The 56862-nt window shown below is 72.7% G+C and carries 51 protein-coding genes and 3 riboswitches (1 of these 54 only partly in view); of the genes, 29 read left to right on the top strand and 22 right to left on the bottom strand.

The genetic code is table 11. From position 1 onward, the window contains the following. From ACIA8F_RS24935 to ACIA8F_RS24900, 8 genes are all read right to left on the bottom strand, one after another. Positions 1-946: the 5' portion of an NtaA/DmoA family FMN-dependent monooxygenase gene (locus ACIA8F_RS24935; protein ID WP_399381945.1), read on the bottom strand. It extends 395 nt beyond the left edge of the window; 946 of the gene's 1341 nt are visible here — the first part of the coding sequence; its start codon is at positions 944-946; its stop codon lies beyond the left edge, outside the window. 46 nt (positions 947-992) lie between these two features. Beyond that, complete coding sequence (locus ACIA8F_RS24930; protein ID WP_399382052.1) at positions 993-1871, bottom strand: ABC transporter ATP-binding protein; 879 nt, start codon at positions 1869-1871, stop codon at positions 993-995. Beyond that, positions 1865-2767 carry an ABC transporter ATP-binding protein gene (locus ACIA8F_RS24925; RefSeq protein ID WP_399381943.1) on the bottom strand — a complete coding sequence of 301 codons (903 nt, stop codon included), beginning with the start codon at positions 2765-2767 and terminating at the stop codon, positions 1865-1867. The genes ACIA8F_RS24930 and ACIA8F_RS24925 overlap by 7 nt, the downstream gene beginning before the upstream one ends. Next, the gene (locus ACIA8F_RS24920) at positions 2764-3654 is read right to left on the bottom strand and encodes an ABC transporter permease (protein WP_399381941.1); all 891 of its coding nucleotides are present in this window, start codon (positions 3652-3654) and stop codon (positions 2764-2766) included. Before ACIA8F_RS24920 ends, ACIA8F_RS24925 begins: the two co-directional genes overlap by 4 nt. Before the next feature lie 2 nt (positions 3655-3656). After that, positions 3657-4685, bottom strand: coding sequence for an ABC transporter permease (locus ACIA8F_RS24915; protein WP_399381939.1), 1029 nt, complete (start codon positions 4683-4685; stop codon positions 3657-3659). Between the two features lie 31 nt (positions 4686-4716). Further along, a complete protein-coding gene (locus tag ACIA8F_RS24910) occupies positions 4717-6300 on the bottom strand; it encodes an ABC transporter substrate-binding protein (protein WP_399381937.1) in 1584 nt (527 codons plus the stop codon). Positions 6301-6895: 595 nt separating this feature from the next. Continuing rightward, the gene (locus ACIA8F_RS24905; protein ID WP_399382051.1) at positions 6896-7786 is read right to left on the bottom strand and encodes a DsbA family protein; all 891 of its coding nucleotides are present in this window, start codon (positions 7784-7786) and stop codon (positions 6896-6898) included. 209 nt (positions 7787-7995) lie between these two features. Continuing rightward, entirely contained in the window at positions 7996-8442 is a 447-nt protein-coding gene (locus ACIA8F_RS24900; RefSeq protein ID WP_399381935.1) for an RrF2 family transcriptional regulator, read from the bottom strand. Between the two features lie 138 nt (positions 8443-8580). Here ACIA8F_RS24900 and ACIA8F_RS24895 point away from each other — a divergent pair, with 138 nt between their 5' ends. Next, the gene (locus ACIA8F_RS24895; RefSeq protein WP_399381934.1) at positions 8581-9087 is read left to right on the top strand and encodes a cupin domain-containing protein; all 507 of its coding nucleotides are present in this window, start codon (positions 8581-8583) and stop codon (positions 9085-9087) included. Between the two features lie 72 nt (positions 9088-9159). Here the strand turns inward: ACIA8F_RS24895 and ACIA8F_RS24890 are convergent, their stop codons facing one another. Both ACIA8F_RS24890 and ACIA8F_RS24885 read right to left on the bottom strand, forming a co-directional pair. Next, the gene (locus ACIA8F_RS24890; protein WP_399381932.1) at positions 9160-10395 is read right to left on the bottom strand and encodes an MFS transporter; all 1236 of its coding nucleotides are present in this window, start codon (positions 10393-10395) and stop codon (positions 9160-9162) included. 99 nt (positions 10396-10494) lie between these two features. Then, complete coding sequence (locus ACIA8F_RS24885; protein WP_399381930.1) at positions 10495-11511, bottom strand: response regulator transcription factor; 1017 nt, start codon at positions 11509-11511, stop codon at positions 10495-10497. Between the two features lie 218 nt (positions 11512-11729). Here ACIA8F_RS24885 and ACIA8F_RS24880 point away from each other — a divergent pair, with 218 nt between their 5' ends. From ACIA8F_RS24880 to ACIA8F_RS24800, 17 genes are all read left to right on the top strand, one after another. Then, positions 11730-13040: a condensation domain-containing protein gene (locus ACIA8F_RS24880; protein WP_399382049.1), complete on the top strand. Its 1311-nt coding sequence runs from the start codon at positions 11730-11732 to the stop codon at positions 13038-13040. Positions 13041-13078: 38 nt separating this feature from the next. Beyond that, entirely contained in the window at positions 13079-13321 is a 243-nt protein-coding gene (locus tag ACIA8F_RS24875) for a phosphopantetheine-binding protein (RefSeq protein WP_399381929.1), read from the top strand. Next, positions 13318-15165: an AMP-binding protein gene (locus ACIA8F_RS24870; RefSeq protein WP_399381927.1), complete on the top strand. Its 1848-nt coding sequence runs from the start codon at positions 13318-13320 to the stop codon at positions 15163-15165. The genes ACIA8F_RS24875 and ACIA8F_RS24870 overlap by 4 nt, the downstream gene beginning before the upstream one ends. A 199-nt stretch (positions 15166-15364) precedes the next feature. After that, positions 15365-16225, top strand: coding sequence for an isocitrate lyase/phosphoenolpyruvate mutase family protein (locus tag ACIA8F_RS24865; RefSeq protein ID WP_399381925.1), 861 nt, complete (start codon positions 15365-15367; stop codon positions 16223-16225). Positions 16226-16284: 59 nt separating this feature from the next. Next, complete coding sequence (sbnA, locus tag ACIA8F_RS24860) at positions 16285-17259, top strand: 2,3-diaminopropionate biosynthesis protein SbnA (RefSeq protein ID WP_399381923.1); 975 nt, start codon at positions 16285-16287, stop codon at positions 17257-17259. Beyond that, on the top strand, positions 17256-19010 hold the full coding sequence (locus ACIA8F_RS24855; RefSeq protein ID WP_399381921.1) for an amino acid adenylation domain-containing protein: 1755 nt from the start codon (positions 17256-17258) through the stop codon (positions 19008-19010). The genes sbnA and ACIA8F_RS24855 overlap by 4 nt, the downstream gene beginning before the upstream one ends. Beyond that, positions 19007-20191 (top strand): nucleotidyltransferase family protein, encoded by a 1185-nt coding sequence (locus ACIA8F_RS24850; protein ID WP_399381919.1) that lies wholly within the window; start codon positions 19007-19009, stop codon positions 20189-20191. Before ACIA8F_RS24855 ends, ACIA8F_RS24850 begins: the two co-directional genes overlap by 4 nt. Continuing rightward, positions 20188-22155 (top strand): aminotransferase class V-fold PLP-dependent enzyme, encoded by a 1968-nt coding sequence (locus tag ACIA8F_RS24845; protein WP_399381917.1) that lies wholly within the window; start codon positions 20188-20190, stop codon positions 22153-22155. The genes ACIA8F_RS24850 and ACIA8F_RS24845 overlap by 4 nt, the downstream gene beginning before the upstream one ends. A 95-nt stretch (positions 22156-22250) precedes the next feature. Further along, entirely contained in the window at positions 22251-24659 is a 2409-nt protein-coding gene (locus tag ACIA8F_RS24840) for an FAD/NAD(P)-binding protein (RefSeq protein ID WP_399381915.1), read from the top strand. Then, positions 24656-25444 (top strand): maleylpyruvate isomerase family mycothiol-dependent enzyme, encoded by a 789-nt coding sequence (locus ACIA8F_RS24835; RefSeq protein ID WP_399381914.1) that lies wholly within the window; start codon positions 24656-24658, stop codon positions 25442-25444. The genes ACIA8F_RS24840 and ACIA8F_RS24835 overlap by 4 nt, the downstream gene beginning before the upstream one ends. 23 nt (positions 25445-25467) lie before the next feature. Further along, on the top strand, positions 25468-26457 hold the full coding sequence (locus ACIA8F_RS24830) for a FomB family phosphonate monophosphate kinase (RefSeq protein WP_399382046.1): 990 nt from the start codon (positions 25468-25470) through the stop codon (positions 26455-26457). A 38-nt stretch (positions 26458-26495) separates the two neighbouring features. Beyond that, positions 26496-27470, top strand: a complete 975-nt coding sequence (locus ACIA8F_RS24825) for a TauD/TfdA family dioxygenase (RefSeq protein WP_399381912.1) — start codon at positions 26496-26498, stop codon at positions 27468-27470. Continuing rightward, positions 27455-28126, top strand: a complete 672-nt coding sequence (locus ACIA8F_RS24820; protein ID WP_399381910.1) for an MSMEG_1061 family FMN-dependent PPOX-type flavoprotein — start codon at positions 27455-27457, stop codon at positions 28124-28126. The genes ACIA8F_RS24825 and ACIA8F_RS24820 overlap by 16 nt, the downstream gene beginning before the upstream one ends. Then, positions 28123-28647 (top strand): thiamine pyrophosphate-binding protein, encoded by a 525-nt coding sequence (locus tag ACIA8F_RS24815; protein WP_399381908.1) that lies wholly within the window; start codon positions 28123-28125, stop codon positions 28645-28647. Before ACIA8F_RS24820 ends, ACIA8F_RS24815 begins: the two co-directional genes overlap by 4 nt. Next, a complete protein-coding gene (locus ACIA8F_RS24810; protein WP_399381907.1) occupies positions 28647-29264 on the top strand; it encodes a thiamine pyrophosphate-dependent enzyme in 618 nt (205 codons plus the stop codon). The genes ACIA8F_RS24815 and ACIA8F_RS24810 overlap by 1 nt, the downstream gene beginning before the upstream one ends. Beyond that, on the top strand, positions 29261-30313 hold the full coding sequence (gene sbnB, locus ACIA8F_RS24805) for a 2,3-diaminopropionate biosynthesis protein SbnB (RefSeq protein ID WP_399381906.1): 1053 nt from the start codon (positions 29261-29263) through the stop codon (positions 30311-30313). Before ACIA8F_RS24810 ends, sbnB begins: the two co-directional genes overlap by 4 nt. A 15-nt stretch (positions 30314-30328) precedes the next feature. Next, the gene (locus ACIA8F_RS24800) at positions 30329-31234 is read left to right on the top strand and encodes an EamA family transporter (protein ID WP_399381905.1); all 906 of its coding nucleotides are present in this window, start codon (positions 30329-30331) and stop codon (positions 31232-31234) included. 64 nt (positions 31235-31298) lie between these two features. On the opposite strand, the gene ACIA8F_RS24795 is transcribed toward ACIA8F_RS24800, so the two are convergent. From ACIA8F_RS24795 to ACIA8F_RS24775, 5 genes are read right to left on the bottom strand one after another with little or no spacing between them, the layout of a single operon-like run. Beyond that, positions 31299-32081 carry an ECF transporter S component gene (locus ACIA8F_RS24795; protein ID WP_399382044.1) on the bottom strand — a complete coding sequence of 261 codons (783 nt, stop codon included), beginning with the start codon at positions 32079-32081 and terminating at the stop codon, positions 31299-31301. A gap of 53 nt (positions 32082-32134) precedes the next feature. Then, a complete protein-coding gene (locus ACIA8F_RS24790; RefSeq protein WP_399381903.1) occupies positions 32135-33796 on the bottom strand; it encodes an ABC transporter ATP-binding protein in 1662 nt (553 codons plus the stop codon). Continuing rightward, entirely contained in the window at positions 33793-34977 is a 1185-nt protein-coding gene (locus ACIA8F_RS24785; RefSeq protein WP_399382042.1) for an energy-coupling factor transporter transmembrane component T, read from the bottom strand. The genes ACIA8F_RS24790 and ACIA8F_RS24785 overlap by 4 nt, the downstream gene beginning before the upstream one ends. Before the next feature lie 22 nt (positions 34978-34999). After that, entirely contained in the window at positions 35000-35923 is a 924-nt protein-coding gene (locus ACIA8F_RS24780; protein ID WP_399381901.1) for a hypothetical protein, read from the bottom strand. Beyond that, positions 35920-38703: a prenyltransferase/squalene oxidase repeat-containing protein gene (locus ACIA8F_RS24775; RefSeq protein ID WP_399381899.1), complete on the bottom strand. Its 2784-nt coding sequence runs from the start codon at positions 38701-38703 to the stop codon at positions 35920-35922. The genes ACIA8F_RS24780 and ACIA8F_RS24775 overlap by 4 nt, the downstream gene beginning before the upstream one ends. A gap of 109 nt (positions 38704-38812) precedes the next feature. Then, a riboswitch (cobalamin riboswitch) is annotated at positions 38813-38951 on the bottom strand. A 126-nt stretch (positions 38952-39077) separates the two neighbouring features. Then, positions 39078-39152, top strand: a riboswitch (cobalamin riboswitch). Positions 39153-39291: 139 nt separating this feature from the next. On the opposite strand from ACIA8F_RS24775, the gene ACIA8F_RS24770 reads away from it, so the two are divergent. Beyond that, positions 39292-40704, top strand: coding sequence for a hypothetical protein (locus ACIA8F_RS24770; protein WP_399381897.1), 1413 nt, complete (start codon positions 39292-39294; stop codon positions 40702-40704). 75 nt (positions 40705-40779) lie between these two features. Here ACIA8F_RS24770 and ACIA8F_RS24765 read toward each other — a convergent pair whose 3' ends face one another. Both ACIA8F_RS24765 and ACIA8F_RS24760 read right to left on the bottom strand, forming a co-directional pair. After that, positions 40780-41268: a DUF4430 domain-containing protein gene (locus ACIA8F_RS24765; RefSeq protein ID WP_399381896.1), complete on the bottom strand. Its 489-nt coding sequence runs from the start codon at positions 41266-41268 to the stop codon at positions 40780-40782. Between the two features lie 140 nt (positions 41269-41408). After that, positions 41409-41546: riboswitch (cobalamin riboswitch) on the bottom strand. Between the two features lie 96 nt (positions 41547-41642). Continuing rightward, complete coding sequence (locus tag ACIA8F_RS24760) at positions 41643-42032, bottom strand: alpha/beta fold hydrolase (RefSeq protein WP_399381894.1); 390 nt, start codon at positions 42030-42032, stop codon at positions 41643-41645. A gap of 357 nt (positions 42033-42389) precedes the next feature. Between ACIA8F_RS24760 and ACIA8F_RS24755 the strand changes: the two genes are divergently transcribed. From ACIA8F_RS24755 to ACIA8F_RS24735, 5 genes are all read left to right on the top strand, one after another. Next, positions 42390-43865, top strand: coding sequence for an MFS transporter (locus ACIA8F_RS24755; protein ID WP_399381892.1), 1476 nt, complete (start codon positions 42390-42392; stop codon positions 43863-43865). Continuing rightward, entirely contained in the window at positions 43862-44905 is a 1044-nt protein-coding gene (locus ACIA8F_RS24750) for a cation diffusion facilitator family transporter (protein ID WP_399381890.1), read from the top strand. Before ACIA8F_RS24755 ends, ACIA8F_RS24750 begins: the two co-directional genes overlap by 4 nt. A gap of 90 nt (positions 44906-44995) precedes the next feature. Next, positions 44996-46612: an FMN-binding glutamate synthase family protein gene (locus ACIA8F_RS24745; protein ID WP_399381889.1), complete on the top strand. Its 1617-nt coding sequence runs from the start codon at positions 44996-44998 to the stop codon at positions 46610-46612. Positions 46613-46668: 56 nt separating this feature from the next. Then, positions 46669-48402, top strand: a complete 1734-nt coding sequence (locus tag ACIA8F_RS24740; protein ID WP_399381887.1) for a thiamine pyrophosphate-dependent enzyme — start codon at positions 46669-46671, stop codon at positions 48400-48402. Between the two features lie 98 nt (positions 48403-48500). Then, entirely contained in the window at positions 48501-48887 is a 387-nt protein-coding gene (locus ACIA8F_RS24735) for a hypothetical protein (RefSeq protein ID WP_399381885.1), read from the top strand. A gap of 201 nt (positions 48888-49088) precedes the next feature. Here the strand turns inward: ACIA8F_RS24735 and ACIA8F_RS24730 are convergent, their stop codons facing one another. Next, entirely contained in the window at positions 49089-49679 is a 591-nt protein-coding gene (locus ACIA8F_RS24730; protein ID WP_399381884.1) for a TetR/AcrR family transcriptional regulator, read from the bottom strand. A 184-nt stretch (positions 49680-49863) separates the two neighbouring features. On the opposite strand from ACIA8F_RS24730, the gene ACIA8F_RS24725 reads away from it, so the two are divergent. Beyond that, entirely contained in the window at positions 49864-50832 is a 969-nt protein-coding gene (locus tag ACIA8F_RS24725) for an alpha/beta hydrolase family protein (protein ID WP_399381883.1), read from the top strand. Positions 50833-50869: 37 nt separating this feature from the next. Here ACIA8F_RS24725 and ACIA8F_RS24720 read toward each other — a convergent pair whose 3' ends face one another. From ACIA8F_RS24720 to ACIA8F_RS24710, 3 genes are read right to left on the bottom strand one after another with little or no spacing between them, the layout of a single operon-like run. Further along, positions 50870-51634: a metallophosphoesterase gene (locus ACIA8F_RS24720; RefSeq protein WP_399381882.1), complete on the bottom strand. Its 765-nt coding sequence runs from the start codon at positions 51632-51634 to the stop codon at positions 50870-50872. Continuing rightward, the gene (locus ACIA8F_RS24715) at positions 51631-51885 is read right to left on the bottom strand and encodes a hypothetical protein (RefSeq protein WP_399381880.1); all 255 of its coding nucleotides are present in this window, start codon (positions 51883-51885) and stop codon (positions 51631-51633) included. Before ACIA8F_RS24715 ends, ACIA8F_RS24720 begins: the two co-directional genes overlap by 4 nt. Continuing rightward, the gene (locus tag ACIA8F_RS24710) at positions 51882-52541 is read right to left on the bottom strand and encodes a nucleotidyltransferase family protein (RefSeq protein WP_399381879.1); all 660 of its coding nucleotides are present in this window, start codon (positions 52539-52541) and stop codon (positions 51882-51884) included. Before ACIA8F_RS24710 ends, ACIA8F_RS24715 begins: the two co-directional genes overlap by 4 nt. A gap of 147 nt (positions 52542-52688) precedes the next feature. On the opposite strand from ACIA8F_RS24710, the gene ACIA8F_RS24705 reads away from it, so the two are divergent. After that, on the top strand, positions 52689-53915 hold the full coding sequence (locus ACIA8F_RS24705; protein WP_399381878.1) for a cytochrome P450: 1227 nt from the start codon (positions 52689-52691) through the stop codon (positions 53913-53915). A 90-nt stretch (positions 53916-54005) separates the two neighbouring features. Here ACIA8F_RS24705 and ACIA8F_RS24700 read toward each other — a convergent pair whose 3' ends face one another. Next, on the bottom strand, positions 54006-55283 hold the full coding sequence (locus tag ACIA8F_RS24700) for a cation:proton antiporter (protein ID WP_399382040.1): 1278 nt from the start codon (positions 55281-55283) through the stop codon (positions 54006-54008). A 297-nt stretch (positions 55284-55580) separates the two neighbouring features. On the opposite strand from ACIA8F_RS24700, the gene ACIA8F_RS24695 reads away from it, so the two are divergent. The 3 genes from ACIA8F_RS24695 to ACIA8F_RS24685 all read left to right on the top strand — a co-directional run. Continuing rightward, entirely contained in the window at positions 55581-56036 is a 456-nt protein-coding gene (locus tag ACIA8F_RS24695; protein ID WP_399381876.1) for a hypothetical protein, read from the top strand. A 91-nt stretch (positions 56037-56127) separates the two neighbouring features. Continuing rightward, a complete protein-coding gene (locus tag ACIA8F_RS24690; protein WP_399381875.1) occupies positions 56128-56289 on the top strand; it encodes a hydrophobic protein in 162 nt (53 codons plus the stop codon). Positions 56290-56611: 322 nt separating this feature from the next. Then, positions 56612-56862 (top strand): PRC-barrel domain containing protein (locus tag ACIA8F_RS24685; protein ID WP_399381874.1); only part of this gene is annotated, 251 nt, incomplete at its 3' end.

Raw genomic sequence — 56862 nt, 5'->3', positions numbered from 1 at the left:
CGTGCACGCTGAAGTCGTACGCGCCGAAGGCCCGTCCGAGCAGGGCCAGGTTGCGGTCGAAGTCGTTGTCCTCCTCGAAGATCTCCCGCTCGCGGCGGCGGGCCGCCTCGTCGGTGGCGGCGACGACCGGGCTGCCGTGGATGAAGATCTTGATGTGCTCGGGGTCGCGGCCGTAGGCGGCGGTGCGCGTCTTGATGTCGGCGTAGTAGTCCTGCGCCTGCTGGAGCGAACCGCCCGGCGCGTAGATGCCCTCGGCCACGCGGGCGGCGAGGTCGCGGCCCTCCTCGGAGACCCCGGCCTGGAAGATCACCGGCTGGCCCTGCGGGGAGCGGGAGAGGTTGAGCGGTCCGGCCACCTTGAAGTGCTCGCCCTCGTGGTCCAGCGCGTGCAGCTTCGCCGGGTCGAGGAAGACGCCCCGCTCCAGGTCGGCGGGGAACGCACCGTCCTCGTAGGAGTCCCACAGCCCCCGGGCGACCTGGACGAACTCCAGGGCGCGGCCGTAGCGGGTGGTGTAGTCGAGGTGCTCGTCGAGCCCGAAGTTCTTGGACGTGCCGGTGTCGAAGCTGGTGACGACGTTCCAGCCGGCCCGCCCTGCGCTGATGTGGTCGAGGGAGGCGAAGCGGCGGGCGAGGTTGAACGGCGAGTTGTAGGTGGAGCTCGCCGTGCCGACCAGCCCGATGTGCCGGGTGTGGGTGGCGACCGCCGACAACAGGGTGAGCGGTTCCAGGCGGTTGAGGTAGTGCGCCGGGTAGGTGGCGTTGATGAACTGGCTGTCGACGATGAACAGGGCGTCGAAGAGGGCGTGTTCGGCCGCCTGGGCCTGGGCTATGTAGTAGTTGATGTCGATGCTGGCGTTCTTCGCGACGCGCGGGTCCTTCCACAGGCCGTGCTGGCCGGGACCTCCGACGCCGTACGGGTGCAGTGCGAGGTGGATCGTGCGGGACATCTCTGTTCCTGTCTGTAGCGAGGGGGAGTGGCGAGGGGGCGGGGGCTCAGGCGTGCAGGAGGCCGCGCAGGGCCTCGCGTTCGGCCCGGTCGGCAGGCGCGGAGTGCAAGGTGGGCGCGGAGCCCAGCAGGAGCCGGGTGTAGGGGTGCCGGGGGTGGGCGACGAGGTCGCGGGTGGCGCCGGTTTCGACGAGCTCGCCCCGGTAGAGCACCGCGATGCGGTCGGCGGTCCCGGCGACGGAGCCGAGGTCGTGGGAGATGAGGACGAGCGCGACCCCCGAGGCGCGGAGCTCCTTGAGGATCTCCAGGACCTGGACCCGGTTGGCGGAGTCCAGGGCGCTGACCGGTTCGTCGAGGATGACCAGCTCCGGTTCGGTGACCAGGGCGCGGGCCACCGCGACGCGCTGGCGCTGTCCGCCGGACAGCTCCCCGGGCAGCCGGTCGAGCAGGTCCTCCGCGAGGTGGACGCGGGCGAGGAACGAGCGGACCCGCTCGGCCGCCTCCCCGGCGGCGACGCCCTGGATCAGGAGCGGTTCGGCCAGGGACCGCGCGACGGTGAGGTCGGGGTCGAGACTGCGCAGCGGGTCCTGGAAGACGTACTGGACGGTGCCGCGTCGGCGCAGCGCGCGCCACTGGCGGCGGTTGTACGCGGTCACCTCCTCGCCGCCGACGAGGATCGAGCCCGCCGAGGCGCGGACCAGTCCCAGCACCGCGCGGGCCAGGGTGGACTTGCCCGAGCCCGTCTCGCCGATGATGCCGAGGGTCTCGCCGGGGGCGACGCTCAGCGACACCCCGTGCAGGGCGCTGCGGCGACGGCGGCGCGAGCCGTAGTGCACGTCGAGCCCGGTGACTTCGAGGACGGGCCCGGAGCGCCGCGCGGAGCCGGCCGGGGTGTCCGTGTCCCGTGCGGGCCGGGTGGTCACGATGCCTCCTGGGGTACGAGGAACTTGTCGAGGCCGTACTGCTCGTGCTCGGCGATGAGCAGCCGGGTGTACGCGTGCCGGGGCTGCCGGAGCACCGTGCGCGTCGGCCCCTGCTCGACCACCTCGCCCTGCCGCATGACGAGGACCTCGTCGCACAGCTGGGCGACGACGGCGAGGTCGTGGGAGACGACCAGGAGGGCGAGGCCCGCGCGCACGCGCAGGTCGGCGAGGAGGTCGAGGATCTCGGCCTGGACGGTGACGTCGAGGGCGGTGGTGGCCTCGTCGGCGATCAGTATCCGCGGGTCCGCGCAGATCGCCGCGGCGATCAGGACCCGCTGGAGCATGCCGCCGGAGAGCTCGTGGGTGTACTGGCCGTAGACCAGCTCCGGGTCGCGCAGGTGCACGGCCGCCAGCAGTTCGAGGGCCCGGTGGCGGGCCTCCCGCCGTTTCAGCCCCTTCTTGACCCGCAGGACCTCGGCGATCTGCGGGCCCACCCGGATCGAGGGGTTGAGGTAGGAGGCGGGGTCCTGGAAGACCGCGCTGATGGTGGTGGCGCGCAGGGAGGTCCACTGCCGGGGCGTCAGGCCGGCGATGTCGGTGCCGGCGATCTCGACGGAACCTCCGGTGACCTCGAAGTGCGCGGGCAGGATGCCCAGGGCCGCGCGGCAGGTGAGGGTCATACCGCTGCCGGACTCCCCGACGATGCCGACCGTCCTGCCAGGGGTGAGCTCGAAGCTCACGCCGTGGACGATCTCGCGCCCGGTGACGTGATCGCTGATGCGGACGTCGCGCAGGGAGAGGACCGGTGCGGCCGCCGGGGTGGCCGGGGCGGGCGTTCCACCGTCGCGGCCGGTGCTCCGGAGCTGTCCGGGAGCGGTCTGTGGGGACAGGGTCGTCATCGCGTGCCTCCGACGGACAGGGGGTCGGGCTTCGCGCGCCGGTTGGCGCGGGCCCTGCGGTTGTTGACCAGGGCGCGGCCCGCCTCGCCGGAGACGTCGCGGATCGCGTCGGCGAGCAGATTGCTCGCCCAGACGGTGACCATGACCAGCAGCGCGGGTACGAGGGGGGCCCAGGGGCGTTGGCCGAGGTAGCTCAGGTCCGAGGCGAGCAGGCCGCCCCAGGTGGGCGCGGGCGGCTGGACGCCGATGCCGAGGAAGGTCAGGCTGGAGACGATGATGAAGCCGACGCCGATGGTCTGCGCGAGCGCCACCGCGATCGGCGGGAGCACCTTGCCCCACACGTGGTGGCGTACGACCCAGCCGGTCGAGGCGCCGGAGACGATGGCGGCCTCCACGTACGGGGAGCGGGCCACGGCGAGCGTGGCCGCGCGGGCCACCCGGTAGAAGAGGGGCGAGACCAGCGTGCCGGTGACGAGCATGGCCTGGGTGAGGCCGTTGCCGAGCAGGGCGATCACCGCGACGGCGAAGAGCAGGAACGGCAGCGCCACGAGCGTGTCGGTCAGCTGCAGGGTGATCCACTCGAAGCCCCGGCCGAGGTGGACGGACAGGATCCCCGGGAGCGCGCCGACGGCCAGGGCGGTCAGCGCGACTTCGAGCGAGCCGAGCACGCTGACGCGGGAGCCGTCGAGGAGACGGCTCAGGACGTCCCGGCCGAGGTAGTCCGTGCCCAGCCAGTGGCCGCCCGAGGCGGCCGCGAGCAGCTGGTCGCTGGTGGCCAGCGGATCCTGCGGGGCGATCAGCGGGCCGAGGAGCGCGAGCAGGCCGATCAGGGCGAGTACGGCGACGGAGATCCGTCCGGACGGCAGTGCGAGAACGCGGCGCACCATGGTCACACCCCCCGTTGGGAGGCCGGCGTCACGCGCGCCAGCACCAGGTTGACGATCAGGTTGAAGGTGACGACCAGGGCGATCGACACCACGAGGACCCCCTGGACGGCCGGTACGTCGCCGGCCTGGGCGGCGTCGTTGGCGAACCGGCCGAAGCCCTGCAGGCCGAAGATCCACTCCGTCACCACGGAGGCTCCGACCAGGGCCGGGAACTTCAGGCCCAGGGTGGCGAGGGCCGGTCCGAGGCCGTTGCGGAGCACGTGCCCGAAGAAGATCCGGCGCGGGCTCAGCCCCCGGACCAGCGCGCCCGTCACGTAGTTCTCCCGGTAGGCCGCGACGAGGCTGCCGCGCAGCTGGCGGGCGACGTCGGCGACCACGTCGAAGCTCAGCGCCACCGCCGGGAGGGTGATGTGGGCGAGCCAGGGACCGAACCCCTGGTCCGCGGGCACGTACCCGGCGGAGGGGAACAGGTGCAGTCCCACTGCGAAGACCGCGACCAGCACGATGCCGACGACGAAGGCGGGCATCACCGAGATCAGGGTGACGAAGCCCGTGATCGCGCGGTCGATCCACGTGGTGCGGCGCAGCGCCGCCACGGTGCCGAGGAGGAACCCGGCGGTGACGCCGATCAGCAGCGCGAAGGTCGCGATGGACAGGCTCACGCCCAGGCCCAGGCCGATGAGCGTGGAGATGTCCGCGCCGTTGCTCCAGCTGGTGCCGAGCCGGCCGTGCAGGACCCCGCCGAACCAGTCCCAGTACTGGACCAGGAAGGGCTTGTCGAGGCCCCACTGGGCCTCCAGCCGGTGGATCGCCTCGGGCGTGGCGTCCTCGCCGAGCTGGATCCGGGCCGGGCTGAGCCCGCTCATGGACCGCAGCGAGAACGTCACGAAGGTCGCGACCAGGAAGACGGGCACGAAGATCGCGACCGACCGGGCAAGGGTGGCCAGGACCCGGCCCGCCGTGTGCCGGACCCTGGCCGCGGCGACCCCGGGGCGCCGGGCGGCCGCGGTGCGGAGCGCGGTGGTTGCCATGGGGTTGCCCCCTCTCTGTCGTGGACGGGTGTCAGCTGCCGGAGATGGTGACGCCGGTCCAGTCGATGTGGGCGGGGTTCTTGGGCAGGCCGGAGATGGACTTGCTCTTGGCGATGAGGTTCGGTGAGGAGTACGTGAACACCAGCGCCTTGCTCTCCAGGCCGGCCCGGGTCGCCGCCTGCAGGACCTTGGTGTAGTCGGGCGAATCCAGCGGGGTCTGGCGGACCTTGGCGATCGCCGCCTCGAAGCCGGCGGGCTGGTAGGGGGAGCTGAGGTTGAGCGGGCCGTTGGGGCCGAAGTGGGCGGTGAGGGTCTGCGCCGCGGAGTCCCGGCCGGTGGTCCCGTAGAGCGAGAAGGTCAGGTCCTTGGCGAAGAAGGGGGTGGACCAGTTCTTGTCGATCTTGATGGTGACGGTGATGCCGACCTTCGCCAGCTGGGACTGGACGATCTCCGCCTGCGGGTCCTCGGCGGGGATGACGAGGCTGAGCTTCAGGTCGCCCGCCTTGTAGCCCGCCTCGGCGAGCAGCTGCACCGACTTGGCCGGGTCGTAGGGGTAGGCGTTCTCCGACTCCGGGTCGAAGGCCACGTACCCCTTGGGGAACGGCTGGTTGGTCACCGAGCCGAAGCCGAAGGTGAGCTTGTCGACGAACTCCTGGCGGTTGACCGCGTGGCGGACGGCGTCGACGACCTTGTCGTTGTCGAAGGGCGCCTTGTTGGTGTTGAGGCTGATGTTGGCGGCGTTGAACCCCGGCTGCACGAAGACGTCCAGACCGGCCTTCCTGGCCGCTTCCGCCTGACTGGGCTTGATGTCGGCGAAGTTGTAGACGCCGGTCTGCAGGCCGGAGACCACCGTGGAGGAGTCGGGGGCCGAGGTCAGCTCCACGTTGTCGATGTGGATGTTCTTCGCGTCCCAGTAGGCGGGGTTCTTCTTCAGGACCGCCTTGGTGCCCGGCACCAGCTGGGTGACGGTGAACGGTCCCGCGCCGACCGGGTTCTGGTCCAGCTTCTCCGGGGTGCCGGCCGCCTTGGGGCTGGCGATCTGGAGCACCCGCTGGCCGAGGAGCTGCGGGATCTGGTAGTCGACCTGGGTGAGGTGGACGACGGCGTCCAGACCGTTGGCATCCACCGACGCGATCGAGGTCAGGTCCCCGAAGAGCGCGGAGTTCTTCTGCTTCTTGGCCCGCTCCACGGCCGCCTTGACGGCCGTGGCGTCGAGCGGTTCGCCGTCGCTGAACTTCAGTCCGGAGCGCAGGCGGAAGGTGACCTGGTCGCCCTTGTCGTTGTACTGCCAGCTCTCGGCGAGGTCCGGCACGGCCTTGCCGCTCTCGTCGGTGCGCGTCAAGGAGGCGTAGACCAGGGCGAGTTCGCGGAACTGCGCGCCGCTGCCGGAGACGACCGGGTCCCAGTGGGCCGGGAAGTACGAAGAGGTCCACTTCAGCGTGGAGTTGCCGCCGCCCCCACCGCCGACCGATGCGGCGTCACCGGCGCAGGCGCCGAGGGCGGGGGTCAGTACGGCGACGAGGGCGGCGGCGAGCACGGCGGGGCGCGGCCGTCCGGAGCGGCGTACCTGCGGGAGGTCCGTACCGGGTCTGCGGGTCACGAGGCGTGCGGACATGGCTGTTTTTCCTTGGACTTGGTCCAGGCCCGGTCAGGGCAGGAGGAGCGGGGATGCGGAGTGGTCCGGTGCCGCACACGACCGGAGGCGGGTACGCCGGCGGTCGGGGGCAGCGGACGGGAAGGCGAAGGCTCCGGGGCGCGGCCGGGCCGCCCCGCGCTGCCGGCGCGGTGCGCCGGCAGGGTCACGGAGGGCGGCCGGGACCGGACCCGGGGTACGACGGAGGAAGGGGAGGGAGGGGTACGACGGAGCGCGGGGCGCGGAGCCGGACCGCCCGGTCGGTGCAGGTGGGCGGCGCGGCTCAGTGGGAGCGCGGCCGACCGGAACCACCGGAGGCGGTGCGGCTGTTGGCGGGCGCGGTCCGGCGCCTGTGGGCCGGGGGCGGCTGGTCGGTCAGCGACAGAGAGCGCTGGACGTGCGCCGCAGGTCCACGTAGCGGCACACCACACCGGGGTGCGTCGTAAGCATGTGCCACATCCTGGGGGCAGTCGCCGGGGCTGTCAATGGACACCAATTGGTGTCTCATTCGTCGGGACGGGTACGAGTAGCTGTTCAGGGGCCTGCCGGCGCCTGTCGGAGGCCTTTCGGCGGCCCGTCACGGTGCCGCGGGATTCCCGCGGCCGGCGGCCGGATGCACCACCGCCTCCCCGGGATGCAGCCACAGCGGGCCGTTCCCGGTCTCCACCCGCACCGCGCCCGGCGGCGGCCACGGGCCCCCGGCGAGCATCGGCCGGTCCGGGTCGCTCAGGCTCCGGTAGCGCTCCAGCGCCCGCGCCGGAGACGGCCTGCCGCCGGTCACCGGCAGCTCCGGGGCCAGCTCCCGCACGGCCGCCGCACACTCCTCGAACGTCCGCCAGCCGGGCACCGCACGATGGCCCGCGGAGGTGCGCAGCAGCAGCGTCGGCAGGGCGTACCGGTACCCCCCGTCGGTCTCCTTGGCGGTACCGGGATGCGCCGACCCGCCCCGTACGGACAGCACTTCGGCCACCGGGCGGCGTGCCTCCGCGCGGTCCGCGCGCACCTGCCCGAGCACCTCGGCGCCCCCCGCGTCCACCGCCAGCCGCTCCGGATCCAGGCCGGGCACGCCCCGTACCGCGGCCAGGGCCAGCGCGGCCGTGTCCGCCGGCACGCCGAGCACGAAGACGCTCTCGCGCAGCCGGCGCAGCACCCGGTCGGCCACCTCGGGACCCTGCCGTTCCGCGGCCTTCGCGACGAGCGAGGCGGGCCAGGAACTCGCCGCCACCCGGCTGAGCCGCGCCGCGCGGGGGGCCAGGGTGTGCGCGGTGATCCCCTCGACGTAGCGCGCGTACCAGGCGGTCTCCGCCGCCGGGTCGGGGGCCGGCTCCTCGTCCTCGTCGAAGAGGATGCAGAACACCCGGCGCCAGCGGGCCTGTCCGTCCAGTGCGGCCCGCAATCGGCGGAACACCGGCTCCGATCCCCAGGCCCAGGGGCACAACGGGTCGGTGTACTCGACGACTTCGAGCACCGGCGGCCGCGCCCCGGGCGGCGGAGCGGCCTCGGCCCCTGGTTGCGAGGCGTCCCGGGCATCACCCCGCGGGGCGGCCTCGGCCGCGGACCGCGAGGCGTCCCGGGCATCACCCCGCGGGGCGGCCTCGGCCCCGGGCTGCGAGGCGTCCCGGGCGCCGCCCCGTGAGGCGGCCTCGGCCCCGGCCCCGGCCCCGCCCCGCGAGCCCGTCACGCGGCACCTTCGCGGGGGAGCGGGCCGGCCGCCCCCGCGAGGACGCCGGCGGGCAGCAGCGAGGCCAGCGTCGCCCCGCCCAGGACGGCCGCCGCCTGCGCCTCGACCCGCTGCCACACCCCGGGCAGCCCCACCGCGGCGCCGGGGTAGTCCAGCCCGGCCAGCGGTTCGCCGCGCAGCGAGATCAGCTCGCCGTCCACGGCGCGCGCCACGTCCAGCAGGGTGATCTCCTCGGCGGGCCGGCCGAGCCAGTAACCCCCCTCGCAGCCGCGCTGGCTGCGCACCAGGCCGGCCTTCCGCAATTCGCCCACCACGGACTTCAGGAAGCGGAACGGGATCTGCTGCGAGGAGGCGATGGCCTCGCAGGTCAGCGGACGGGAGGGCTCACAGGCGAGCTCCAGGAGGGCGCGCGTGGCGTAGTCCGCCTTCGCGGAGATATGCATGCGCCCATCATGCCCGACGCCCCGTCCGCGGGAGGGGGTCATCCGGCTCTCCGGCCCGCATTGCGGGAACATTGCCGCAGGTGAACGGCAAAGGACACCTCTTGACATCCTTTCCGGCGCCCCTCTAGCGTCCCCGCCATGAGCGAGCCGCTGACTGCCCCCGGTGAGGGCTTCCACCCGCACCTTCCCGATGCCCCGGACCGTCCCGCGGCCCCGTTGCGCACCCGCCTGCACCACGTCCGTGCCGGTTCCCTGGACGGCGACACGGCCCAGAGCGGCGGCATGCGCAGGTTCGCCGCCGTCAGCGGGAAGACCGTGGGCTCCGAGAAGCTCTGGATGGGCCAGACCCACGTGGCGCCCTCGACGGCCTCCTCCGACCACCACCACGGGGAGTCCGAGACCGCCATCTACGTGGTGAGCGGACACCCCGAGTTCGTCTTCCTCGACGACACGGGCGAACACCCCGAGGAAGTACGGCTGGTCACGTCCCCCGGCGACTACATCTTCGTCCCGCCGTTCGTCCCGCACCGCGAGGAGAACCCGGACCCCGCCGAGGAGGCCGTGGTCGTCATCGCCCGCAGCACCCAGGAGGCGATCGTCGTCAACCTCCCCCGGCTGTACGCCCTCCCCGCGTCCGACGGCTGACTGCCCGGCACGCCGGCTCCGGCGGCTGGTGGCGGTCCCCGCCCGCCCGGGACCGGCACACCGGCTCCCCGGTCACGCGGGCGGTTCCGCCCGCCGCAGGGAGCGGACCGCCGGGACCGAGAGCAGTACCGCGAAAGTCACGACCGCGACCAGGGTGGACACGTAGAGCAGCGTGCGCGCGCCGATGAGGTCGGCGACCGGGCCGGCCAGCGCCTGGCCGACGGGGAAGGCGATGAGCGACCCGGCGACGTCGTAGGCGTAGACCCGGTTCAGCACCGTGGCGGGGACCTGGGACTGGACGCTCGTGGCCCACATGACGCTCCAGAACGCCCAGGCGGCGCCGCCCACGACGAAGCACGCGCACGTCGACCACAGCGGCAGCCCCAGGGCGTTGGACAGGGGGAGGACGACCCAGGCGAACATCGCGACCGCCCCGGCGGCCAGCGGCCGCTTCGGGCGGAAGCGCATGCCGACCAGGCCGCCCAGGACGTTGCCCGCCCCGAACGCCGTCCAGACCAGGCCGAGTCCGGTGGCCCCGTGCTCGTCCGCCACCAGGAGCGTGGTGAGGGGACGCAGCGGGCCGAAGGTCGTGATGCCGTTGACGGCCCAGGCCAGGATGACCACCCACAGCCAGGTCCGGGAGCGGAACTCGTGCCAGCCTTCGAGGAGGTTGCGCCAGGTCGACGTCTTGCGGTCCGGGGCCGGCGCGGGAGCGAGCCGCAGCAGCAGGAGACAGACGCCGCTCACGGCGAAGGTCGCCGCGTCGACGGCGAGCACCAGGGCCACGCCGAACAGCGCGACCAGCACGGCGGCGACGGTCGGCCCGGCCATCGAGGCGATGGCCTCGGCGACGCGGATGGTGGCGTTGGCCCGCTGCAGGTCCTTCGCCACCTGGGGGACCATGCTGGCGACACCCGGCTGGAACGCGGCGGAGGCGGTCCCGCTTCCCGCCGCGAGGAGGAGCAGGAGCCAGAGCGGGGCGTGCCCGGTGCCGAACGCGGTCGCCGCCGCCATCTGGAGGCAGCAGCGCGCGGCGTCGGCGCCGATCATCATGCGGCGGGGGGTGAACCGGTCGGCGAGCACCCCGCCGAACAGGATGAGCACGGCGAACGGCAGCATCTGCGCGGCCAGGACGAAGCCCACGCCGGAGGCCCCGTAGCCGAGTTGGACGACGCCGTACATCAGCGCCACCGGCAGCATGGCGTCACCGAGGAGCGAGACCAGGCGGGCGGTGAAGTACAGCCGGAAGTTCTTGGTCCACAGCGGTGGCGCCGCCGCTTCGTCGACGGCGTCGGTGGTCAGGGTCACGGCTGTTCCCTCTCTCCGGGGCGGGTGCGGGACTGTGCGGGACGGTGCGGTGCGGGCAGGGCAGGGCAGCGCAGGCAGGGCAGAGCGCGGCACGGTGCGTCAGGAGCGGGCGACGAGACCGCGGCGGACCGCCTCGGCGCCGGCCTCGAAGCGCGTGCTGCAGCCGAGTTGGCTCAGCAGGTCGGCCACGTGGCGCCGGCAGGTGCGTACGGAGATGCTCAGCATCCGGGCCACCGCGTCGTCCGAGTGGCCCGCGGTCAGGAGCTCCAGGATCGAGGTCTGGACGTCGCTGGCGTCGAGGCGGGCCGTGCCCGTCCGGCCGGGATGGAACTCCGTGCTGCTCTGCCACACCTTCTCGTGCAGAGCCGAGAGGAAGCCCACGATCCGGGTGTCGGTGACGAGGGTGGCCTGGGTCGCCGACTCGGGGGAGTGGTGCAGAAGGGCGGATTCCCGGTCGAAGACCAGGAGCCGGGCGGGCAGCGTGGCCGCGGTGCGGATCGTCACCCTGCTGCCGTGGAGGGGCTGGAGCAGGGCGCGGGCCGCGGGGCTCGACTTGACGGTGTGCTGGGTGAGCACCCGCACCTCCACGGCCGGGTCGAGTCCTTCGAGGGCCGCCGACTCGACGTCCGGTGCCACGTCACCGGCTTCGGCGGCCGACTGGTCGACCGGGCGCATGATGAGCAGTTCGCTCCGGCACCGCCCGATGGCCTCCTTCAGGCGGGTCGACAGGTCCTCGGCCGTGTCGACGGGGATGCTGGATCCGACGGGCATGTGGCCGTGCAGGTAGTCGGCGTAGGTCGCGGCGAAGTCCCGCAGCCGGTCGCTGACGTCGATCATGCGGCGCCGGCGCTCGTCGATCTCCTGCTGCCAGGGGTCCATGAGGTCGGAGGCCGCGCTCTGCGGAGACGCGGGCAGGAGCAGCCAGCCGTGGTCGCTGTCCGCACGCAGCAGGCGCAGGCGCAGCAGGCTCTGCAGGGCCCGGTCCATCTGGGCGGCCGTCAGTCCCAGGTCGCGTCGTAGCCCCTCCGGATCGTAAAGGCCGCTGACTAGGCAGTGCAGGTAAACGGATCGGGCCAGTTCGTCCGTTTCCTGTTCTTCTGTGTGAGTGGGCTCCATATGAACTCCCCCGTGCATCTGGAACTGTCTCCTTTAGGCCGTTCACTTCCTGACCATGTTTGCATCATTGCATCCACGGGGCGGAGCGGCGAACAATCGTTGTCAAGTGCTCCCGAAGGCTAGAGGACGCCGAACGGGCAGGGCAAGGGCGATACCGACCGGTCCGTCCGGGTGGAGTCACGGGCTCTGACGGAGGAGGTGGGGGAAGGGTGGAGAAAATGTTCCCGTTGGCTGCCGAGCAGTCCAGCATGCTCTTTTTGGAAGGCCTCTTCGGGCCGGGGATATTCCACAATGTGAGCATGGGGACCCCTGTCGCCGCCGGTGTGGGCGCGGCCGAGGTGGCGGCGGCCGTCGATCGGCTGAGCAGCCGTCATGAGCTCCTGCGCAGCACGTCCGTCGGGTCCTGGTCGGGAGTGCAGGCGGTTCGGCAGGCGTCCCCCGGGCTCGTCCGGGTGGCGACGGGGGCGGAGGATCCGCTCGACTCCTTCGTGCGCCGGAGAAATGAACTCCACAATGTCCCGCTGGATCCCGAACGTGCCCGGTTCGAGCTGTTGGAGGCGGACGGTGATACCCCTCGGTACCTGCTGGGAATGTTCGCCCACCTCGTATGCGATGGGCAGTCCGCAGCCATTCTGAAGGATGATTTGAATTCCTTGCTGGCCGGTGGTGAACTGACTCCCCTTGTGCCGCTCGCCGAATTCTGGAAGTCTCGCGAAATAACCGATCAGGCGCGGGCGGCGGAACTGAGGCACTGGCGATCGGCATTGAGCGGATGTCCACCGATCGATTCCTTTATGCCGCGCTCGGCCGACCGTTCGGGATATGTCAGATCGCAGGTCGACCGGGAGACGCCCGGCGGTGGTGCTCATGCCGTGCTGCGCGTCCTGGTGGAGGACCTGCGGGCCACCGCGTTCTCCGTCGTGGCCGCGTTGCTCGCCGTCGCGGTATGGCGGCGATCGGGCAGGACCGCCTTCCTGCTGCACACGCCCGTTTCCACGCGCCGGGGCGACACGGCACGGGCCATGGCGGGCAACTTCGTCCTGGACCGGCCGATCCCCTGCCGCATCGACCCTGACCAGCGCTTCGCCGATCTGGTGCGGCGGGTGCACGCCGATGTCTTCAACGGGCTGCGGCGGGCCGGGCTGAGCGTTCCCGAGCTGGCCTGCGCCGTGCCCGAGTACGGCGGGGCGCTGGCCGGGGAGGGCGCCGACTACCTCCAGCTCCACGTCGACCTGCAGAGCGGGGACGGGGTGGAGGCCGTGAACAGCCCGGGCGGCTCGACCGGGGTGGTGCGACTCGGAAAGTTCGAGCCGGCCGGTGACATCACCGTCTCCACCCTGCGGTTCAGGTTCAGTGAAAGCCGGTTGTTCACCCGGACGTTCTCCGGTGGCCCGCCGGAAGGGATCGAGCGGGTCGAAGAGCTGCGCGCGGACGTGCTGGCGATGTTGCACGCGACGGATCTCCACGAGGGCGCGGTCGGTGCTTTGGCGCAGGCGGCCGACAGGGCAAGGAAAGACGAAATTGTCTAGACCAGCAAGGTGTCGTCTAGACCAATAGGAGGTTGAAAGTGCTGATCGATCCGCAGGACCTGATGGGCTTTCTGCGCCGGTACTGCCGTGACCTGCCGCCCGGCGAGGAACTGACCGACGACGTCGCCCTGGCAGAAGTCGGCGTCGATTCCCTGGCGGTGGTCGAGATGATCACGGCCATCGAGGACCACTACGGCATCGAGTTCCCCGAGGAACTGCTCAGCCCGGAGACCTTCGCCACGCCGGGCTCCCTGCGCAAGGCACTGGAGTCCCTCCGGTGACATCCGCCCAGAGCGCAGCCCCGCCGGCCGCGGGCGGGACGGCCACCGCGCCGGCGGCGGTTCTCGCCGAACTCCGGATCACCGGACCCGACCGCTCGCTCTTACGGAGCCGCGCCCTCGACCTGACCGCCACGGTGGGTTCCCACGTACGCCGCCGGGCCGGCGCCGACCCGGACCGCCCGGCCGTCGTCCAAGGGGACACGACCCTCACCTACGCCGAGTTGGACGCTTGGGCGGACGGCGCGGCGGCGGCCCTGCGGAGCTCGGGCTGCGCGCCCGGCGAACGCGTCCTGGTCGCCGGCGGCCGCGGCCCCGGCACCCTGGTGGCCTTCCTGGCCCTCGAACGCATCGGCGCGCTCTACGTCCCCCTCGACGCCACGTGGAGCCCCGGGCGCATCGCGGAGGTCGCCGCACGGACGGGCGCCACCCGCGTCCTCACGCACGGCACCTGGCCGGACCCCTCGGCCTTCGGCGCCGCCGGACTCACCCACCACGAACTGACCCCGCCGACGGGCCCGTACGGAACGGACGGCGCGGGAGCGGACGGCACCGGGACGGACGGCACCGGAGCGGACGGCGCCGCAACGGACGGCGCCGCAACGGACGGCGCCGCAACGGACGGCGCCGCAACGGACGGCACCGCAACGGACGGCGCCGCAACGGACGGCACCGCAACGGACGGCGCAGCCCCGCGGCGCGCGGAGCCCCGTACCTCCGTGCCCGCCGACGAGCCGCGGTACGCCCTCTACACCGCCGAGTTCGCGGGCGGCACGGAAGGAGCCGTCACCGCCCACGCCGGCATGATGAACCACCTCTGGGCCAAGGCCGCCGACCTGGAACTGCACGAGGACGACCGGGTGGCCTTCAGCGCTCCCGTGGTCTTCGACACCGCCCTGTGGCAGATGCTGGCCCCGCTGCTCGCCGGTGCCACGGTGGTCGTGCTGACCGAGGCCGACACGGGCTTCCCCCGCCGGCTGGCGGGAGCCCTCGATCGCTCCCGGACCACGGTCGTCGAGCTGGTGCCGGAGACCCTGCGCTGGCTGCTGGGCGAACTGGAGCGGCGCGGCGCCGAGCGGCCGTGCGCGGCACTGCGCTGGATCATCGGCACCGGCGGTGAACTGGCGCCGGCGCTCGCCGCGCGCACCCGGTCCGTGCTGCCGCGGGCACGGCTGATCTACGCCAACGGGCCGGTCGAGTGCTCCGACGACGTCCTGCACCACGTGGTGCGGGAAGGGGACATGGCCGGGGCGGACCGGCTGCCGCGCGGGCGCCCCATCGCCAACGCCGTGATCAGCGTCCTGCTCCCCGGTCCGGACGGCACCTGGCGGCACGCCGAGCCCGGAGAGCAGGGCGAGCTCTTCGTCCGCGGCGTACCGGTGGGGCCGGGCTACCTCGACGACCCGGCCGCCACGGCGCGCTGCTTCCTGCGCGACACCTCCGACGGAGCCTCCCCGACCGGGCTGGCCTTCCGTACCGGTGACCTCGCCTCGCTGCGGGAGGGCACGGTGTACCACCACGGCCGAGTGGACCGGCGGATCCTCACCGACGGGCACGAGGTGGCGCCGGAGGACCTGGAACTGGCCATGGAGCGGCTCCCGGGCGTCCGCCGGGCCGCCGTGATCCCGCGGCCGGCCGTGGAGGAGAACGGGAACGCCCCGTCCGCCCCCCGGCTCACGGCCTTCTACACCCCCGACGGGCAGCAGAGCCCGCCGGACGAGAGCACCGCTCTCGCCGGACTGCCCGGCGGCCACCTGGTCGCCCGGCCCTGGGTCCGGCTGACGGCGATGCCGCTGACCCGCAAGGGCGAGATCGACCACCGCGCGCTCGACGCGCACCGCGACTGACCGGCCCGGGTCCGCCCGGCCCGGTCCCACCCCGCGCCACTGCGGGGCACCGCTCCACCGCGTACCGCCCTACCGCGTACCGCCCTTCCACGGGCACCTTTCCGCCCACCGGGCGGCCTTCCGCCCACCGGGCACTTCCCCGCCCACCGGGCGCCCTTCCGGCGCCGGTGTTCCTTCCGCATCCCAGAGGAGTCCGCACGTGTTGCGAGCCACCCCGCAGTCCTTCCGCTCCGTCATGGCCGAATCCAGCGTGGTCCGCGTCGCCGGAGCCCACCACGCCCTGAGCGGAGCCCTCGCCCAGGAGGCGGGCTTCCAGGCCGTGTGGTCCTCCAGCTTCGAGGTGTCGGCCTCCAGGTGCCTGCCCGACGCGAGCATCCTGACCATGACCGAGTACCTCGAAGCCGCCGCCAGCATGCAGAAGGCACTGACCATCCCGGTCGTGGCCGACTGCGACACCGGCTACGGCGACAACCTCAACGTGGCGCACATGGTCCACGAGTTCGAGGGCGCCGGCATCACCGCGGTCTGCATCGAGGACAAGCTCTTCCCCAAGATGAACAGCTTCGTCGGCAACGGCCAGGCCCTGCTCAGCACCGAGGCCTTCGCCTCGAAGATCACCACGGCCAAGGCCGCGCAGCGGACCACCGACTTCTACGTCATCGCCCGCACCGAGGCCCTCATCAGCGGACTCGGCGTGGACCAGGCCCTGGAGCGCTGCCGCGTCTACGCCGACGCCGGTGCCGACGCCGTGCTCGTGCACTCCAAGGAGAAGTCCAGGGACCAGATCCTGGAGTTCCTCGACGGCTGGGACGCCCGCGTCCCGGTGGTGATCGTGCCGACCACCTACCCCGACTGGCACATCGAGGACGTCCGCGCGGCCGGCGTCTCCGTGGTCATCTACGCCAACCAGGGCCTGCGCGCGTCCGTCTCCTCCCTGCGCGAGGCCTACCGGGCGATCTACCGGGACGGGGACACGACCGGCATCGAGGAGTCCATCGCCTCGGTCGGGGACCTCTTCGAACTGCAGCGCCTCGCGGAATGGCGCAAGCTCAGTGCCTGAGTCGAGGCCCGGCTCGGGCGCACGGTCCCGGCACCCGCGTACCGAGAGGGGCAGCTGCCGTGCCAGTCGTCACCGGCGCCCATGAACTGCTCGACACGGACGTCTACGTCGATCTGACGGAGCTGCTCGGCGCCAACCTCCGCATCAAGTGCGAGGGTTTCAACTTCGGCGGCTCCGTCAAGATCCGGGTCGCGGCCCGGATGGTGGACGAGGCCGAGCGGGCGGGACTGATCCGCCCCGACACCGTGCTCGTCGAGTCCTCCTCCGGCAACCTCGGCGTCTCCCTGGCGATCGTCGCCGCGGCCCGCGGCGTGCGCTTCCACTGCGTGACCGACGCGAAGTGCAATCCGGCCGCGGTACGGCTGATGCGGGCGCTCGGCGCGGGCGTGGAGGTCGTCGAGGAGGGATCGGCGGGCCGGCTCGCCATGAGGAAGGCCAGAGTCCGTGGGCTCTGCGCCGCCGACCCGCGCTACCTATGGCTCAACCAGTACGAGAACAGCGCCAGTTGGCTCGCCCACTACGACCTCACCGGGCCGGCCATCGCCAAGGAGTTCGCCGACATCGACGTCCTCTTCGTCGGGGTGGGCACCGGTGGCACCCTCACCGGCTGCGCCCGGTACTTCCGGGACCACCTGCCCGCCGTGCGGATCATCGCGGTGGACGCGTACGGATCGGTCAACTTCGGCGGATCGCCCGCCCCGCGCCACATTCCGGGGCTCGGGGCCGGCGAGCCCATGCCGCTGGTCGACGCCGCCCTGGTGGACCAGGTCGTCCGCGTCACCGAGTCCGACACGGTCCGCATGTGCCGCCGCCTGGCGGCGCACGGGCTGCTGCTCGGAGGCTCCTCCGGGACGGTGATCAGCGCGGCCGTGGAGTGGCTCGAGAAGGAGGACCCGGACGGGGGGCTGACCGCCGTGGCGATCGCCCCCGATCTGGGGGAGCGCTACCTCGACACGATCTACGACGACGCCTGGGTGGCGCGTCACTTCACAGGGCTGGCCGACGGCCCCCGGACCAAGGAGCTCCTCGTATGACCGCAGAAGCCGCAGCCCTTCCCGGCGCTCCGGCCTTCGCCGGTCCCGTCCTCGGCACGCTCCGCCTGCCGGCCGCCGAGGCCGAGCGCGCCGCCGTGCTGGCGCTGCGCAATCCGCGGCCCGTGCCCGGGGGACGGACCGTGTACGCGGCCGTGACCCGGTTCGCCCGCGAGGAGCCCGGCCGTACGGCGGTCCTCGACGGTGAGCGGGCCGTCGGGTACGCCGGGCTCCTGGAGCGCGCGACCACCCTGGCCGCGCTGCTCGACGGCCGGGGAATCCGGCGCGGGGACGTGGTCGGGGTCGTCGGCGCCCGGGGCGCCGACGTCCTGGCGGCCTTCCTCGCGACCGAGTCCATCGGCGCGGTGTACCTGCCCGTCGAGCCGGGCTGGCCGGCCCGGCGCGTCGCCGACGTCCTGCGCCGCGGGGACGCCGCCTGCCTGCTGCGCTGCCCCGGCGCGGACGTCTCCGCCGCCTCGGCGGGAGCCGAGGAGGCGGGCGTCCCGGCCCTGAGCAGCGGCCCGGCCGCCTCCGGCCGTACGGATCCCGGCACGGACACACGTACGGACGCTCGTACGGACGCTCGTACGGAAACGGCCACGGACACGCCTACGGACCCGAGCAGGGCCGCGGCGGCCGTCGCGCCCGACGACCCGGCGTACGTCATCTTCACCTCCGGCACCACGGGAGCCCCCAAGGGCGCCGTCGTCGAGCGCCGCGGCATGCTCAACCACCTCTGGGCGAAGATCGACGGCCTCGGCCTCGGCCCGGACGACGTCCTCGCCTTCACCGCGCCGCTCGCCTTCGACATCTCCCTCTGGCAGATGCTCGCCCCGCTCCTGGTGGGGGCCGCGGTCGCCGTGGTCGCGGACCCGGACCTGGCGTACCCGCGCCGGCTCTCCGGAGCCCTGGGGCGGAGCGGCGCCACCGTGGTCGAGCTGGTCCCGACCATGGCCGGCTGGCTCGCCGCGCAGGCCGAACGCGAGGGCGCGGGCACCCTGCCCCGGCTCCGCGCGCTGGTCTCCACGGGCGAGGAGCTGAAGCCCACCGTGGCCGCGCGGATCATGTCCGCCCTGCCGGGCGTCGGGCTGTTCAACGCGTACGGGCCCACCGAGTGCTCGGACGACGTCACCCACCACACGGTCACCGAGGCCGACCTCACCCGGCCGCGGCTGCCCGTCGGGGTCCCCGTCGCCAACGCGGTCCTGTACGTCCTGGTCGCGGACGCCGTCGACGGATCCTGGAGGGCGGCCGGGCCCGGTGAGGCCGGCGACCTGTTCGTCGGCGGTCTCCCGGTCGGCCGGGGCTACGTCAACGACGCCGTCACGACGGCATCGGCGTTCTTCACCGACTGCCTGGACCCGCACTCGCCGACGGGACGCCTCTACCGCACGGGCGACCTGGCCCGCGTCGAGGACGGCGCCGTCCACTACCTCGGGCGCGGGGACCGGCAGGTGAAGGTGGCCGGCGTCCGGATGGAGCTCGACGAGATCGAGATCGCGCTGGGCCGCCACCCGGGCCTGGACCAGTGTGCCGTCACCGTGACCGACGGCGAGCTGGCCGCCCACTACGTGCCCTCGCCGGGCACCGACGAGCCCTCCCGGGCCGAACTCAAGTGCTTCCTGAGCGCCACCCTGCCGCCCGCGCTCGTGCCCGGCCGCTGGTCACGGCTGGACCGGCTGCCGCTCACCGCCAACGGCAAGGTCGACCACAGCTCCCTGCAGGACACCTCCCACCGGAAGGGCCAACGATGAGCACCGCCGATCCCGACGTCACCCCCGACCTCACCCCCGCCACGGAGGCGGCCACGCTGCCGGGCCACGCACAGCTCCTGCTCGCGCTGGCCCGCCCGGAGCTGACCGCCGAACGCCTCGCGGAGGTCCGGGACCTCGCCGCCCGGCCCGACCTGGACTGGGGCGCCTTCGTCGACGCCGCGGCCCGGCACAAACTCCTGCCGCTCGTCGGCCGGCACGTGCAGCGGCACCGGCTCGACCGGAAGACCCCCGGATCGTTCCCGTACGCCTGGGTCTTCACCAGCGCCTACCTCGGCAACCGCCAGCGCAACCACGCCCTCGCCGACGAATTCGCCCAGATATTCCGCGCGTTCGGAGACCGGGGCATCCCGTACGCCGTGCGCAAGGGCTTCCCGCTGGCCGAGGGGGAGTACGGCGACCCGGCGCTGCGCCGCATGACCGACCTGGACCTGCTCCTGGACCGGGCCGACGCGGCGCGGGCGCGCGAGGCGCTGGAGCACCTCGGCTACCTCCAGGGCACCCTTGCCGCCGACGGGGACCGGATCGAACCGTACAGCCGTGAGACGCAGATGTTCTGGCGGATCAACCTCAGCCAGCAGCTGCCCTACCGCAAGCCCGGCGGCCGCCTGGAGGTCCACGAGTTCGACGTCGATCTGACCCACGACATCTTCCAGAAGAAGTCCGGCCGTTCGGCTCCCGCGGCCGAACTGCTGGCGCGCGCCGTCCCGCGGGTGGTGTGCGGCGTCGACAGCTGGGTGCAGGAACCGCAGGACCGGCTCCTGGACCTCTGCGTCCACCTGCACAAGGAGGCCACCAGCCTCTTCTTCATCGAGGAGAGCATCGACCTCCAGCTCAGCAAGTTCCTCGACGTCGCCCTGGTCGTCACCCCCATGACGCAGGACGACTGGATCCTGTTCCTCGCCCGCGTCGCCCAGTACGACGCCGGGGAGATCGTCTACTACACCCTCCACTTCGTGGACCTCCTGCACCCGGACGCGGTGCCCGCCGCCGTGCTCGACCGGCTGCGGCCCGAAAACCTCGACTACCTCGACGAGTTCGGCACGCTCGACGGCCAGCGCGCCCGCTGGTCCCTCGGCTTCCTGGCGCGGCTCTTCCACACGGGCCGCCGTGAGGAGAGCGGCCACTCCACCATCATGCTGGGCACCGGGACGGCGTCATGAGCGCCCCCGGACTGCTCGTGCTGAAGATCGGCGGCAGCCTGATCTCCGACAAGCGGGGCCCGGGCGGTACGGACCTGTCCGCCATCGCCGACTACGCCGCGCAGGTGCGGGACCTGGCCGCCGGACACCCCGGCCGGGTCGTCCTGATCACCGGCGGCGGGGCGCTGTGCCACGCCGTCGGAGTGACGGTCGACCCGGCGCGCGACCCCTGGTCCGCGCTCGCGCTGACCGAACCGGCCTTCACCATGCGCTGGGCCTGGACGAGCGCCCTGCGCGAACTGGGCGTACGAGCCGTCCCGTTGCAGGTCACCGCGATGCTCTCGGAGCGCCCCGACGGCTCCCTCGCCGCCACCGCCGACACCGTCCGCAAGCTCCTTGCCGAAGGCGCGCTCCCGGTCCTGTCCAGCGACTGCGTCCTCACCGCCGACGGTTCGCTGCGCATCGTCAGCAGCGACGAGGTTCCGGCCCTGCTGCTCGACGGACCCGAGGGGCAGGGCGACCACGCCGGGCAGGGCGGTCCCGACGGGCAGGGCGCGTACGACGGCCCCGTCCGGATCGTCGCCCTGACCGACGTGCCCGGCATCCTCACCGGCCCCGGGCCCGACAGCCCCGTCCTGCCGCGCCTCGACGCCGACGACCTGGAGGCCGTGGCGCCCCTGCTGTGGCCGGCCGGCGCGAAGGACGCCACCGGGGCGATGGGCGGCAAGGTCGGCGCACTGGCCGCGCACGCCCGGCGCGGCGCCCAGTGCCTCATCACCCGGGGCGACCGCACCGCGCCCGGCCTCGGACACCTCTTCGCCCCCCTGGAGGACTGGCCGAAGGAGCTGCCGTACACGCTGATCCAGGCCTCCCGGCCCCGGCCCGGCCGGACCGTGCTGCTCAACCCCGGCCCCGTGAACGTCCATCCCGCCGTGCGCGCCGCGCTCGGCTCGCCCGACGAATGCCACCGAGAGCCGGAGACCCGGGCGCTGTTCGCCTCGGTCGCAGCGAAGGTCAACCGGCTCAGCCGCGGCGACGACACCCAGGCCACCGTCCTGCTGACGGGTTCCGGCACGGCCGCACTGGAAGCGGCCGTCTCCTCGGTCGTCCCGCCGTCCGGCCGGCTGCTGGTCCTCGACAACGGGCACTACGGCGAACGGCTCCACAAGATCGCCGAGGCGCACGGCATCCCCGCCACCCGGCTGGAGTTCGGCTGGGCCGAGCCCGTCGACCTCCCCGAGGTCGAGCGGCTGCTCCGCGCGGATCCCGGCATCACCCACGTCGGCGTCGTCCACCACGAGACCAGCACCGGCATGCTCAACCCGCTGCGCGCGATCGGCCGGCTGGTCCACGCCCACGGCCGCCAGCTGCTGGTCGACGCCATCAGCAGCCTCGGGGCGGAGGAACTCGACGTGGTCCGCGATCACATCGACTGGTGCGTCGGCACCGCGAACAAATGCCTCGAAGGGCTGCCGGGAATCAGCTTCGTCACGGCGCCCGCCGGCCGCTTCGAAGCCCTGGACCCGCGGGACGCCCGTACCTTCTCGCTCAGCCTCCGGGCCCACTACGACGCCCAAGTCATCGCAGGTGCACCACAGTTCACGCCCGCCATCCAGGTACTCCGGGCGTTCGACACCGCCCTGGACCTGGCGGTCGAGGAGACGACCGAGGCCCGCGCCGCCCGGTACGCGGCACGGTCCGGGACCCTGCGCCGGGGCCTCGCCGAGCGGGGCATCGAGCTGCTCCTCGCCCCCGAGCACCGCGCGAACTCCCTCACCAACGCCTTCCTCCCCGAAGGCATGACCTACGACCGGCTGCACGACGGCCTCAAGGAGAGGGGATACGTCATCTACGCCACCCAGGCCGCCGACGCGGGCGGCTTCCGGCTGGCCGCCATGGGCAGGCTGACCGACCGGGACATGCGCGGTCTGCTGGCCGCCCTGGACGAGGTCGTCAAGGAAGGCACGGAGGCGACGGCCCGATGACCTCCGCCACCCGGCCGCCCATGCCCGCCCCCGCGACCCCCGGCACGCCGTCCACACCATCCGCGCCACCACCCACCCGAGGGAGACGAGAGCCGGTGCACACCGAAGACGCCGCCGCGGCGGGCCCCACCCGGCTGGCCCTCGTGGGCGGCGGCCCGACCTGCACCTACGTCCTCGAACGACTGGCCGCCCTGGTGGCGGCGGGGACGCGGGGCGAGGCGGGGCGCTCCCGCGGCGCGGACCTGGAGATCGTGGTCTACGACCTGTCCGGCGAGTTCGGCTCCGGCGAGGTGCACAGCCCCCGCCAGACCCGCACCAGCTACCTCAACCGCATCGTGGGCCAGGTGGCCTTCGGCGCCGACGAGAGCGTCGTGGACGCCGGTCCGCTGCTCGCCCGGCCCGACCGGCCGACGTTCCTCGACTGGTGCCGCGACCGGTTCGCGACCACCGCGGACCCGGTCTACGACCTCATCGCCGAGGACTGGCCCAAGCGCTACCTGCACGGCGAGGCCCTCCAGGACCGCTTCCGGCGCTATCTGGAGATCCTGCGCTCGGTACCCGGCGTCACCGTCGAGCTGCGCCACGACGAGGTCGTCGACCTGGAGGAGCGCGGCGAGCGGCTGGCCCTGCTCACCCGCGCCGCCGGCCCCGGGGCCGCCCGGCCCGACGGGGCACCGTCGGGAGGGGCAGCGACCGTCGGGGCAGCGACAGGAGCGACGCCGTCCGGAGAGCCGCCGTACGAGGCCGACTTCGTCCTGCTGCTCACCGGCCACTCCACCAACGACCCCGCCCGCAACCCGCGGCAGGCCGACTGGGCCCGCTTCACCGAGCAGCACCCCGCCACCCTCGTCCCGTCCGCCTACCCCCTCGAAAGGTCGCTGGACCCGGCCGTGGTCCCGCCGGGATCCACCGTCGGCTGCATGGGGATGGGGCTCACCGGGATCGACGTGATCCTCTACCTCACCGAGGGGCGCGGCGGAACCTTCCGGCGCGCGGACGACGGCCGGCTGCGCTACCGGCGCTGCGGGGCCGAACCGGCATCCGTCGTCGCCTTCAGCCGGTCCGGCCTCTTCACCTTCTCCCGGCCCTACAACCAGAAGGAACGCGATATCGCGGCCCTGGAGTACCGCGGGGCGTTCCTGACCGTCCAGGCCGTCACCGACCTGCGGGCGAGCGTCGGCCGGCCGGTGCGGATCAACGGCCGCGAGCAGCGCCAGCTCGACTTCGAGGCGCACCTCTTCCCGCTCGTGGTGCTGGAGATGCAGCTGATCCACCAGGGCACCCTCTACGGGCCGGAGTTCCGCGAGCGGGCCGTGGCCGCCGCCCAGCCCGCGTACACCAAGTTCCTCGCGGACGCCGACGCCTTCACCAGCCACCGGGAGGCCGTCGACCTGCTGACCGGGCCGATCGGGGAGCTGGCCGGCCGGCTCGCCGCCACCCTGGACCGGATCCTGGCCGGCGAGCTGTCCCTGGCCGAAGCCCGCACGGCCGCCGGACCCGACGCACCGCCCGTGGACACCGCGCTGCGCCGGTTCCTCACCACCGTCCACGGTGCCGGGCCGGCGGAGCACCTCCTCGGCCTCGTCGCCGACCCCGAGGCGTTCGCCGCGGCGGTGGCCGCCACCCCCTCGCCCTGGCAGCACCACCGGCGGGCCGCGGAACACGGGTTCTCCTGGGAGGCGACCGTCGAACCGGTCCCGCGCGGGAGCTACCGCACGGACGAGGAGTACCGCAGCGCGCTGCTGGCCTTCCTCGACCAGGACATCCTGTGGGCCGCCCAGGGCAACCTCGACAACCCGGCGAAGGCCGCGGCCGACGGGGCCTGGCGCGACCTGCGCGGCGTGGTCATCGAGGCGGTCGACTTCGGCGGCCTGCGCGCCGGCTCCCACCGCGACTTCCTCGGGATCTACACCGGCCACCACAACCGGCTCTGCCAGGGCGCTTCGTGCGAGGCGATGGAGAAGGTGCGGGCCCTGATCGAGGACGGGATCCTGGACGTCTCCACGGGGCCGGACACCCGCGTCGTGTGCGACCCGCGGACCGGCCGCTTCGGCCTCACCGGCACGGTCACCGGAGCCGCCCGCCACGTGGACGTCCTGGTCGACGCCCGCGTCCACTCCTTCGACGCCGCGCAGGACATCCGTCCGATCTACCCGAACCTGTTGCGCCGCGGACTCGTCCGCAAGTGGACCAACCCCGGGGTCGGCGAGCCCGACTTCGTGCCCGGCGGCCTCGACCTCACCGCCGAGTTCCACCCGTACCGGGCGGACGGCACGGTCGACTCCCGCCTCACCGTGCTGGGACCGCCCAGCGAAGGGGTGATGTACCACCAGATCGGCGCGCTGCGGCCGCACAAGGACCACCACGTCCTCCGGGACATCCTCTCCTGGACCAACGCCTTCCTGCCGTCCGGGCCCGCTTCCGCCGAGCCCGCTTCCGCCGGGAACGCTTCCACCGGCCGCGGGACCGACCCGGCCGATCCGACCGAAGGGAACCGCACATGAGCGCCCCCACCCCCGATCAGCACGGCACCGAAGGCGGCGCGCAGGACGGGGCCGCACGCCGGCGCCTGGACGCGATCGCCCTCGCGCACACCCGGCTGCGCGCCGCGGCGGCGGACCTGTCCGAGGCGGAGGTCCGGACCGCGATCCACCTTCCCGGGTGGACCCGCGGCCACGTCCTCATCCACCTCGCCGACCTCGCGCAGGCCTTCGCCCGGCAGGCCTCGTACACCCGCAAGGGCGAGCGGATCGAGGTCTACGACGGTGGCCGGCCTACCCGCGACCGGCGCATCGAGGAACTCCACGACCGGCCGGCGGACTGGCTCCGCGACCGCCTCGACGAGGGCCTCACCGCCCTGGAGGAGGCCTGGGCGGCGCTCGACCCGCAGGACTGGGAGCGCCCCTGCGCCTACCGCGACTCGCCGCTCCTGGCCACCCAGCTCGCCTGGTGGCGCGAGAGCGCCCTGCACGAGATCGACCTCGGCCTGGGACGGACCACCGAGGAGCTCAGCGACGAACTGTCCCTGCACCTGGTGGAGTTCCTGCGCGTCAGACTCCCCGACGGGGTGCGGACCGCGGTCGGCGCGGACACGGTCCGGGGCGAGGCGACGGCGGCCACGGGATCGGACACGGACGCGGACGCGGGAGCCGTGATCCGGGGGACGGCGCAGTCCCTGGCGGGCTGGCTCAGCGGCCGCCCCGTCGCCGTCCTGCCGACGGCCGGGACGACGGCCGGGACGACGCCGGCCGCGGCCGCCGGCCTGCCCGAGCTGAAGGGGTGGCCGTGACCGCGCCCGCCCCGGCCGTGGACCTGGAGGCACTCCCCGTCCGCTCCGCCCGCACCGTGGACCTCAATTTGCTCACGGTCCGGATCGCCTCCAACCTGGAGACCTTCGGCGCCTACGACTACTTCTCCCGCGAGGCGTCCGCGGACGCCGTGCCCGACTACGCGGTGCACTGCGTGGACCTGGCGCGCGACGCCTTCGACGAGTCCGAGCTGACACGGCTGGCGGACCGCTCCCTGCGCGCCCAGCGCTTCCGCAGCGGCTACTACCTGAGCCACATCTTCGGCTCCCCGGCGCACCTGCTCACCCGGGGGAACTCCTCGTACGTCTTCGGCCGGCGCCTCGAACGCACCGTCTGGCCCTACTTCGTGAAGCGGATCCTGACCGACTTCGCGGTGGACCACGGCTACCTGCACCTCAAGGCCGCCGGGTTCGTCCAGGACGGCGGAGCCACCCTGCTCGTCGGACCCAACGGCGGCGGCAAGACCGTCTTCCTGTCCCAGGCCTGCCTCGACGGTGCCGGCTTCCTCACCAACACGCACACCCTGGTGAAGGAGGGCATGGCGCACGCCGTCCCCACCGCGGTACGGGTGCGCAGGGACTCCGCGACCGCCCAGCTGATCGACCGGCACCGGCTGCGGGCCCACCTGGAGAGCGGCGATCACCTCGCCCCGGCGGACCTGCTCTTCCCCGGCCCCCGGGTGGACAGCGCCCCCGTGCGCAACATCGTCATCGCCGACCACGACCCCGACCGGCGCCGCGGCATCGAAGAGGTCTCCCCGCCGGTGATGGAGGCCTTCCTGGGCCAGTTCGCCCTGGCGGTGACCACCTACGGGCTCAAGGACGACCTCATGGTCCACCACGGGGGCGACATCGGCGCCTTCACCGGCGCACTGCTCCAGATGCAGCGCCAGCTCACCGGCCTGGTCTGCAGCTCCCGCTGCTTCCGGGTCAACGTCGACATGCGCGACCCGCGCAGCAGGGCCGCGGTCCTCAAGGAGATCGCAGCCGGCTGAGCACGACCCGTCCCCTCCCACACCGAGAGAGCACACCCATGCCCTTCGCACCCGCCACACCGGGCACCGGCACCCTGGCCGTACCGGCCGACGCCTTCCACGTCTTCTCCCCGCGCGCGCAGGCCGAGGTCGCCCGGTACGTCGCGGAGCTGAGCGAATCCGCCCGCGCGGCGTCCACCGCGACGAGGATCGACGACTCCGACGTGGACCCCGGCCGCTGCCCCGCCTTCCTCGCCGAGGTCGACGCCAGCCGCGAGATCATCGACTCCAAGGTCCACTTCCTCGTCTACGACCGGATCGAGGGCGTCGACACCCTGCGCGGCCAGGCCCTCTACGCATGGCTGCTGGGAACCGCCCTGGGACGCCCCATGGTCCAGAACCACCAGGGGTGGCGGCTCATCGAGGTCTACGACCGGGGCCACCAGGGCACGGTCGAGGAAGGAGCCCGCTACCACCAGACCAAACAGGGCTCCCACATGCACAACGACGCCGTCAACGACTCCGAACCGATCGACTACCTGGTGCTGTCCTGCGGGCAGAGCGCCTACGTGGGGGGCGAGTCGATCCTCGTGGACGCCCGGTCCGTCCAGAGCGCCCTGGAGGCCTACCCGGACGCGCTGGAGACCCTCGGCGGGGACTTCTGGTTCGAGAAGCGCGGCATGACCACCGAGGACGGCTTCTTCCGGGCGCCGATCATCTCCTACTCGCCCGAGGGCGAGGCGCTCGTCCGGTACTTCCGGACGTACATCGAGGGCGCCCACGAGAAGGTCGGCGAACCGATCACCGCCGAGCAGAAGGCCGCGCTCGACCTCTTCGACGCCGTGATGGACCAGTCCGCGGTGCAGTACCGCATCCGGCTGGAGCGCGGACAGACCCTCGTCTCCGCCGACGACCGCTTCCTGCACTCACGGACCGCCTTCACGGACCGCTTCGCGCCCCGCGAGATCGACATGGACCACGACCGCCCGGACGAGGTCAACCGCTACATGCTGCGCATGTGGGCGCGCAAGTGACCGAGGACGCGCAAGTGACCGAGGACTGGGGCGAGATCACCTCGGAGGCGGAGCTGCGCCGCCTCGTCGGCGAGCCGCATCAGGTCGTCCACCGCAAGGAGTCCGCCACCTTCGGCGCGTTCGAGCGGCAGTGGCTGGCGGCCTCGCCCTTCTGCCTCCTCGCCACCTCGGCCGCCGACGGGCGGTGCGACGTGTCGCCCAGGGGCGACCCGCCCGGATTCGCCCTCCTCCTCGACGACAGCACCCTCGCGCTCCCGGACCGCCCCGGGAACCGGCGCGCCGACAGCTGGCTCAACATCCTGTCCAACCCCCGGGTGGGACTCGTGTTCCTCGTACCGGGCCGCGGCGACACCCTGCGCGTCAACGGCCGTGCCCGGCTGGTCAGCCGGGCCCCCTTCCTCGACCGGATGACCGTCAGGGGCAACCGCCCCGCGCTGGCCCTGGTGGTCAGCGCCGAGGAGATCTACTTCCACTGCGCCAAGTCCGCCCTGCGCGCCCGGCTGTGGCAGCCGGAGACCTGGCAGCCCGAAGCGGTGGCCTCCCGCGCCCGGATCGCGCAGGCCACCGAGTGGACCGAGAAGTCCCTGGCCGAGCTGAAACAGCGCTACGGCCCGGCGTACGAACAGCACCTCTACCCGAACGAAAGGACCCCATGAGCACCGTCACCGCGAGCCCCACCGTCGCTCGCGACCTGTTGAACAGCCTGGTGGAGCACGGCTTCACCCTGGCCACCGGAGTTCCGTGCAGTCTGCTGGCCGGGGCGTTCACCCTCCTCGAAGCCGCCCCCGGCGCACCCGGACACACCGGCCTGCGCTACGTCTCCGCGCCCCGCGAGGACAGCGCGCTCGGCATAGCCTCCGGCGCCGCGGTGGCCGGCGAGAAGTCGGTCGTCCTCATGCAGAACTCCGGGCTCGGCTACTGCCTCAACGTGATCACCTCCTTCAACCTGATCTACGACGTGCCGGTGCTGCTCGTCGTCAGCTGGCGCGGACACGACGGCAACGACGCCGTCGAGCACGACGTGATCGGCGCCGAACTCCTGCGGCTGCTCACCCTGTTCGCGCTTCCGTACACCGTGCTCGACCCGTCCGACGTGACCGGCTCCGTCGCCGGCGTCCTCGACCAGATGGACAGGGAGCAGCGCTGCGCGGTGCTCATCGTCCGGGAAGGCATCTGATGTCCGTGCCCCACACCGCCCCGCTGACCCTCTCCGACATAGCGGCCGAGCTCCTCGACCGCCATCCCACCGCGGTCATCGTCTCCACCTGCGGCTTCACGAGCCGGGAACTGTTCAACGCCGCCGACCGGCCCGGCAACTTCTACCTGGTGGGGTCCATGGGCATGGCCGCCCCCATCGCCCTGGGACTCGCCCTGGCCCGGCCCGGCCGCAAGGTCATCGCGCTGGACGGGGACGGCTCCCTGCTGATGAACCTCGGGGTGCTGCCGCTGCTCGCCGAGGCGGGCGGGGCCGACCTGCTGCACGTGGTCGCGGACAACGGCATGCACGAGAGCACCGGAGGCCAGCAGACCGTACGGCGCACGGACTTCGCCGCCGTCGCCCGCGCCGCCGGATACCGGGGCGCCCTGCGGGTGGAGACGCTCGAAGAGCTGCGCGCGGCCGACCCCGGCCCGGGCCCGAGCCTGCTGCACGTCCTGACCGGCGCGCGGACCGGGGGCCCCGGCAAGCGCGTCACCCACACCCCGCAGGAGATCGTCCTGCGGGTGCACGGCGCTATCAACGCGGACCCGGGCGCGGAGCCCCGTACGGCCGTGCTGACGGGGGCGGTCCGGTGACCGGGACCCCCACCTTCGCGGTGATCACCGGCACGGAAGTGCACCGCGTGATCGGCGGCCGGGAGAACGAGGTCGTGGACGTCGTGGAGACGGCCTACCGCCTCCACGGCGCCGGCCGCACGGTCAACCCCGACTCCTACTTCCTGCGCTTCCCCGACCGGCCCTCCGCGCGGATCATCGCGCTGCCCGCCTCCGTGGGCGGGGACACCGACGTCCACGGCATCAAGTGGATCTCCAGCTTCCCCGAGAACGTGGCCGCGGGCCTGCCCCGGGCGTCGGCGGTCCTGATCCTCAACGACACCACCACGGGCTACCCGTTCGCCTGCCTGGAGAGCTCCATCATCAGCGCGGCCCGCACCGCCGCCTCCGCGGCGCTCGCCGCGACCACGCTGAGCCGGGCCCGCAGGGTCCGGCCCCGGCGCCTCGGCTTCGTCGGAACCGGGCTCATCGCACGCTACGTACACGACTACCTGGCGGCCGCCGGCTTCGACTTCGAGGCCGTCGGCGTCCACGATCTGAGCGAGGAACACGCCAACGGCTTCCGGAGCTACCTCCGGGAATCCTCGGGCACCGCGGCAGAGGTCCACGACAGTGCGGAGAAGCTGATCCGCAGCAGTGACCTCGTCGTCTTCGCCACCGTCGCAGGCGAACCGCACGTCACCGATCCGGAGTGGTTCGCCCACGCCCCGCTGGTGCTGCACCTGTCGCTGCGCGACCTGTCCGAGGACGTCGTGCTCGGCGCGTACAACGTCGTGGACGACATCGACCACTGCCTGAAGGCCGGCACCTCACCTCACCTGGCCGAACAGTCCGTCGGTCACCGGGACTTCGTCGCCGGCACGCTCTTCGACGCCCTCGAAGGCACGCTCGACGTCCCCGCCGGCCGCCCGGTGGTCTTCTCGCCCTTCGGGCTGGGGGTCCTCGACCTGGCGGTGGCCCGGCACGTCCACGACCGGCTCGCCGCCTCCGGCGACCTCGCGGAGGTACCCGGCTTCTTCCACGACCTCCACCGCCACCAGGCCCCGCCCCGGCCCGGCGGCGCGGGCTGAGCGCGGGGCGAGGCCTTGACCCCCCTGAGCGCCGGGCTGCCCGGGGCGACGCTCGCCGGGGCGGTGCCCCCGGCGGCGCTGCCCGTGGCGGCGGTGCTCACGGCCGGCCTGCTGCACGCCGTCTGGAACACCGTGGCCAAGGCGATCCCGGACCGGGACGCCGGACTGACCCAGATCAGCATCACCAAGGCCCTGCTCTGCCTGGCCCTGCTGCCGCTGCTCCCCGTACCGGCGGCCGGATCCTGGCCGTACCTGGTGGCCTCCGGGATCGCCCACGCCGGGTACATGGTGCTGCTCAGCCGCTCCTACCGGCTGGGCGACTTCAGCCAGGTCTACCCGATCGCCCGGGGCGTCGCCCCCCTGGTGGTGGCCGTCGTCGCCGTCGCGGCGCTGGGTGAACGGCTGGGACCGGGCCAGATCGCCGGACTCCTGGCGATCTGCGGCGGACTGACGGCGCTCTCGGTCGAACGTCCGCGCGCGGACGCGCCGTTCCCCTATCCGGCCGTCGCCGCCGCACTCGCCACGGGGGCGGTGATCGCCTGCTACACCGTCATCGACGCGGTCGGCGTGCGGCTGGCGCAGGGGGCGATCGCGTACACCGCCTGGATGACCGTCCTGGAGGGTGCGCTGGTGCTCGTGGCGATGCCGCGGGCCAAGCGGCGCACCCTGGCGGACCTGCTCACCCCGTTCCACCGGCTCTCGCTGGTGGGCGGGGCCGTCGCCACGGTCTCGTACGGCACGGTCCTGTGGGCCCAGACGCGCACGGGGACGGCGGAGGTGGCCGCGCTCCGGGAGACGGGGGTCATCTGGGCGGCGGTCATCGGAACGCTCCTGTTCAAGGAGGCGCTCGGCGCGCGCCGGATCGCGGCGGCCGTGGTCGTCTCGACCGGCGTGGTCCTGCTGAGCGTCCCCCCGACCTGACCGCCACGGGCCGGGCGCGCAGCGGAGCGCCCGGCCCGGCGCCGACGCCGGTGCCGGCCGGGCTTCAGGACGCCGGCCGGCCCGGGAGGTTCTGCCCGGCCGGGGGCGTGCGCGGTGCGAAGCGGACGGCGGCCTGGAAGCGTGCCTTGCGGGCCGCCCGGCGGAAGACCGTGAGGACCGCCGGGCCGGCGAGGCAGACGCACACGAAGTTGGTGACCGCGCGGCCGGTGTCCCAGCCGAGCGAGGTGGCGAGGTCGAAGGCGAGGTAGCGCTGGAACTGCTCGGTGAAGGGGAGACCGGGGAGGTAGGCGATGGAGCTGTCGGGGTCGAGGGAGAAGGGCCAGAAGGAGAGGTTGAGGAGGAAACCGAAGAGGTAGCCCGAGACCGATCCGTAGACCGCGAGCATGGCGACCTCGCGGCGGCCGGTGGCCTTGGGCAGGAAGCCGGCGAGCATGCCGACGAAGGCGCAGCCGAACATCTGGTACGGCATCCAGGGCCCGACCCCGCCGGTGATGAGGGCGGAGGCGAAGAGGGACGTACAGCCCAGGGTGAAGCCGAAGCCGGGTCCGTAGACGCGGCCGGCCAGGACGAGGACGAAGAAGACCGTCTCGATCCCGGCGGTGCCCGCACCGAGGGGGCGGATGGCGGCATTGACGGCCGACAGGACGCCCAGCATGGCCAGGGCCTTGGAGTTGATGCCGCCCTCGGCGATCTCCGAGATGACGACGCAGAGCACGATGGCGAGCAGCACGCCGAAGATCAGCGGCGGAGCGTAGTTCGAGCCGAACTTCCCAGGTGCGACGAGGAAGGGCCAGAAGAACGCGACGAGCCCGAGGAAGGCCGCCATGGTGATGACGATTGCGGCCCGGGGGCGGATGCGGATGGCCGCGGCGTACGTGTTCACGCGTGCGGGCCCGTTCCGTCGGGGGCGGGGAGCACGGCGGCCAGCTGGCCGACGGTCAGGAAGGGCAGCGGGGCGAGGATCTTCGCGGTCTGCGGGGCGAAGACGGGGGAGGCGACGATGACCTCGGTGGTGGGGCCGTCGGCGACGATGTCCCCCTCGGCCATCACCACGACGCGGTCGGCGGCCCGGGCGACGAACTCGACGTCATGCGTGGAGATCACGACGGCCCGGCCCTCCGCGGCCAGATCGTCGACGATGCCGATGAGCTGGCTCTTGGCGCGGTAGTCGAGGCCGCGGGTGGGCTCGTCCAGGAGCAGCACCCGGGGGGCGGCGGTCAGCTGGATCGCGAGGACCAGGGCGAGCTTCTGCCCCTCGGAGAGGTCGCGGGGGTGGGTGGCGTCGGGGATGCCGGGTGTGAGCCGGTCCAGGATGGTGCGGGCCCGGATCCCGTCCGCGCCGATGCCGGACTCGGCGTCGGCCTGGTCGAGTTCCTGCCGGACCGATTCGAGGTAGAGGAGGTCGGTCGGGGTCTGGGGGACGAGACCGACGAGCTGCCGGGCCTGCGCGGCGGACAGCTTCTGCGGATCCCGCGGCTTCGTGCCGCCGTCGGGACCGCCGACGGACACGGTGCCGGCCTTGCGGGGACCCGATCCCTGGAGGGCCCAGAGGAGCGAGGACTTGCCGGAGCCGTTGCGGCCCATGAGCGCGGTGACCTCGCCGCCGTGGAGCGCGAGGTCGACCTCCCGTACGGCCGGGACGCCGTGGTAGGCCACGGTGACCCCGCGCGCGGTGAGCAGTTCCGGAAGGGCGGCCGTCGGCGCGCGGCGTACCGGCGGGGGAGTGCGGCCGGCCAGCCGGGCCCGCAAGGGGGCGGCCGCACGCCGGGCGTCGCGGATGGACAGCGGCAGCGGGGACCAGCCGGCCGTGCGGCCGAGCTCCACGACGGGCGGTGCGATGGACGAGGTACGGAAGATCTCGGCGGGCGGGCCCGATACGACGAGCCCGTTGCCCGGGAGGTGGATCACGCGGTCGGCGTACTGGACCACGCGCTCCAAGCGGTGTTCGGCGAGCAGCACGGTGACGCCGAGGTCGTGCACGAGGCGGGTGACGGCGGCGAGGACCTCCTCGGCGGCCGTGGGGTCCAGGGCCGAGGTGGGCTCGTCGAGGACCAGGACCCGCGGGTGGGCGGTCAGGACGGAGCCGATGGCGACGCGCTGCTGTTGGCCGCCGGACAGTTCGTGCAGGGCGCGGTGGCGCAGGTCGGCGAGGCCGAGGAGGTCGAGGGTCTCCTCGACGCGCTTGCGCATGGTGGCCGGAGGCACGGCCAACTGCTCCATCGCGTAGGCGAGTTCTTCCTCGACCGTATCGGTGACGAACCCGTCCAGCGGGTCCTGTCCCACCACGCCCACCACGTCGGCGAGTTCGCGCGGGGGATGCTCCGCGGTGTTCCGTCCGTCCACCACGACGCTGCCGAAGAGGGTGCCGCCGGTGAAGTGCGGAACGAGGCCGTTGACGGCGCCGAGGAGGGTGGACTTGCCCACCCCGGTGTGGCCGACGACCAGGCAGAGTTCGCCCTCCTCCACGGTGAGGTTCACCTCGCGCAGGACCGGTTCGTCCGCGTCGTCGTACTGGACGGTGACCTCGTCGAAGGTGATCACTTGGGTTCCTCGGTGCGCTGGGCGGGGACGGCCGCACGGGCGGGCGGGGCCGGGGGCGGGGCCAGGAAGCCGGCGGTACCCGCGAGGAGGATCGCGGCGGCGGGTACGAGCGGCAGGGTGGGCCAACTGAGCGGGTAGATCGAAGGGTTGAGTTCGGCGGCGTTGAAACCGGCGTTCGTGAAGAGGAGGGCCGCGGAGAGGATCCCGCAGCCGGCCACGGCCCACTCGGCCGCACGCCACGGGTCCGGCCGGTAGGCGGTCCGGGTGATGCGGCGGCCGCCGAGGCGCAGCCCCGCGAAGCACAGCAGGGCGCCGGCCCCCATGGACGGCAGGCCCAGCAGCCGCGGAGCGGTGGCGTCGAGCAGTCCGTACGCCCCGGCACACAGACCGCACATGCCGAGCAGCATGAGGGCGCCGGTCAGCCGCCGGGAGCGGCGGGTGGCGGTGCCCGCGCGGCCGTAGCCGCGGGAATCCATGGCGGCGGCGAGGCGCAGCGACCGCTCCAGGGCGTCCTCGAGCACCGGTACGACGATGCCCCGCAGAGCGCGCAACCCCTTGGCACGGCCGGCCCGCAGCCGCCGGGCCCGGTGCACCCGCTGCACGCTCTGCACGAGTTGGGGCGCGACGCTGATGGACACGGTGACGGCGACGCCCAGTTCGTAGAGGGCGCCGGGCAGGACGCGCAGGGCGCGCATGGGGTTGGCGAGGGTGTTGGCGGCGCCGATGCAGCACAGCATGCAGGCGAGCCGCAGTCCGTCGGTGGCGGCGGAGAGCAGGGCCTCCAGCGAGACGGGGCCGCCGAGCCGGATCCCCGCGTACCAGTCGGGTGTGGGGATGTGCGGCAGGGAGAAGAGGAAGTGGTCGCGGGGGGTGATGCCGGTGGCGAAGACGGCACGGAAGAGCACCCGGATCGCGACCACGGTGAGGGCCAGATACAGGTAGTAGGCGAACCCGCGGGCCCAGGGGGCCTCGGTGCGCCGCATGGTGACGACGTAGCCGAGGACGGCGAGGACGAGGAACAGCAGCAGCGGGTTGTTGGTGCGGCTGACGGCGGTGGCCAGGGCGAGGGCCCAGATCCACCAGGCGACCGGATGCAGGGTGCGGGGCAGCCGCCGGCCGCCCGTGTCCGGCCCGACGGCGGATACGGGCGGCACGGGCGGCTTGGCCGCGGCCGCGGCCACGGGGAGGGTGCGGGACACGCGGCTACTCCGTACCGCGGCGGCGGCGCCGGGCCGTGTACGCGGCGGCGCCACCGATCAGGAGCACCAGGGCCCCGGTGGCGACGGCGGGCAGGTACGAGCCCGCGTCGTGGGCGGCGTCGGCGGCGGGGGCCGCCTCGACGACCCGGGGACCGGGCGCGGACGCGGCGGCCGCGGGCGCGCTCGACGAGGCCGAGGGGGAAGGAGCCGGGGAGGCGCTCTCGGAGGGGCTCGGCGAGGCCGACGGGCTCTGCGGAGCGGTGGACCCGGGCGCCGCCGCCGGCCCGGGCGCGGCCGGATGCTCCGGCGCGGGGCCCGTGTCGACGTCCGGCGGCGGAGGCGCCGCGGTGCGGGTGTCCTTGGGCGCGGGTCCGCCGGTGGGCGCGGTGTTCTTGGCCCGCACCTGGTCGGGGGTGACGGTGGGCTTGCCCTCGGTGCCCTCGATGTCGGTGCCGCCGAAGATCCACAGGTCCACGCTGCCCGGCTCGGGCTTGTAGAGCATGGCGCCGAGCTGGCTGTACTCCCAGGTGGTGCGGCCCGGGTCGGCGTGCCAGTACGACCAGTAGGCGGAGGCGGGAGGCGTCAGTACGCAGTCGTCCTGCTGCGGGGTGGGGAACTGCTTGCCGCCCTGGAAGCCGCTGTAGCCGATGCGGCAGATGAAGGCGGGGCCGTCGTGGCCGGTGCCGGTGGTGGCCCAGCCGCCCTGGTTGAGGAGCTCGTAGCCGGTGGTGGGGGTGGAGCCGCAGGAGCGGTAGACCGGCCCGCCCCAGCGGCTGAAGTCCACGGCGAGGACGGCCCCGGAGGACGTGGTGCACTGCCCGATGGGCAGCGGGGCCGCCCCTGCCGGGGCCGCGGTGGCGGCGAGGGCCGCCACCGTCAGCCCGAGCGCGGCGGCCGTACGGGACAGGGCCCGCAGGACGCGGGTCACGCCTCGCCCCCGGTGGCCGCGCGGCGGCGCTTCGCGGCGCGGGTCAGGCCCCAGCCGCCGAGGGTCAGCAGCAGGGCCGCCGCACCGAGCCCGCCGGCCTGGACGCCGGTGGAGGCGAGGCCCCCGCCGTTCGCGCCGGAGCCCGAGCCGCCCCCGCTCTCACCCGGGGTCACGATGACGGGCGAGGAGGGGGAGGAGGAGGGCCGCACCGAGGTGCCGGGTTCGGGCTGCGGGCCGGTGCCGCTCAGGTCGCGGGTCAGCAGGCCGAAGGAGATGCCGGTGGCGCCGCCGACGGCCTGCGCGGAGGCCCGGACGTCGGAACCGGGCTGGCCGCCCTTGGCGATGGTGAAGCCGCCGTCGCCGTTCTGCTGCGAGGCGAGGAACTTACGGGCCTTGGCGATGCGGTCCGCGTACTTCGTGCCGTCCAGGGACATCCCCTGCACCGCGAGGGCCGCGGAGTTCACGGAGTTCCCGGATGCGCCGGGGAAACCGCCGTCGTCCTTCTGCTGGGCGGCCAGCCAGGCGACGGCCCGGTCGACGGCCTGCTGCGAGGCCGCGTCGGGGAGCAGATCGAGGGCCATGGCCGCCATCGCGGTGGAGTCCACCTCGGCCCCGCTGGCCTCGCCGATCAGGCTGGGCCAGGCACCCGAGGGCTCCTGGAGGCTCTTGAGGTAGGCGATCGGTTCGGCGGCGGCGGCCGTCTCGCCGGCCCGGACCTGGGCGATGACGCCGAGGGACTGGGAGAAGACGGAGGTGGCGTAGGCGTAGTTGCCCTTCGCCGCGCACTGCTTGGGCGTGTCGTTCTTCGCCGCGCAGATGCCCTTGGCGAGCGCGGCCAGCAGGTCCTGGCCGCCGAAGTCGCGGGGGTCGCGGCCCACGGCTTCGGCGAGGAGGGCGGTCTTGCCGAGGGAGCCGCCACCGGCGTACTTGGTGCCGATCAGCGTCCAGTCGTTGATCGTGCGTCCCTTGCCGTCCTTGCCGCTCTTGTCGAGGAAGTCGACGATGCCCCGCAGCGCGGAGTCGTCGCGGCCGGTGGCCGCGAGCGCGTAGGCGCCGTCGATGGTCAGTCCGTAGTCGGCGAAGCCGGTGCCCGGGCCGCTCTCGTAGTAGCGGCCCTGGATCAGACGGCTGTGGTCGGCGAGGTACGCGGAGCCCTTCCTCAGATCCGGCCCGTCACCGGCGGGAGGGGTGACGGGCGGGGTCACCGGGGGAGTGACCGGCGGGGTGGTCGGCGGGGTGGTCTTCTTCGCGGTCAGCGCGACCAGGTCGGTCCTGGCGCCCGCAACGGCGGCCGGGGCGGTCGCGAACAGCCGTGATTCGGTGTCGTCCTCCTCGAAGCCGAAACCGGCCCCCGGGAACTGGTGCCGGGAGAGCCAGGAGACGCCCGCGTCCGCGAACGCCTCGTCGCCGAGGGCGCGCAGGGCCTGGGCGGCCCAGGCGGTGGAGGCCGGGCTGCCGGTCGTCAGGTACCCGGCGGAGGGCCAAGCACCGGTCGCCAGCTGGGACTTCTTGAGCCAGCCGCGGGCCTTCCGCACCGCGGCGTCGTGACCGCCGGCCCGCTTGAGGGCCAGCGTGATCAGCCCGGTGGAGTTCGCGTCGCTGTCGCACCATTCGCCGGAGCGGATGAGGATGGAGGTGAAGCCGCCGTCCTCGCACTGGAGCCCGGTCAGCCGGTTCACGGCGTCGGCCGGCGGTGTCACCCCTCCGTTCAGCAGGGCGATGACGGCCATGGCCTGGGCCTCGGACTGGCCGGTGGTGCGGAAGTCCCCCTTGGTCAGGCAGCCTTCGACGTTCTCGCCGTCACCGATGTCGCGCGGGCAGACGTACGTCAGGAGGTCGCCGAGCAGATCGTGACCGCCGAAGGCGCGGGGGTCCTTGCCGGTGGCCTCGGCGACGAGCGCGAGACGGGCGGCCGCGGTGGCGTCGGGGATCTTGTCCTTGCCGGCCGGGTAGGCGTACGCATCGGTCTGCGCGGGCGCGGCGAGGAAGTCCGCGACCTTCTTGGCCGCCGGGCCGTCCGGGTCGCCGGCCTTCAGGGCGAACACGGCCTCGGTGGTGAGGAAATGGTTCGGGGCGGTGGCGCCCTCGTCGACGACGCGCTCCCCGTCCGTCAGCTTCCCGGTGACCCAGCGGGTGGCCGCGGCGACGTCGACCGACCCCGCGGGCACGGTGGGCGGGGCCGTCGGCACGGTCGGATCGGGGGTGGAACCTCCCCCGGCGCGCACGTCGTCCGGGGAGAAGCCGGGCTTGCCCGAGGTGCCGCCGACGTCGGTGCCGCCGTAGACCCAGGCGTCCACATCACCGGGCTTCGGGGTGCGGGCCAGGGCGCCGAGCGAGCTGTAGGTCCAGCTCTTCTGGCCGGGCGAGGCGGTCCAGTACGACCAGTACGCGGTGGCCTGCGGGGTGAGGACGCAGTCCTCCTTGGCCGGAGTGGGGTACTGCGTACCGGAGTCGAAGGCGCCGTTGCCTATCCGGCAGATGAATCCGTCACCGTCGTGGACGGTGCCCTCGGTGGTGAAGCCGCCGGTGTGCAGCAGTTCGTAGCCGGTGGTGGGGGTGGTGTCGCAGCCGCGCTCGACCTTGCCGCCGAAGGGGCCGAAGTCCACGGCGACGACGGCGCCGGTGGTGGCCGTGCACTGCTCGATCGGATCGGCGCTCGCGGAGCCGGGAACCGTGAGGAAGGCCACTCCCGCACCGAGCGTCAGGAAGGACGCGGTCACGAGGGAGAAGAACCGCCGTCTCGTCCCCGCATGCCGTTGCGCCTGCTGTTCGGTCCCCACCGCGGCCCTCGTCTCTGCCGGGCGGCTGCGTACGTGGCGATGCGCCCCCGCAGGGCTCACTGGCCATGGGGAGGCTGCGACGACCACACCGCAGTCCGCGACGGCGTTCTTCGTACTGTGACCCAGCCCCAGGCATTCCGGCTCACCCGGGACGCCCCGGGCCTACGGTTGCGGGTCAGCGCCGGAATTCGACCGGCTTCCCCTGGTACTGAGCAGTTATCAGCCGGAGTGCAACACGGATGCCGGTGACGCGTCAAGGTGGCATGAGTCTCACGGGGCGCTCCCCCGGGCACGGCGCGGGTCCGGCACCCGCCCGCCCTCCGGGTGGCTGGCGGACCCTTGATCACTCCGGTAGCGTCCTGGGCTGCCACGTGGGGGAATCCGGTGCGAAGCCGGAGCTGACGCGCAGCGGTGTGGGACGGCGGGGGCCGTTCCGAGCCCGAATGCCCAGGCGGCGACGTACTACAGGAAGCCGTACCACGCGTTCCGGACGGCGGCCCTCCGACCATGCCCCGGCCGTGCTCGTGCGCGGTGACGTGCGGGCGTGCTCCGGCGGTGGCCGGCGTTCGCCGATTCCAGGAGCAGGCCATGTCCCGTCCCCGTACCTTCCGCCGCCTCGCGCTCGCGGTGCCCGCCGCGCTCGGCGCCCTCGTCCTCACCGCACTGCCCGCCTTCGCCACCTCCAGCCCGGCGCAGATCGCGACGTCGAAGACCAACGGCGTCGCCTACCTCAAGTCGCTCCAGGCCGCGGACGGTTCGTACGCCGGGTCCGGACTGTCCAACGAGTGGGCGTTCAGCGCCTTCGCCGCCGCCGGTACGGCCGTCGCCGACGTCTACCCGGGCGGCGACACCACGAAGAACGCCCGCACCGTCTACCGCAACCTGCTCTCCACGGCGGGCTGGCCGCAGGCCTCCCCGGTGGTCACCGACTACGAGCGCGGCACCCTGAACGCGTACGCGGCAGGCATCGACCCGGCCCGCGTCTCGGCCTCGCGCAACCTCGTCGCGAACATCTACTCCTTCTGGCAGACGGCCGAGGCGGGCTACTTCAGCCCGTCCGGAAACTTCAACGGCACGGTCTTCGCGGCCCTTTCACTGCGCGGCGCGAAGACCCAGGGCGGCGCCCACCGCATCCCGCAGGCGCTCACCGACTCCATGGTGACCCGGATCCGCGCCAACCAGCACGTGGACGGCGGCTGGACCTACAACAAGGCCGAGGGCAACCCCACCGTCCTCAACTCCGCGGGCGACGTGGACATGACGGGCGCGGCGATGGCGGCCCTGTGCGTCTCCGGCGTCCTCAACACGGACGCGGACGTCGTGCAGGCCAAGAACTTCCTCAAGGGCAAGCTCGTCGCCACCACCGGTGCCTTCAACTCCCTGTACGGAGTCAACACCAGCTCCAACGGCTGGGGGGTGGCGGGCCTGAACGCCTGCGGCATCGACCCGCAGACCGGTGACTTCCTCACCGCCAACGGCAAGACCCCGATCGACTTCCTGATCGCCAACCAGTACAACCCGGCGGGCGGATTCAAGTACAAGCCCGCCGACACCTCGGCCTCCGCCTACGCCTCCATCGACGCACTGCGCGCCGTCGTCGGCGGCGGATTCACCACCGCCCCGCCGGTCCCCGTCACCCCGGGTGCCCCGCAGTGGGTCGCCCAGTCGGGCTTCACCGCCGGCACCGCCACCAAGCTGGCCCTGACCGTCGACGACGGCGCCGGCGGCCTCAAGGTCTGCTCGGTGGCCTTCACCCCGACCGGTACGACCGCCACCCTCGGCGACGTGCTGAACGCCGCCACCACGAGTGCCACCCCGTCGGGCTGCGTCACTAGCGTCACCCCGTCCTCCGGTACCGGCACGATCACCAACGTCAACGGCAAGGCCAACAGCGGCTCCGACATCTGGAAGGTCAGCGTCGACGGCTCGGCCTTCGCCGGAGCCGCCCGCAACAAGGTGATCAACGTGGGCGACACGATCGCCCTGCGCTGGGGCGCCTGATCCCCACGGGTGCTGACCCCGGCTCACCGGGGTCAGCACCCGTCCCGGGCCGGAGGCGGCACCCGCCACCGCCGGCTAGAAGGAGGTCCAGGTATAGGCGACCTCGTCGCCGGCCTTCAGCTTGAACTGGCAGCCACCGACCGGGGTCGGCGTGCCGTTGACGGAGATGCTCCAGTAGGCGGCGCCGCCGCCGCTGACGTTCTTGATCGTGTCCACGGAGAAGTCATCGAACGAGGCGTACCAGGTGCCGTCCCAGGTGAAGTGCTTCTTCTTCGCGGCGTCGTCCAGCGCGGCCGTCGGCGTGGGCACGGCGCTCGGGTTGGCGCCGCCGTTCGTGCCGTCGCACGGGTGCGTGCCGCCGGTGGCGGTGGTCACGTCGTGCCCCTTTGTCTTTATCTTCCCCTTGAACAGAAGCCCGTTGGGGCCCTGCACCGTGAGGCCGACCTTGACCGGGGCGTTCGTGTGCGGTGCCGGCTTGGCGTGGGCGACGGCGGGCGCGGTGGCGAGCGCGAGTCCCAGGGCGGCCGTCGTGACGAGGGAGCGACGGACGAGGTGCGGGCGCATGGGGTGCCTTTCGGGCAGGGCCGGTGCAGCCGGGCCCCGCCGCTGCGGCACCGCCCGGCAGCACCGGTTCCCGAGGGGGCGGGAGCAGGCTGGGGCGAGTCGGCGACTCAAGGCTCCGCGCTGCAGTCCGTGACAGTGGGAGACGGTACGAGCCGCATGGCGGGCTATCCGACTCGGGGCGCGGACGCCCCACACGGTTGCAGGTCAGCGCCGGATTCACACCGGCTTCCCCCTGGCCACACGACGATTCAGTTGTCACCCGGTCCGACCGGGCACACGCATCGTACGGCCGCGACAACGAGCTGACCAGGGGCGCCTTTCGGCCGCTCGGCCCCGGCTCGTCACGGTGCGAGCCGGGGCGGGCGGGGGAGGGGTCAGCCGGCGGCGCGGGCGGCCTGGGCGATGACGGCGGCCACGACGGCCGGACGGGAGACGTAGACGGCGTGGCTGCCGGGGGTCTCGGTGACGGTCGCACCCGCCCGCTCGGACAGGGCGCGCTGAGCGGCCGACGGGATCATGCGGTCGTCCGTGGCGACCAGGTACCACGACGGCCTGGTCTGCCAGGCCGGTTCGCAGACCGCACCGTCGAGGGCGTCGACGCCCCAGGGGACCTGGGAGTCGGCCATGAACGCGGCGCTGACCCCCGAGACCTCGGCCGGCTGCTCCAGCGTCAGCCGCGCCGCGCGGCGGTGACCACGCAGCACCTCACCGAAACCGGGCCCGTCCGCCTCGCCCGCGCCGCCACCGATGACGATCACTCCCATCGGTCCGCCCCCGCCCTTCGCCGGGCCCCGGTCACGGCCGACAGCCTCGTATCACCCACGGCCCATGATGACATCGGGAACCGTCCCGCAGGGCGCACACGGCTCGACCGACGGTGGACCCAACACGCCTCCATCGTCGCGGAGTTGGCTGTTTCCCATCGGTCCAGGGAGCCCCTGCGCCGGCCCGCCGACCCGGCCTGCGCGCGGACCGCAGCCGGCAGATCGTGCTCCGCCGGCTGCTGTGGATGAGCCGATCGTCGGGCGAAGCCGGGCATCGCCGCCGACCCGCTCGTGGAGACGCCGGAGCCCGGTGAACCTCGCCGTTTTGCGGCCGGGAGGCCGGGCAGACGTCCCGGCATGCTGGAGAACGCCGACTCAAAGACGGAGACCGTCACCACCCGCGTGCCGGCGCGGCTGGACCGGCTGCCCTGGTCCAGGTGGCACTGGATGATCGTGATCGGGCTGGGCACGGTCTGGATCCTGGACGGACTGGAGGTCACGGTCGTCGGAAGCATCGCGAGCCGGATCTCCGAGGACGGCAGCGGGCTCTCGATCACCGATGCGCAGGTCACCGGCCTCGCGGCCGCCCTCTACGTGGCCGGCGCCTGCGCGGGCGCGCTCGTGTTCGGCCGCCTCACCGACCTCTACGGGCGCAAGAAGCTGTTCCTGATCACGCTCGGCGTCTACCTGGCGGCGACCGCGCTGACCGCCGTGTCCTTCTCCGCCTGGTGGTTCTTCCTCTTCCGCTTCCTCACCGGCTTCGGCATCGGCGGCGAGTACGCGGCCATCAACTCGGCGATCGACGAACTGATCCCGAGCCGCTACCGCGGCCGGGTGGACCTGATCATCAACGGCAGCTTCTGGATCGGCGCCGTCGCGGGGGCCCTCCTGTCGGTCGTGGCCCTGAACACGGAGATCTTCCCCGAACAGGTCGGCTGGCGGCTGACGTTCGCCCTGGGCGTCGTGCTCGGCCTCGTCATCCTGCTGGTGCGGCGCCACGTCCCCGAAAGTCCCCGCTGGATGATGATCCACGGCCGGGCCGAAGAGGCGGAAGCCCTGGTCGCGGACGTGGAACGGCAGGTGCAAGCGGAGAAGGGCCAGGAACTGCCCGAGCCGGAGCAGCCCATCACCGTCACCCAGCGCCACAGCATCGGCTTCGGCGAGATCGCGAAAACGGTCTTCCGGTCCTATCCGCGCCGCGCGGTACTCGGCCTGTCCCTCTTCGTCGGCCAGGCCTTCCTGTACAACGCGATCACCTTCGGCTTCGGCTCCATCCTGGTCACCTTCTTCCACGTGTCCAGCGGGGTGACCGGCTACTACTTCGCCGTCATCGCCTTCTTGAACTTCCTCGGCCCGCTGCTGCTGGGGCGCCTGTTCGACACGGTCGGACGACGACCGATGATCTCGGGCACGTACATCCTGTCCGGTCTGCTGCTCTTCGGCACCGCATGGCTCTTCGCCGCCGGCCGTCTCGATGCCGTGACCATGACCGCCTGCTGGTGCGCCGTGCTCTTCTTCGCCTCGGCCGGAGCCAGCTCCGCCTACCTGACCGTCAGCGAGATCTTCCCCATGGAGACCCGTGCGATGGCGATCGCCTTCTTCTACGCCATCGGCACGGCGGCGGGCGGCATCTCGGGCCCGCTGCTCTTCGCGAATCTGACCTCCAGCGGGGTCGTGTCCGACGCCGTCCTGGCCTTCTGCATCGGCGCCGCCCTGATGGTGGCCGCCGGAGTGGTGGCCGTCTTCTACGCGGTCGCCGCCGAGGGCCGGTCCCTGGAGTCGATCGCCACCCCGCTCTCCGCCCGGTCCTCCACCGAAACGCACAGCGGATGAGCGGGACGGACGAGCGCCGGCAGGCAGGTCCGCACGGCCAGGACACCGAGACCCGCACGACCGTGTGGGTCGCCCTCGCCGCCAACCTCGCCATCTCCGTGGCCAAGGCGATCGGCGGGATCGTGGCGGGCTCCCCGGCGCTGCTGTCGGAGGCGGCCCACTCGATCGCGGACAGCCTCAACGAGGTCTTCCTGCTGGCCTCCCTCAAACGCAGCAGGCGCCCCGCGGACGCGCGCCACCCCTTCGGCTACGGCATGGAACGGTACTTCTGGTCCCTCCTCGCCGCCGTCGGCATCTTCGTCACCGGCGGTTGCTTCTCGGTCTTCCAGGGAATCGAGGCCTTCCGCTCCGGCGGCAACGAGACCCGCCACGGCTACGTCATCGGCCTGGCCGTCCTCGTAATCTCCCTGGCCGCCGAGGGAGCCTCGCTCGTACGGGCCGTGCTCCAGGTGCGTCGCGCCGCCCGGCAAGGGGGGCGCAGCATGGCCGCGGAGATCAAGGCCGGCCACGATCCGGCCCTGCGGACCGTGCTCGCCGAGGACACCACCGCCTGCGTCGGCGTGCTCCTGGCGATCGCCGGCATCGCCCTGCACATGGCGACCGGGGAGATCGCGTACGAGGCCTGCGCCTCCATCCTCATCGGGATCCTGCTCGTCTACGTCGCCTACACCCTCGGCCGGGCGGCCCGCACGCAGCTCGTCGGGGAGGCGGCCGATCCCGCCGTCCAGCGGCAGGTGCGCGCGTTCCTGCTGGAGCAGCCCGAGATCGACACCGTCACCGCCCTCCTGACCATGCGCATGGCACCCGACTCGGTCATGGCGGCCGCCCGCATCGACCTGACGCCGGGCTACGACAGCGAGACCCTGGAGGACGCGATGGTACGGATCCGGAGCGAGGTGCGCGGCCGCTGGCCCGAACTGGACCAGGTGTTCCTCGACATCACCGACGTCGCGGCCACCCGCCGGGGTGCCGCCGCCGACGGCCACCCCGCCCCGGCGCCGGGGGCGCACGCCGCGCCCGGGGAACACGGCACGGGGTAGCCGACGGGAGAGCGCACCGGCCCCTTGCTCTCCAGGGGCGCCGCCGGAGGTTTCCGGATTGGCGCCCCGCCTTCAGGGCAGGAGCGCGGCGTGCTCAAGACACTTCTCGTGGCCCTGCTCGGCGCGCTGGCGGCGGGGGCCCTGGCCGCCGCCTTCCTCGTCTCGCCGTGGTGGTCGGCCGCCGCCGTCCCCCTGCTCCTCCTCGCGCTGCTCGCCGCGCACGACCTCGTGCAGCGCCGGCATGCCGTCCTGCGCAACTACCCGCTGCTCGGCCACCTCCGCTTCGCTCTGGAGGCGCTGCGCCCGGAGATCCAGCAGTACTTCATCGAGCGGGATTTCGACGGGCGCCCCTTCGACCGCGCCACGCGCAGCATCGTCTACGAGCGCGCCAAGGGCACCGATGCGGAGGAACCCTTCGGCACCGAACTCGACCTGTACCGGGCCGGCAGCGAGTACCTCGTCCCGTCGATGGCACCGCGGCCCGTGGGCGAAGATCCGCCGCGGGTGCGGATAGGCGGGCCGGACTGCACCCGGCCCTACGACATGGCCCTGCTCAACGTGTCGGCGATGAGCTTCGGTTCCCTCTCCGCCAACGCCCTGCTCGCCCTGAACACGGGAGCGCACCTGGGCGGCTTCGCCCACGACACGGGTGAGGGCGGGCTGTCCGAATACCACCTGCGACCGGGCGGGGACCTCGTGTGGGAGATCGGCACCGGATACTTCGGGTGCCGTACGGACGACGGCGGCTTCGACGCCCGGCAGTTCGCCGAGAAGGCCGCTCACGAACAGGTCAAGTGCGTGTCGCTGAAGATCAGCCAAGGCGCGAAGCCCGGCATCGGCGGCGTCCTGCCGGGCGCCAAGGTGACCGAGGAGATCGCGCGGGTGCGCGGGGTCCCGCAGGGGAAGACCGTCATCTCGCCGCCCTTCCACCAGGTGTACTCCACCCCGCGCGAGCTCGTGCGCTTCCTGGCCCGGATGCGCGAGCTGGCCGACGGCAAACCCGTCGGCTTCAAGCTGTGCGTCGGATCGCGCCGGGAGTTCCTCGCCGTGTGCAAGGCCATGGTCGAGGAGGACACCACGCCGGACTTCATCGTCGTCGACGGCGCGGAGGGCGGCACGGGGGCGGCGCCGCTGGAGTTCGCGGACACCGTGGGCCTGCCGCTCGGCGAGGGGCTGATGACCGTGCACAACGCCCTCGTCGGCGCCGGACTGCGCGACCGCATCCGGATCGGGGCCGGCGGGAAGATCGCGACCGGCGCCGACCTCGTCAAACGCCTGCTGCAGGGAGCCGACTACACCAATGCCGCCCGGGCCATGATGTTCGCGGTCGGATGCATCCAGGCCCAGCGCTGCCACACGAACACGTGCCCCGTCGGGGTCGCCACCCAGGACGAGCGGCGTGCCCGCGCCGTCGACGTCGGTGACAAGTCGGAGCGGGTCAGGCGCTACCAGCAGGCCACGGTCAAGAGCGCCCTCCAGATCATGGCCGCCATGGGCGTCGACGACCCGAGCGGGCTGCGACCCCACATGCTGCTCCAGCGGGTGGACCCGCACACCGTCCGCTCCTACGCCGACCTCCACACGTGGCTCGCCCCCGGACAGCTGCTCGCATCAGCACCCGCCGACTCGGCATCCGACTGGCAGGCAGCGGACCCGGACCACTTCGCTCCCCGGAGCTCCGGGGCGTCCCACCCCGCTGCCCCCTGAACCCCACCGAAGCCGGCACCCGCCCCGCGGGAGCCGTCCCGTCCGGAAGGCATCCCGTGGCACGCACCGTCGCACACGTCATCGTCGACGCATTCAAGGAACTGGGGGTCAAGCAGGTCTTCGGAGTCGTCGGAGACGCCCTGAACCCCCTGACAGACGCGATCCGCACCACGGACGGCCTGGACTGGATCGGCTGCCGGCACGAGGAGGTCGCGGCCTTCGCCGCCGGGGCGCAATCGCAGCTCTCCGGAACCATCGGGGTGTGCATGGGCACGGTGGGGCCGGGCTCCGTGCACCTCCTCAACGGGCTCTACGACGCAGCCAAGAGCGGGACCCCGGTGCTCGCGATCTGCGGCCAGGTCCCGCTCGCCGAGATCGGCAGCGACTACTTCCAGGAAGTCGACAACGACCTCCTCTTCCGCGACGTGGCCGTCTACCGGGCCACCGTGACCTCGCCGGACCAGATGCCCCGCATGCTGGAGTCCGCGGTGCGCGCGGCCGTGACCCAGGGGGGAGTGGCCGTCCTGACCGTCCCCGGAGATCTCGGCGGCCAGGAGCTGAGCGAGGACCGTCCCACTCGCTTCGCCCTCGACCGCCCCGTCACCCGGCCCGACGACCCGGCCCTCGCCGCGGCCGCCGAACTCCTCAACGCGGCCGGCCGCGTCACCCTCCTCGTCGGCCTCGGTGCCCGCGACGCCCGTGCCGAGGTCCTCCGTACGGCCGATCTCCTCGCCGCGCCCATGGTGCTCACCCTCAAGGCGAAGGAGGGGTTCGAGGGCGACAACGCCTTCCAGGTGGGCCAGACCGGCTTGATCGGCAACCCGGCCGCCGCCCACGCGCTCGAACACGGCGACGCCCTCCTCATGCTGGGCACCGACTTCCCCTACCGCGAGTGGTACCCGAAGGACTGCAAGGTCGTACAGGTCGACACCCGCGGGGAACACCTGGGCCGACGGGTCCCCGTCGACGTCGGTCTCGTGGGCGATGTCGGTGCCACCCTGCGCGCCCTGCTGCCGCTCCTGGAACCGGCCCCCGACCGCACGCACCTGGACGACGCCAGGAAGCGGTTCGCCCACTGGAACGAGGGACAGCAGCGGCTCGCCGACCCGGCGCACGAGCACCGCTGGACCGGCAGGCTGCGGGCCGCGCTCGACAACCGCGACCACGAGATCCGCCCCGAGGCGCTGGCCGCCGCCGTCGACGCGTACGCGAGCGAGGACGCCGTGTTCACCTCCGACACCGGCATGGCCACCGTCTGGCTCTCCCGCTTCGTCACCATGCGCGGCACCCGGCGGCTGATCGGCTCGTACAACCTCGGATCGATGGCCAATGCCATGCCGCAGGCCCTCGGAGCCCAGCTGTGGGCTCCCGATCGCCAGATCGTCGCCTTCTGCGGAGACGGCAGCCTGAGCATGCTGCTGGGAGACCTCATGACGATCAAGACCCACCGGCTGCCGGTGAAGCTCGTCGTCTTCGACAATCGGCGCCTGGGCATGGTCAAGCTCGAACAGGAACAGGCCGGTCTGCCCGAATTCGGCACGGAGCTCGACAATCCCGACTTCGCGGCGGTCGCCACGGCCCTGGGCATCACCGGTCTCCGCGTCACCGATCCGGCCGATCTCCACGAGGCGGTGCGCCGGGCCTTCGACACCCCCGGGCCGGTGCTGCTCGATGTCCTGACCAACCCCGAAGAGGTGGCCGTACCGGCCGAGCCGACGGTAAGCCAGGGCGTGGGGTTCGCCCTCGCCAAGATCAAGGAAGCGCGGCCGCGGCGGCGGCCGCGGAAGTGAAGGCGCACGCATCAGCGTCCCGAGCGGGGCTCCCGCAGGACCTGCAGAACCCTGCCGTCACGATGTCTGGGAGGGGGCGGGCCGGGCAGGCGGTGGATATGAACGAATCCGTTGCGAACGTGTCCAGCAGCTACTACGTCACCGTCCGGGGGGAGCGCTTCACCTGCGGCGAGGTGACCGGTCTCGGTCCCCAGGGAGACCTCGGCCTGCCCGGGCAGGTGCTCACCCTCACCCTCGACGACTGCGTCCTCACCGACGTGCCCGCGGCACGGGAATGGGCCCTGCCCTCGGAGGCTTCCGCCGAGCCGTTCAACGTCAAGATCGAGGAGATGAGGGCGGGTTCGGCGACCCCGCACACCACGTGGTACCTCACTGACGCCAGGCCGGACTCGATCACCGGCCACAGCACGACGGCGACCAGCCACGAAACCCGGATCGGCCGGCTCACCGTGCACGCCGCCAAGATCTCTCCGGACATGCCCTAGCGGGTGTCCTGCCGATCAGGCCGGGCTCGCGTGGTCTGGTGCCGCGCCTCGCCGCGTTGTCGTCACTCGCCGACGCTCCGCGTCGACTCCCTCCTCCGCCTTGCGATCCACGGCACCAGACCCCGCTCCCTGATCCGGCCTGATCGGCAGGACACCCCCTAGCGGGTGTCCTGCCGCCCTGTCCGGGCGGTGGGGCAGGGGTCAGGACCGTGCTGCGGGGGCGAGCCCGTCCAGGAGCAGTCCGATCAGACGGCGGGGGCGGTAGCGGGGGTCGTGGCCCGGAGCGATGCAGAGGTTGCCGATCCCGCGCAGGAGCTCGTAGGGCTGCACGTCGGTCCTGGCTTCACCGGCGTCGGCCGCCGCCGCGAGGAGTTCCTCGGCGACGGGCAGCAGCCGGTCGAGGAAGTAGGTGTGGAGCGTGGCGGAACCGCCGTCGGGCTGGGGGATGCCGGCGAGACCGTGTTTGGTGACGAGGAAGTCGGCGAACTGGTCGATCCACCGGCGCAGTGCCTCCATGGGGGAGCCGGCGGTGGCCAGCAGGTGCGGCCCGGCCTGGGACAGCTCTTCGACCTGGTGGCGGAAGACGGCCACGACGAGGTCCGCCCGGGTGGGGAAGTGGCGGTAGAGCGTCCCCATCCCCACCCCGGCCTTCGCCGCGATCTCACGGACCGGCGCCTCGACACCGGACACCGCGAACACCTCCGCCGCCGCGGCGAGCACCTTCTTCTGGTTGCGCACGACATCGGCCCGCTGGGCCGGCGGCGGCGTCCTCGTCTCTTCCGTGCCGGGCACGGTGTCCTCCTTTGCCTGGGCGCCGGTGCGGCGTCCCGTCTCTGCGTTTGTGAAGTGGAACAATGCTCCGTATTCTAAATGGAGCAACGTTCCGGTTCCCTCGCAGTCTAGGGGAGGCCGTACGTTCCCACCGCCCTGCCCGCCCCACAAGGGGCGGCGAGGCCTACGCACACGGAGATGCAGCATGCCCGAGTGGACTTCCATCGCCGACACCTACCTCCACCCCGCCGCCCCGTCCGTGATCTCGGTCAGCCCTGTGCCCCTGACCGTCCCCGGACGGCCGCTCGACCTCGAACTGCGGATCTCCGCCCCCGTGACGGGCACGGACCTGCCGGTCATCCTCTTCTCGCACGGCCAGGGCGGAGCGTACGGACTCTCCTCGCTCGACGGTTACCTCCCCCTGGCGAAGGTCTGGGCGGCCCGCGGGTTCGTCGTCATCCAGCCCCACCACCTCAGCGCCCCCCGGCTCGCCCACCAGGTCGCCGACGAGCCCGGAGCACCCTTCTTCTGGGCCTCGCGCACCCAGGACATGCGCGACATCCTCGACCGGCTCGACGAGATCGAGAGGGCCGTCCCGGGCCTCGCCGGACGCATGGACCACGGCAAGATCGCCGTCGCAGGACACTCCGCCGGATCCTTCACCGGCGAACTCCTCCTCGGTGCCCGCGCCACCGACCCCGACACCGGGGAGGTGCTGAACGCCCACGACCCCCGGATCACCCAGGGCGTCCTGCTCGGAGCCATCGGCAGGGGAGGCGATGCGTTCGACGGATTCATGACGGCCCGCGCCCCGGTCTTCCGCACCACCGACCTCACCACGATGACCACCCCGGCGCTGGTCGTCGCCGGCGACAAGGACGACTCCCAGCACTGGACGACCATGGGGCCGGACTGGCACGCCGACCCCTACCACCTCGCCCCCGGCCCCAAGACGCTCCTCACGGTCTTCGACGGCGAACACCTCCTGGGCGGCATCCAGGGCCACGACAGCGCCGAGACCACCGACGAGAGCCCCGACCGGGTGGCGGCGGTCGCCGAACTCACCGCCGCCTACCTCCGCACCGCCTTCCACCCCGGCGACACCTCCTGGCAGACCGCCCAGGACGCCCTGACCACCGGACCCGACGCCCTCGGACGCGTCGAATCCAAGTAGCCCCCGGAACGCCCCGGAGCGCTGCGCGACGGGCACGTCACCTCAGGAGCTGTGCGTCGCGCTCCCGCTCCGCCGCGGACCGCGGCGTCAGGTGGTAGACGGCGAAGGCCCGGTCGATGACGGGCATGGCGACGTTGCGCACCCGTACTCCTGCCGCGGTCATGCCGTGTTCCGTGCCCAGGTGCGCGTGTCCGTGGACCGCGAGGTCGGCTCCGGCCCCGTCCATCGCCTCCGCCAGGAGGTAGCTGCCGAGGAACGGATAGATCTCGACGGGCTCGCCCGCCAGCGTGTCCGGCACCGGCGAGAAGTGCGTCAGCGCGATCCGCAGGTCGCAGCCGCGGTCCCCGAGCTCGCGCAGCGCCCGTTCGAGGCCCTGCGCGCAGCGCTGGGTGAGGCGGATGAACGCCTTCATCTCCGGCTCGCCGAACGCGCTGCCGCTGCGCCCCGCGAATCCTCCGCAGAAGCCCTTGGTGCCCGCGATGCCGACCCGTTGGCCCGCGACGTCGAGGACCACTGCGCTGCCCTCCAGAACGTGCACGCCGCAGGAGGTGAGTTCCCGGGCCACGGCGTCCTGCTGGTCGCTCTGGTAGTCGTGGTTGCCGAGGACCGCCACCACCGGCACGGGCAGATCCCCGACCTCGCCGGCCACCACCCGGGCCTCCTCCGCCGTCCCGTGCCGGGTGAGGTCACCGGCGAGCAGCAGCAGGTCGGCGCAGTCCCCGAGGGTCTCGAAGGCCGGCCGCAGGGTTCCCCCGCTGTCCGGTCCGAGGTGGATGTCCCCGACGGCGGCGACGCGGATCACGAGAGCTCCTCCGGACGGGGGGACAGATGCGGACGGTTCACCGTCAGGTCTGCCCGCCAGGGGAGGTCCTCGAACTCCTCGGCCGCCGCGCGCAGGACGGCCTCGCGGCAGGCATCGCTGCAGACGCTGCCCCGCAGGACGGCGTGCGCACCGTGCACGTCGATCCGCAGGCCGAGTTCGGCGATGTCCTCCCGGGCCAGGCGGTCGCGCAGGTGCGCGATGCGGTACTCGATGAAGTCTTCCGAGCTCATGGCGTGTCCCCTCCGCGGTCCGTCCGGCCGATGATCTTGAGGCGTTCGAGGGCGTACAGGAAGGCGTCCGCCAGGGGATCCGCGCGGTGGTCACGGTAGAGGCGGGGCCAGTCGATCTGCTCGCGCAGCATGCGGGCCATGGGGAGGAGGTCGCCGAAGTCGCAGTAGTGCTCGCAGAGTGCGGCGATCCTGCTGTCCATGAGGTCCGTGGGGTCCAGGACCGGCATCCATACCGAGTCGACCACCCTGGCCTCGGCCCGCTCCAGGAGTTCACCGCTGACGGGGCGGCGGGCCAGCTCGAAGATCAGGTCGATCTCCTCACCTCCGGAACGGCCCTTCACCAGCCAGTCCTCGGGGGCCCGCCGCATCGCGATCCCACCGGCCGCCAGCGCCTCGATCGCCGCGTCGGCGTCCTCGGGACGCACGCAGAAATCGGTGTCGTGCTGGAAGTTCGCCGGCAGCCCGTGGGCGAAGGCGGCCACGCTGCCGGCCAGGGCGAACGGCAGCCCCGATGCCTTGAGGAGGGCCGCCACCCGTTTCGTGGTCTGCAGGATCGCCTGGGTGTGGTCCTGCGGCAGGCCCCCGTCGGGGGCGACCCCGCCGAGCACCTCCCGCGGGGCTCCGAGATCCAGGGGCAGAACCGCATCCGTGTCCACCAGCCGCTCCTTCCACCGAACGGAGATCAATGGTCCGCACGCCAGACGTCTGACCCGTTTGCTCCCGCCAAAACGCCTGCGCCCGGGCCCGGCCCTACGGATCGTGCCCGGGCGTGTCCGTACGGCGGCAGCGGGTAGCCGCGCACCATGACGCCCTCCAAGAAATCCGCGGCCCGGTGGAGCGACGGTACGCTCGGCCTACTGGCCCACGGGTACGCCTGGCTCCCCAACCGGATGCGCGGGACGATCGACGGCACGGTCAGGACCCGGCTGCTCGGCCGCCCCGCCATCGCGTTGCGGGGCCCCGAGGCGGTGGCCTTCTTCTCCGACGAGAAGCACGTCGTCCGCGCCGGGGCCCTGCCCGACCCCGTGCTGGACACCCTGCTCGGCCAGGGAGCCGGGCACACCCTCGACGGGGACCGGCACGCGATCCGCAAGGCCGTGTTCGTCACCCTCCTCAAGGACGGCACCGGCGTGGCCACCCTGGGCGGACACGTCAGCTGGCGGTGGCGCGAGGCGATGGACCGCCGGCGGGGCGACGCCGTGGTGCTCTTCCACGAGGCGGCCGGGGTGCTCGCCCAGGCCGTCTGCGACTGGGCGGGCGTACCGCTCTCCGACGCGGAGGTCGCCGGGCTGGCGCGGGACTGCACGGCCATGGTCGACGGCTTCGCCACGCCGGGCCCCCGCCACGTGCGCGCCCGCCGGGCACGTCGCCGCCAGGAGGAGGCCATGGCCGCACTGATCTCCGGGATACGTCTCACCCCGGAGGCGGAAACCAAGCAGACCGCCCTGGAGACGGTGGCGTGGCACCGGGAGGCGGGCGGGAACCTCCTGGACGTCCACACGGCGGCGGTGGAACTGCTGCACCTCATCAGGCCGACCGTCGCGGTCGCCTGGTTCGCGGCCTTCGCCGCCCATGCCCTGCACCGCTGGCCCCACCACCGCGACCTGCTGCGCTCCGACCCGGACGGCACCTACGCCACGGCCTTCGCCCACGAAGTCCGGCGCTTCTACCCCTTCGCCCCCTTCGTCGCGGGGTTCGCGGCACACGACCTGGTCTGGAAGGGCGAGGACATCGCGAAGGACACGCTCGTCCTGCTCGACCTGTACGGACAGAACCACGACGCGACCCTGTTCGAGCACCCGTACCGCTTCGACCCGGACCGCTTCGACCCCCAGCGGTACTCCGCCCCCGGCCACCGCTCCCCTGGCGAGGACATCACCGTGACCGCGCTCGCGACCATCGCCGCAGAGCTGGCGCGGATGGAGTACGAAGTCCCCGCGCAGGACCTGACCATCCCCCTCAACCGCATGCCCACCCGCCCGCGCAGCGGCTTCGAGCTGAGGCCGCACCCCGGCACGCCCCGGAAGTAACCCGCGGGCCGGCGCCGCGTGCGGGCGATGACGACGAGCGCGGACTTCGCCGTGATTTCAGGCTCCGCCTCGGCGGCGGAACTTCCGTCGTCAGGCGGGGTGATCCTGCTCGACGGGGCGTCGTGCTCCTGGTCCGTCCGGGGCGGAGCGGTCGAGCCGGGTGGTGACGGGCGTGGCTGCGGCGCCGTGCAGGATCACGGACAGCAGCACGCTGAAGGTCACCACCGCCCACAACTCGCGGGCCGGGGTGGCGAAATCGGCCTCGCCCAGGGCGTAGGCGAGGTAGAAGAACGACCCGATGCCCCGGATGCCGAAGAACGCGATGGCGGTCCGCTCCTTGCCTGCGGCCTTGCCACCGATCTGGACGGCCCAGCCGACGGCCGGCCGGATCAGCAGGAAGAGCACGAGCCCGAGAACGGCTCCGCGCCAGGTCAGCGCGGCGAGTCCGCCGTCGGCGAGGTAGCCGCCGACGAGGAAGAGGATGACGGCGGTGAGCAGCCTTTCGATCTGATCGGTGAAGGCGTGCATGACCCGGTGGTACCGGTGGGAGCGCTCGGCGTTGCGGATCGTGCAGGCGGCGACGAAGACGGCGAGGAATCCGTAGCCGTGGAGGAGCTCGGTCAGCCCGTACGCGGTGAAGGTCGCGGCCAGCGCCACGAAGCCCTCGCGGTGTTCGGAGAGCCGCAGTGCCTTCCAGGAGGCCTGGAAGAACATCCGGCCCAGGAGCCGTCCGACAGCGATCCCGACCGCCAGCCCGACCGTGCTGCGCACCAGGATGTCGCTCCACACCCAGTGCCAGAGCCCGTCGGTGGACCAGCCCGTCGCCGAAGCCGTGGTCAGCGCGATGGCCGCCAGGACGAACGGGAAGGCCAGACCGTCGTTGAGCCCGGCTTCGCTGGTCAGCGCGAAGCGGACCTCGTCCTCGTCGTCCTCGTCGTCGGTAGGTTCTCCCACGCGTACCTCCGCGGCCAGGACCGGGTCCGTAGGAGCGAGGGAGGCCGCCACCAGCAGGGCCACGGCCGGCGGCCATCCCACCAGCCACCCCGCCACGGCCGCGGTGAGCAGGATCGTCAGGGGCATGGCCAGGCCCAGCAGCCGCCACGTCGTCGACCAGGCGCGCAGGCCCGGCGGCCGGTTGATGGCCAGACCCGCGCCCATCAACGCCACCACGGCGCAGACCTCCGTGAGGTGCTCGACCACGCCGCGGTGCCGGATGGGGTCGAGCGTCGGGAGCGCGTCGAGTGGCAGCAGGAACACCAGGAACCCCGCGGTCAGGAACACCATGGGCAAGGACAGGGGCCGCTTCGCGAGGGCAGTGGGAAGCACGGCCGCGCACAGAGCCCCCAGCCCCGCACAGGCGTACACCATGTCTATCCCGGTCAAACCCAGCAAGCGGATCACCATTCCCCAAAGGAACCTATGTCGGGCTCCGCCTACCCGATCTTGTGACGGGCAGCCTCGACGCACCCTGCGGCTTCCGTGCACGAGGGCCACCGGGACGCCACGGACGTGGTCGACCCGTACAGGCGGAACCGGCGGCCGGCCGGAGTCCGGCCTCGCGACGAGGCCCTCGTGAGGGCGGGCCGCGCCGGACAGGAGCATGTACCGCCGACGCGGGGGTACGCGTGCGGCATGCACGGACACCATGCGCGTCCCACGAGCACCTTGTCCCGTACGACTCAGCCCCGCGAGGAGCCCCCGGCCGGCGCGGGCCGGCACGCGGGCGGGGGAGGGGGGCTGCGCCGGCTGCGCCGCCGGATCCTCGCCTACCAGCAGGTCGACCTGCTCTCCTCACGCATCCCCGGGGACACCGGCACCGGCGACGAGGTCCTGCTCCTCGTCCACGTCCGCAAGGTCGTCGGGGAGGTCCACTACCGGATGTGCCTCGCGTGCGCCAAGGCCGTGATCGCGGCGGTCGACATCGACCCGCGGTTCCTCGGTACGGGCCTGGACACCCGGGCCCTGTCCCACCTGCGGGCGCGGCATCCGGGCCTCGCCTGGCACAGCACCCTGAACCTGCGCGGCACCCGCGACCTCCTGCGCCGGTCGCGCATCCTCGACGGCAACGAGGTGTGCGACCACCTGCGCGTCCCGGCGGTCCGGGCTCAGCCGTCCTCCTGACCTCCTGGCCGCAGCGGGAAGCCGAACGCCTCACATTCGTACGCATGGCCTGGCGACGGGTGGGCATGCGAGGGCTCGGAGGTTGATAAATATGGTTCCCCTGCTTCTTGTTCTGCTGCTGATTCTGATTCTTGCCGGTGCGGGATTCGCGATCAAAATTCTCTGGTGGATTGCGATCGCGCTGCTCGTACTGTGGCTGATCGGATTCGTCGCCCGCCCGAAGAGCGGCAGCGGCCGATGGTATCGCTGGTAGCCGCATCGTTGCGGCGCAGGTGAGATGTGGTGTGCCGGTGGCCTGCCACCCCCGAACCGGGGGTGGCAGGCCACCGGCATGTCGGCACGCGCGCGCTGTGGTTTTGCGTTGCCGGATGAATTCGGATATCGCAGGTAAAGGTGATGGCGCCCGTCTCGATTCGGATCCCACCCGACGTGTGTGAGTGGAAAACGGGGGCAAGCGGTGGTCAGGACGTCATGGACGTTCCGCTGTGTACGGAGTACCGAGTACGGAAAAAGGGAAGGTCGGCGGGGAGTTCATTTCCCTCCCGTTTCCCGTTGACCGGAGGAGTTGTTTTCGCATGACTGAGAATGTGTGGGGTTACCGCGAGACGTCCGGCCGTCTGGCCGGTGCGGATCTGGCGGGATACAAGGTCGAGGCGAGCGACGGTTCCATCGGCAAGGTCGACAAGCACTCCGACGAGGTCGGGTCCTCTTACATCGTGGTCGACACCGGCCCGTGGATCTTCGGCAAGGAAGTCCTCCTGCCGGCCGGCACGATCACCCGGATCGACGCGAACGACGAGAAGATCTACGTCGACCGGACCAAGGA

Source organism: Streptomyces sp. NPDC051563 (assembly GCF_044454225.1).
Taxonomy (GTDB): Bacteria; Actinomycetota; Actinomycetes; order Streptomycetales; family Streptomycetaceae; genus Streptomyces.
Note: the sequence above shows the minus strand (reverse complement) of the source record. Positions and strands in the feature narration are given on the sequence as shown.

Coding starts and splice junctions, on each gene's coding strand:
- ACIA8F_RS24850 (WP_399381919.1), top strand. CDS start 19,007: ATGAGCACCGCCGATCCCGACGTCACCCCCGACCTCACCCCCGCCACG.
- ACIA8F_RS24920 (WP_399381941.1), bottom strand. CDS start 3,654: ATGGTGCGCCGCGTTCTCGCACTGCCGTCCGGACGGATCTCCGTCGCC.
- ACIA8F_RS24760 (WP_399381894.1), bottom strand. CDS start 42,032: ATGGGAGTGATCGTCATCGGTGGCGGCGCGGGCGAGGCGGACGGGCCC.
- ACIA8F_RS24895 (WP_399381934.1), top strand. CDS start 8,581: ATGAGCGAGCCGCTGACTGCCCCCGGTGAGGGCTTCCACCCGCACCTT.
- ACIA8F_RS24885 (WP_399381930.1), bottom strand. CDS start 11,511: ATGGAGCCCACTCACACAGAAGAACAGGAAACGGACGAACTGGCCCGA.
- ACIA8F_RS24765 (WP_399381896.1), bottom strand. CDS start 41,268: ATGCGCCCGCACCTCGTCCGTCGCTCCCTCGTCACGACGGCCGCCCTG.
- ACIA8F_RS24825 (WP_399381912.1), top strand. CDS start 26,496: ATGCCCTTCGCACCCGCCACACCGGGCACCGGCACCCTGGCCGTACCG.
- ACIA8F_RS24705 (WP_399381878.1), top strand. CDS start 52,689: ATGACGCCCTCCAAGAAATCCGCGGCCCGGTGGAGCGACGGTACGCTC.
- ACIA8F_RS24845 (WP_399381917.1), top strand. CDS start 20,188: ATGAGCGCCCCCGGACTGCTCGTGCTGAAGATCGGCGGCAGCCTGATC.
- ACIA8F_RS24910 (WP_399381937.1), bottom strand. CDS start 6,300: ATGTCCGCACGCCTCGTGACCCGCAGACCCGGTACGGACCTCCCGCAG.
- ACIA8F_RS24750 (WP_399381890.1), top strand. CDS start 43,862: ATGAGCGGGACGGACGAGCGCCGGCAGGCAGGTCCGCACGGCCAGGAC.
- ACIA8F_RS24810 (WP_399381907.1), top strand. CDS start 28,647: ATGTCCGTGCCCCACACCGCCCCGCTGACCCTCTCCGACATAGCGGCC.
- ACIA8F_RS24855 (WP_399381921.1), top strand. CDS start 17,256: ATGACCGCAGAAGCCGCAGCCCTTCCCGGCGCTCCGGCCTTCGCCGGT.
- ACIA8F_RS24880 (WP_399382049.1), top strand. CDS start 11,730: ATGTTCCCGTTGGCTGCCGAGCAGTCCAGCATGCTCTTTTTGGAAGGC.
- ACIA8F_RS24755 (WP_399381892.1), top strand. CDS start 42,390: ATGCTGGAGAACGCCGACTCAAAGACGGAGACCGTCACCACCCGCGTG.
- ACIA8F_RS24770 (WP_399381897.1), top strand. CDS start 39,292: ATGTCCCGTCCCCGTACCTTCCGCCGCCTCGCGCTCGCGGTGCCCGCC.
- ACIA8F_RS24925 (WP_399381943.1), bottom strand. CDS start 2,767: ATGACGACCCTGTCCCCACAGACCGCTCCCGGACAGCTCCGGAGCACC.
- ACIA8F_RS24815 (WP_399381908.1), top strand. CDS start 28,123: ATGAGCACCGTCACCGCGAGCCCCACCGTCGCTCGCGACCTGTTGAAC.
- ACIA8F_RS24715 (WP_399381880.1), bottom strand. CDS start 51,885: ATGAGCTCGGAAGACTTCATCGAGTACCGCATCGCGCACCTGCGCGAC.
- ACIA8F_RS24835 (WP_399381914.1), top strand. CDS start 24,656: ATGAGCGCCCCCACCCCCGATCAGCACGGCACCGAAGGCGGCGCGCAG.
- ACIA8F_RS24725 (WP_399381883.1), top strand. CDS start 49,864: ATGCCCGAGTGGACTTCCATCGCCGACACCTACCTCCACCCCGCCGCC.
- ACIA8F_RS24900 (WP_399381935.1), bottom strand. CDS start 8,442: ATGCATATCTCCGCGAAGGCGGACTACGCCACGCGCGCCCTCCTGGAG.
- ACIA8F_RS24735 (WP_399381885.1), top strand. CDS start 48,501: ATGAACGAATCCGTTGCGAACGTGTCCAGCAGCTACTACGTCACCGTC.
- ACIA8F_RS24795 (WP_399382044.1), bottom strand. CDS start 32,081: ATGGCGGCCTTCCTCGGGCTCGTCGCGTTCTTCTGGCCCTTCCTCGTC.
- ACIA8F_RS24700 (WP_399382040.1), bottom strand. CDS start 55,283: ATGGTGTACGCCTGTGCGGGGCTGGGGGCTCTGTGCGCGGCCGTGCTT.
- ACIA8F_RS24690 (WP_399381875.1), top strand. CDS start 56,128: ATGGTTCCCCTGCTTCTTGTTCTGCTGCTGATTCTGATTCTTGCCGGT.
- ACIA8F_RS24915 (WP_399381939.1), bottom strand. CDS start 4,685: ATGGCAACCACCGCGCTCCGCACCGCGGCCGCCCGGCGCCCCGGGGTC.